This window comes from Streptomyces sp. OR43, assembly GCF_008042275.1.
In the GTDB taxonomy this organism is placed as follows: domain Bacteria; phylum Actinomycetota; class Actinomycetes; order Streptomycetales; family Streptomycetaceae; genus Streptomyces.
On record NZ_RDBK01000043.1, the window covers coordinates 3,725,523 to 3,783,193 of the forward strand.

Genomic DNA, 57,671 nt, shown 5'->3' on the forward strand with positions numbered 1-57,671 from the left:
GCTCGTACGCGAGTCCGGAGGCGGACCACCGTTCCCGTTCGACCTGGCGCACGGTCACCGCGTCCGTGGTGACCGCCTTGCCGGTGGCCATCTTCCGCAGGGCGTGCAGGGCGCGGGTGAGCGGCTGGTCGGCGAAGACGCCGTGCTGGCCGACCCCGTCCCGTACATGGAGGGCGGCGAGCTGCTCCTGGTCACCGCGACCAACCTCGACGCGGAGAACCCCGAGGTCATGAAGCGGTACGTGCGACGGCTGGCCGGAGCCGGCGTGGTCGGGCTCGGCTTCGCCGTCGGGGTCACCTACGACGAGGTGCCGCAGCCGCTGGTCGACGCGGCCGAGGAAGCCGGGCTGCCCCTGCTCGAAGTGCCGCGCCGCACCCCGTTCCTCGCCATCGCCAAGGCCGTCTCCTCCGAGATCGCCGCCGACCAGTACCGGGCCGTCACCGCGGGCTTCGAGGCGCAGCGGGAACTGACCAGGGCGGCCCTCGCCGGGGACGGCCCGGCCGAACTCCTCGCCCGTCTCGCCGCGCACGTCGACGGCTGGGCCGCGCTGTACGACGCCTCCGGCGCGGTCGTGGCCGCCGCGCCCGACTGGGCGGCCCGCCGCGCCGCCCGGCTCACCCCTGACGTGGAGCGCCTGCGGGAGCGCCCGGCGCCGGCCAGCGTCGTCGTCGGTGACACCGACGACCGCGTCGAGCTCCAGTCCCTGGGCACCGGCCGGCGGGTCCGCGGCGCACTGGCCGTGGGCACCGGGGCGGCGCTGGGCACCGCCGAGCGCTACGCGGTGCACTCGGCGGTCGCCCTGCTCACCCTCATCACGGCCCGCTCCCGCTCGCTCCAGGGCGCCGAACAGCGGCTCGGCGCCGCGGTGCTGCGCATGCTCCTGGCCGGCCAGCCCGACCATGCGCGCGGTGTCGCCGGGGACCTGTACGGCGGGCTGCTCGACGCGCCCTTCCGGCTGCTCATCGCCGAGGCCGCCGAACCGTCGACCACGGCGCAGCTCAGCGAGGCCATGGAGACCGCTGCCGCCCGCTCCGGCGAAACGCTGCTGATGGTGCCCGAGGGCGAACGCCTCGTCGTGCTGGCCGCCGACGGAGGTGCCGCCGTCGCCGCCTGTGCCGCGTACGCCGAGGCGCAGGAGTCCGCGCCTCCGCGCGAACCGTCCGCACCGGACGCGGCGGTGGTCGTCGGGCTCTCCGCCCCTGCGGGACCCATCGCCGTGTCCGCCGCGTACAAACAGGCCGAGCAGTCCCTCTCGGTCGCCCGCCGGCGGGGCAGGGCCCTGGTCGAGCACGAGGAACTGGCCGCCGGATCCGTCCTGCCGCTGCTCGCGGACGACGCGGTCAGGGCCTTCGCCGACGGCATGCTCCGCGCCCTGTACGAGCATGACGCCAAGGGCCGCGGCGACCTCGTGGCCTCGCTGCGGGCCTGGCTCTCGCACCACGGCCAGTGGGACGCGGCCGCGGCGGACCTCGGGGTCCACCGGCACACCCTGCGCTACCGCATGCGCCGGGTGGAGGAGATCCTCGGCCGCTCGCTGGACGACGCGGACGTCCGGATGGAGCTGTGGCTCGCCCTCAAGGTCGCGAACCCTCCGACGGTTCCGTAGGTCCTCGCCCGCCTGCGACAAACCGGAGCACAGGGCCCCGCCTGTGCTCCACGCCGGACAAACGCCAGGCGGACGCCGCGGCCCTACGGTGGAGGACGGAACACCCCACGCCATCGAAGGGCCGGAACCTCCATGACCTCCACCCACGCCTTCTGGCTGGCCGGCCGCGAGGCCACCGGCGAGGAAAGCTTCGACGTCACCAACTCCTGGGACGGGCGTCTCGTCGGCACCGTCAGCGTGCCCACCGAGGCCCAGGTGGAGGAGGCCGTCGCCGCCGCGCACGCCGTACGCGACGAGTTCGCCGCGACCCCGGCCCACGTCCGCGCCGCCGCGCTCGACCATGTGGCCCGGCGTCTGACGGAGCGCACCGAGGAGATCGCCCAGGTGATCTCCGCCGAGAACGGCAAGCCGATCAAGTGGGCGCGCGGCGAGGTCGGCCGCGCGGTCTCCGTGTTCCGCTTCGCCTCCGAGGAGGCCCGCCGCTTCAACAGCGGTGACGCCCAGCGCCTGGACACCGACGCCGGCGGCACCGGCCGTCTCGGCCTGACCCGCCGCTTCCCGCGCGGCACGGTCCTCGGCATCGCCCCGTTCAACTTCCCGCTGAACCTGAGTGCCCACAAGGTCGCCCCGGCCATCGCCGTCGGCGCCCCGATCATCCTGAAGCCCGCTCCGGCCACCCCGATCTCGTCGCTGATCCTGGGCGAGCTGCTGGCCGAGACCGACCTGCCCGCCGGTTCCTGGTCGGTGCTGACGGTTCCCAACGACCGCATGCCCGCCCTCGTCCAGGACGAGCGCCTGCCCGTGATCTCGTTCACCGGCTCCGCCCCGGTCGGCTACGCGATCATGGACTCGGTGCCGCGCAAGCACTGCACCCTGGAACTCGGTGGCAACGGGGCCGCGGTCGTCCTCGGCGACTACGCCTCCGAGGCGGACCTGGACTGGGCCGCGACCCGGATCGCGACCTTCTCCAACTACCAGGGCGGCCAGTCCTGCATCTCGGTGCAGCGCGTCATCGCGGACGCCGCCGTCTACGACCGGCTGCTGCCGAAGATCGTCGCGGCTGTCGAGGCCCAGGTCACCGGCGACCCGTCCGACGCCGCCACCGACGTCGGCCCGCTCGTCGACGAGAAGGCCGCCAAGCGCGTCGAGTCCTGGGTCGACGAGGCCGTGCAGGCCGGCGCCCAGCTGCTCGCCGGCGGCAAGCGCGACGGGTCCACGTACGCGCCGACCGTCCTCGCCGAGCTCCCCGGCGGCGTCACCCTCTCCCACGAGGAGGTCTTCGGACCGGTCCTCTCGGTCCAGAAGGTGGACGGCGAGGCCGAGGCGTTCGCCTCCGTCAACTCCTCCCAGTACGGCCTCCAGGCGGGCGTGTTCACCCACGACCTGCAGACCGCCTTCCGCGCCCACCGCGCGCTGGAGGTCGGCGGCGTGATCATCGGCGACGTCCCCTCCTACCGCGCCGACCAGATGCCGTACGGCGGTGCCAAGCAGTCCGGCGTCGGCCGCGAGGGCGTCCGCTACGCGATGGACGACTACACCTACGAGCGCGTCCTGGTCCTCACCGGCCTCGCCCTGTAAGCCCCCGCCCGCCCGCGTTCCGCCCGGACAGTGAGACGGCGGGCGGCGGGGGAACGGCCCGAACCCGCTGTGCGGGGGTTCGGGCCGTTTCGCATGCCGCACGCCGCAGCGGGCAGTGGAGTGGTGACCGACCCGATCGGCGCCCCCAGGCTGGTGACAGGGGCCGGAACCGGGTACATACGGACGAGTAGAACCGATAGGTACGCAAGGCGGACGGAACCCCGGCCGCCGCGGACCCTTCGGGACCACCCACCCGACGAAGCGGCGAGGTGAGCTCCTCATGTCCGCACCATCCGCACAACGTCCGTCCGCACAGCCGCACACGCCCAAGGTCACCGAACGCGAAGCGCGACAGGTGGCCGAGGAAGCGCGCGAACAGGACTGGCGCAAACCCAGTTTCGCCAAGGAACTCTTCCTGGGCCGCTTCCGGCTCGACCTGATCCACCCGCATCCGCTGCCCGCCGCCGAGGACGTCCGGCGCGGCGAGGAGTTCCTCGCCCGGCTGCGCGACTTCTGCGAGACCCGGATCGACGGCGCCCTGATCGAACGCGAGGCGAGGATCCCCGACGAGGTCGTGAACGGCCTCAAGGAGCTCGGCGCGCTCGGCATGAAGATCGACGTGAAGTACGGCGGCCTCGGACTGACGCAGGTCTACTACAACAGGGCCCTCGCCCTGGCCGGCTCCGCCAGCCCCGCGATCGGCGCCCTGCTCTCGGCCCACCAGTCCATCGGCGTGCCGCAGCCCCTGAAGATCTTCGGCAGCCAGGAGCAGAAGGACACCTTCCTGCCCCGGCTGGCCCGTACCGACATCTCGGCGTTCCTCCTCACCGAACCGGACGTGGGCTCCGACCCCGCACGGCTCGCCACCACAGCCGTCCGCGACGGGGACGACTACGTCCTCGACGGGGTGAAGCTGTGGACCACCAACGGCGTCGTCGCCGACCTGCTGGTCGTCATGGCGCGCGTACCGAAGTCGGAAGGGAACAAGGGAGGCATCACGGCCTTCGTGGTCGAGGCCGACGCCCCCGGCATCACCGTGGAACACCGCAACGCCTTCATGGGGCTGCGCGGTCTGGAGAACGGCGTCACCCGCTTCCACCAGGTGCGCGTGCCCGCGGCGAACCGCATCGGTCCCGAGGGGGCGGGGCTCAAGATCGCCCTCACGACCCTCAACACGGGCCGGCTCTCCCTGCCCGCCATGTGCGTCGGCTCCGGGAAGTGGTGCCTGAAGATCGCCCGCGAATGGTCGGCCGTCCGTGAGCAGTGGGGCCGGCCCGTGGCCCGGCACGAGGCCGTGGGCGCCAAGATCTCCTTCATCGCGGCGACCACGTTCGCCCTCGAAGCCGTCGTCGACCTCGCCTCGCAGATGGCGGACGAGGACCGCAACGACATCCGGATCGAGGCGGCGCTCGCCAAGCTGTACGGCTCCGAGATGGGCTGTCTCATGGCCGACGAGCTGGTCCAGATCCGCGGGGGCCGGGGCTTCGAGACGGCGGACTCCCTCGCCGCACGGGGCGAACGGGCCGTACCCGCCGAGCAGATGCTCCGGGACATGCGGATCAACCGGATCTTCGAGGGCTCGACGGAGATCATGCACCTGCTGATCGCCCGCGAGGCGGTCGACGCCCACCTCAAGGTCGCGGGCGACATCATCGACCCCGACAAGCCGCTCTCCGCCAAGGCCCGGGCGGGTGCGAACGCCGCCGGGTTCTACGCGAAGTGGCTCCCGAAGCTCGTCGCCGGACCGGGCCAGCTCCCGCGCACCTACGGGGACTTCCACCCCACCGGCCACGCCGACCTCTCCGGGCACCTGCGCTACGTCGAACGGGCCTCCCGCAAACTGGCCCGCTCCACCTTCTACGCCATGTCCCGCTGGCAGGGCCGGATGGAGACCAAACAGGGCTTCCTCGGCAGGATCGTCGACATCGGCGCGGAGCTCTTCGCCATGAGCGCCGCCTGTGTCCGCGCCGAACACCTGCGCGTCGAGAACGACCACGGCCGCGAGGCGTACCAGCTCGCCGACACCTTCTGCCGCCAGTCCCGCATCAGGATCGAGGAGCTCTTCACCCGGCTCTGGTCCAACACCGACGACCTCGACCGGAAGGTCGTCGACGGGGTCCTCGCGGGCACGTACACCTGGCTGGAGGAAGGCATCGTCGACCCGAGCGGCGAAGGCCCGTGGATCGCCGACGCGACCCCCGGACCCTCGGCCCGGGAGAACGTGCGCCGGCCGATCCGCTGAGCCCGTGACGCCGCGGCGGCGGGGCACGTCCACGCGCTGGACGTGCCCCGCCGCCGTGCGCGCGACACGGCAGGATGGGCGCCCGTGACCGTCATCCATGTCCCCGGTTCCAAGTCCGTCACCGCGCGCGCCCTCTTCCTGGCCGCCGCCGCGGACGGCACCAGCACCCTCGTCCGTCCGCTGAGCTCGGACGACACCGAAGGCTTCGCGGAAGGACTCACCGCCCTCGGCTACGCCGTGGACCGGGGAGCGGAGGCCTGGCGCGTCACGGGCCGCCCCTCCGGTCCCGCCGCCAAGGACGCCGACGTCTACTGCCGGGACGGCGCGACCACCGCCCGGTTCCTGCCGGCCCTCGCGGCGGCCGGCGCCCGCGGCAGCTACCGCTTCGACGCCTCCGCCCAGATGCGCCGCCGCCCCCTCGCCCCGCTCACCGAAGCGCTGCGCACGCTCGGCGTCGACCTCCGCCACGAGGCCGCCGAGGGCCACCACCCGCTGCGCATCGAGGCCGCCGGCATCAAGGGCGGTGAACTGACCCTGGACGCCGGGCAGTCCAGCCAGTACCTCACCGCACTGCTCATGCTCGGACCGCTGACCGCGGAGGGGCTCACGATCACCGTCACCGATCTGGTGTCGGCGCCGTACATCGAGATCACCCTCGCGATGATGCGGAGCTTCGGCGTCGAGGTCACCCGCTCGGGCCCCGGCGACACCGTCTTCACGGTGCCGCCCGGCGGCTACCGGGCCACCACTTACGCCATCGAGCCCGACGCCTCCACCGCCAGTTACTTCTTCGCGGCGGCGGCGCTCACGGGCCGCGAGGTCACCGTTCCCGGCCTCGGCCGGGGCGCGCTCCAGGGGGATCTGCGCTTCGTCGACGTGCTGCGCCGCATGGGCGCCGAGGTGCACATGACGAACGACGCCACCACGGTCCGCTCCACCGGCCTGCTCGGCGGCCTCACCGTCAACATGCGCGACATCTCCGACACCATGCCGACGCTCGCCGCGATCGCACCCTTCGCCTCGGGGCCCGTCCGTATCGAGGACGTCGGCAACACCCGGGTCAAGGAGTGCGACCGGCTGGAGGCGTGCGCCGAGAACCTGCGGCGCATGGGCATCACGGTCACGACCGGTCCGGACTGGATCGAGATCCGGCCGGGCACCCCGCGTCCCACGGAGATCACGACCCATGGAGACCACCGCGTCGTCATGTCCTTCGCCGTCACCGCGCTGCGGACGCCCGGCATCACGTACGACGACCCCGGCTGCGTACGCAAGACGTTCCCCCGCTTCCACGAGGTCTTCGCCGGGTTCGCGGACCTGTTGAACGGCTAGGGCCGCGGGCCGGAACGGCCTCCGGGCACCGGTGCCGGGCGGCTAGGCTGCGCGGCATGATGTCCGCCTCCGATGTACTGTCCGTCCTCTCCGTGGCGCGCGAGGCCGGTGCGGATGTGGTGATCGCAGGCGGCTGGGGTGTCGACGCGCTGCTCGGTGAGCAGACCCGCGGCCACAAGGATCTCGACCTGCTGCACCGCAGTGAGCAGGAACCCGCTCTCGTCGCAGCCCTGACGGCGGCCGGCTACACGGAGACGCTCGACTGGCGCCCCGCACGGTTCGTCCTCAGCCACCCGTCCGGGCGGGAAATCGACCTGCATCCCCTGCGGTTCGCCCCCGACGGGTCGGCGGTCCAGTCCTCGCTCGATCCGGAGAAGCCGTTCCGCTACCCGGCGGAGTGCTTCGTCACCGGCATCATCGGGGGGACGCGGGTGCCGTGCATCTCGGTCGGGCAGCAGGTCGGGTTCCACCAGGGATACGAGCCCGGCGAGGCCGACCTGCACGACATGGACCGGCTCCGCGGGAAGTTCGGTGTGGCCACGCACTTCTGAGCCGCCCGCCCGGAGCACCGGCCCACGCGCACGGCGAAGCAGCAGGAAAACGACGAAGCATCAGGAAAAACGGGGACCAGGGAGATGGGGACAGACATGTACGGGGTGAGGAACCTGCGGGGGCGACGGCGCCGGCTGGCGGTGGTGGGGACGGTGGCCGCGATGGCGCTCGGCATGTCCGCCTGCGGCAGTGACGACGACGGCGCGGCGGGCGCGAAGAAGGACGGCAAGGCCTCGGCCGCGCCCTCCGCGCCCGCGGCACCCGACGAGGCACGCCTGAAGGCCGCGTCCTTCACCGACGGCGAGAAGGTCGGCACGTACACGGCGTCCGCATACGTCCTCGACGGCCCGCTCGGCGACGCGTACACCGCCGTCCCCGACGGCTGCCAGCCGCTGGTCAGCCTCTCCGGCGAGGTCAGCGACCCCGACCCGGCCGCCGAGGTCCAGCGCAAGGTCGACGTCCCGGACGAGATGCTCGGCGTCACCGTCGACGTCACCCTGCGCAACTACGCGAACGGCGGCGCCGCCACCGTCATGAAGGCCCTCGACAAGGCCGGCCGTGACTGCGCCGGCGGCTTCACCGAGCAGCGTGCCGTCGCGGCCGCGAAGTATCTGAAGGCCGAGCCCGCCAAGGCCCCGGCCTTCGCGGCCGAGGCCGACGAGGCGAAGGCGTACCGCTTCACCATCCTCGACGTGAAGGGGCAGCAGAAGCTGTACGAGTACCTCACCGTCGTCCGCTCCGGTTCCACGACCCTCTCCTTCCGGGCGGAGATCACCTCCACCGAGGACATCGGCGGGGTGCCGCCCGAGGTGATGGCCGCCCAGTGGGCCAAGTTCCGCGGCGAAGGGCTGAGGGCTCGATGAGCGAGCAGCCGGGACACGGCGCGAGGGACGCGCTGTCCGTGCACACAGCCGATGCGGTGACAATGGGGGGCATGAGCGACAGCCCCGCCCCCCTCGCCGACCCGCACCTCGTCTTCGACGCCGTGGAAGGCCGCCGGGATCTCGTCATCCTCGGCTCCACCGGGTCCATCGGCACCCAGGCCATCGACCTGGTGCTGCGCAACCCCGACCGCTTCCGCGTCACCGCGCTCTCCGCGGCGGGCGGCCGGGTCGCCCTCCTCGCCGAGCAGGCGCGCCGACTGAGGGTGCGCACGGTCGCCGTCGCCTCTCCCGACGCGGTACCGGCGCTGCGCGAGGCCCTGCGCACGGTGTACGGAGCGGGGGAACAGCCTCCCGAGATCCTGGCCGGACCCGACGCCGCCACACAGCTGGCCGGCAGCGACTGCCACACCGTGCTGAACGGGATCACCGGCTCGATCGGTCTCGCCCCCACGCTGGCCGCGCTGAAGGCGGGCCGCACGCTGGCACTCGCCAACAAGGAGTCGCTGATCGTCGGCGGCCCCCTGGTCAAGGCGCTCGCCGCCCCCGGCCAGATCATCCCGGTCGACTCCGAGCACGCCGCGCTCTTCCAGGCACTCGCGGCCGGCAAGCGCGCCGATGTCCGCAGGCTCGTCGTCACCGCGTCCGGCGGCCCGTTCCGGGGACGTACCAGGAGCGAGCTCGCCGACGTCACACGCGAGCAGGCCCTCAACCACCCGACCTGGGCCATGGGCCCGGTCATCACGGTCAATTCGGCCACCCTGGTCAACAAGGGGCTCGAAGTCATCGAGGCGCACCTCCTCTACGACATCCCGTTCGACCGGATCGAGGTCGTGGTCCACCCCCAGTCGTACGTGCACTCCATGGTCGAGTTCACGGACGGCTCCACCCTCGCCCAGGCGACCCCGCCCGACATGCGCGGACCGATCGCCATCGGCCTCGGCTGGCCGCAGCGCGTCCCCGACGCGGCACCCGCCTTCGACTGGACGAAGGCCTCCGCCTGGGAGTTCTTCCCGCTCGACACGGAGGCCTTCCCGTCCGTCGGACTCGCCCGGCACGTGGGCACCCTCGGCGGCACCGCCCCGGCGGTCTTCAACGCCGCGAACGAGGAGTGCGTGGACGCGTTCCTGGACGGGCGGCTGGCGTTCAACGGAATCATGGACACGGTCACCGCGGTGGTGTCCGAGCACGGAACGCCCGCGACGGGAACTTCGCTGACGGTCGCGGACGTCCTTGAAGCGGAAGCCTGGGCACGGACCCGGGCCCGGGAACTCTCGGCCAAGGCCACCGCGGAGGCGCGCGCATGAGTATGACGACGATCCTGCTGACGATTCTCGGCATCGCCGTCTTCGCCGTCGGCCTGCTGTTCTCCATCGCCTGGCACGAGCTGGGCCACCTGTCGACCGCGAAGCTCTTCGGTATCCGCGTCCCGCAGTACATGGTGGGCTTCGGCCCGACCGTCTGGTCGCGGAAGAAGGGCGACACGGAGTACGGGATCAAGGCCATCCCGGCCGGCGGCTACATCCGCATGATCGGGATGTTCCCGCCGGGACCCGACGGGAAGCTGGAGGCACGCTCCACCTCGCCCTGGCGCGGCATGATCGAGGACGCCAGATCCGCCGCCTTCGAGGAGCTCGAACCGGGCGACGAGAAGCGTCTCTTCTACACGCGCAAGCCGTGGAAGCGCGTCATCGTCATGTTCGCCGGCCCCTTCATGAACCTGATTCTGGCCGTGGCGATCTTTCTCGGCGTGGCCATGACGTTCGGCTTCCAGACGCAGACGACCGATGTCGCAGGCGTCCAGAAGTGCGTGATCTCCCAGAGCGAGAAGCGGGAGACCTGTAAGAAGTCCGACCCGGTCTCGCCCGCGCAGGCCGCCGGCCTGAAGGTGGGCGACAAGATCGTCGCCTTCAACGGCCAGAAGATCGACGAGTGGTCCGTCCTCTCCGACAAGATCCGCGACACGATCGGCCCCGCCACCATCACGGTGCGGCGCGACGGGCAGGAGAAGACCCTCCACGCCGTGCTCAAGAAGAACGCCGTGCTGAAGAAGGACTCCGACGGCGAGGTGGTCGAGGGGAAGTACGTCTCCGCCGGCTACCTCGGTTTCGCGGCCAAGACCGAGATCGTCCCGCTCTCCTTCGGTGACTCCGTCGTCCGCATGGGCGACATGATCGAGAACGGCGTCGACTCGATCATCGCCCTGCCGTCCAAGATCCCGGCCCTGTGGGACGCGGCCTTCTCGGACGGCGAGCGCGCCGCCGACTCCCCGGTGGGCGTCGTCGGCGCGGCCAGGATCGGCGGCGAGGTGATGACGCTGGACGTACCGGCGCAGAACCAGGTCGCGATGATGCTGTTCCTGCTGGCCGGCTTCAACCTCTCGCTGTTCCTCTTCAACATGCTGCCGCTGCTGCCGCTCGACGGCGGCCACATCGCGGGGGCCCTGTGGGAGGCGCTGCGGCGCAACGCCGCGCGGATCTTCAAGCGCCCCGACCCCGGCCCGTTCGACGTGGCCAAGCTGATGCCGGTCGCGTATGTGGTCGCCGGGGTGTTCATCTGCTTCACCCTGCTCGTCCTGGTCGCCGACGTCGTCAACCCGGTCAAGATCTCCTGACCGGGCCTTCCCGGGGGCGCCTGTACCCCGAGTGACGGAGGATGCGCACGGTGCGTCCGGGACCCCATATTTTGCCCGGGTTCCCGGACGCGGTGTGCTTCACGCCGTGCTCGGTGCCGTAACCTCGAAGGCCGGAGCCCGCCGACTTCGGGACCTCGATCCACACCTTGGGGATGCTCAGCGCATGACTGCGATTTCTCTCGGAATGCCCACCGTTCCGACCCAGCTCGCCGTACGGCGGGTCAGCCGCAAGATCCAGGTCGGGTCGGTGGCGGTCGGTGGGGACGCGCCGGTTTCGGTGCAGTCGATGACGACGACGCGTACGTCGGACATCGGTGCCACGCTCCAGCAGATCGCGGAGCTGACGGCCTCGGGCTGCCAGATCGTGCGCGTGGCGTGCCCGACCCAGGACGACGCCGACGCACTCGCGACGATCGCCTCCAAGTCGCAGATCCCGGTGATCGCCGACATCCACTTCCAGCCGAAGTACGTGTTCGCCGCGATCGACGCGGGCTGCGCGGCGGTCCGGGTGAACCCCGGGAACATCAAGCAGTTCGACGACAAGGTCAAGGAGATCGCGCGGGCGGCGAACGACGCCGGCACGCCGATCCGGATCGGCGTGAACGCCGGTTCGCTGGACGCGCGACTGCTGAAGAAGTACGGCAAGGCCACCCCCGAGGCACTGGTGGAGTCGGCACTCTGGGAGGCGTCGCTCTTCGAGGAGCACGGCTTCAGGGACATCAAGATCTCCGTCAAGCACAACGACCCCGTCGTGATGGTCAACGCCTACCGGCAGCTCGCCGCCCAGTGCGACTACCCGCTGCACCTCGGCGTGACCGAGGCCGGCCCGGCGTTCCAGGGCACCATCAAGTCCGCCGTCGCCTTCGGCGCCCTGCTCAGCGAGGGCATCGGCGACACGATCCGCGTCTCGCTGTCGGCGCCGCCGGCCGAGGAGGTCAAGGTCGGGCTCCAGATCCTGGAGTCGCTGAACCTGAAGCAGCGCCGGCTGGAGATCGTGTCCTGCCCGTCGTGCGGCCGTGCGCAGGTCGACGTGTACAAGCTGGCCGATCAGGTGAGCGCGGGCCTTGACGGCATGGAGGTCCCGCTGCGCGTCGCCGTGATGGGCTGTGTCGTCAACGGCCCCGGCGAGGCCCGCGAGGCCGACCTGGGCGTCGCCTCGGGCAACGGCAAGGGACAGATCTTCGTCAAGGGCGAGATCATCAAGACCGTGCCCGAGTCGAAGATCGTCGAGACCCTCATCGAGGAAGCCCTCAAGATCGCCGAACAGATGGAGAAGGACGGCATCGCCTCCGGTGAGCCCGAGGTCTCCGTCAGCTGACCCCATGCCCTCCACGACAGCGCCCCGCCGGAGAAACCCTCCGGGCGGGGCGCTGTCCGTGAGCCAGGTCACCGGGTATCGCAGAGGCGGTTCACGGCCACGAGCGGCGTGCCACAGCCTCTTTGGGTACAGTGCGGAAATCAGCAGACCGCATGGTGAGGCCCCCTCGTGTTGACGCAGACCACCACCCGGGTCCTCGAACCCAGCGACCTCGGCGCCGCCCTCGCGGTGCTGGAGAGCGAACCCGTAGCCAACGCCTTCGTGACCTCCCGGGTCCAGATCGCCGGCCTCGACCCCTGGCGCCTGGGCGGCGAGATGTGGGGCTGGTACACGGGCGGCCACCTGCGGTCGCTCTGCTACTCGGGAGCCAACCTGGTCCCGATCTGCGCCACCCCCGAGGCCGTCCGGGCCTTCGCCGACCGCGCCCGCAGGGCCGGCCGCCGCTGCTCCTCGATCGTGGGACCGGCCGGGCCCACCGCACAGCTGTGGCGGCTCCTCGAACCGGGCTGGGGCCCCGCCCGCGAGGTCAGGGCCAACCAGCCGCTCATGGTCACCGAGAGCCCGTCCGCCGACGTGGCACCCGACCCCCTGGTCCGCCGCGTCCGCAAGGACGAGATGGACGTCCTCATGCCGGCCTGCGTCGCCATGTTCACCGAAGAGGTCGGCATCTCCCCGCTCGCCGGTGACGGCGGACTGCTCTACCAGGCCCGCGTCGCCGAGCTCATCGGCGCCGGCCGCTCCTTCGCCCGGATCGACGACGGCAAGGTCGTCTTCAAGGCGGAGATCGGCGCCACCACCGCACAGGCCTGCCAGATCCAGGGAGTCTGGGTCGCCCCCGAGTACCGCGGCCGGGGTCACTCCGAGACCGGCATGGCAGCCGTCCTGCGGTACGCGCTGGCCGACGTCGCACCCATCGTCAGCCTGTACGTGAACGACTACAACACCCCCGCACGCAAGGCCTACCGGCGCATCGGCTTCCGCGAGACCGGCGCGTTCATGAGCGTCCTGTTCTGATCCCGTGGCCGCCCCGCCCCGGCCCGTACCCCGTACCCCGCACCGCGCCAGGGACAGTAGGGTCTGCTCATGGCAGCAGCTTCCGGGGGAGGACCCCACACCACCGGCGTCCGGATCGGACCGATCGATCTCGCCGCACGCGTGGACGAGGCGCTCGCCGTGCAGGCCGTCGCCTTCGGACTCGGCCCCGAGGAGATCGAGGTACGACGCCACATCGTCCTCAGACACCTCGACCACCCCTGCGCCCGCGCGCTCGGCGCCCTGACCCCGGACGGCGGCCTCGTCGGATTCGTCTACGGCATGCCCAACGAGCGCGGTCAGTGGTGGTCCACCGTCGTCGAGCCCCACCTGCGGGCCACCGGCTCGGCGGGCTGGCTCGACGACTCCTTCGTGATCACCGAACTCCACGTCCACCCGGAGTTCCAGAACCGGGGCGTCGGCCGCGGCCTCATCACCACCATCACGGACGCCGTCGACCAGCCCCGCTCGATCCTCTCCGCCATCGACACGGACAGTCCCGCACGCGGTCTCTACCGGTCGCTCGGCTACCGCGACCTCGCCCGGCAGGTGCATTTCCCCAGCGCTCCCATGCCGTACGCGGTCATGGGAGCACCCCTTCCGCTGCTCCGCCCCGGGCGCGCCTGACGCAATCGATTTCCGCCCGCCGGTGCCGCCCGGCTAACCTCCTGCACATCACCCTTCCGAGCAGGAGTTCATCATGGCCCAGGTCCAGCGCATGTCCCGATTGATGATCAAGACACTGCGCGACGACCCGGCGGACGCCGAGACGCTCAACCACAAGCTCCTCGTCCGCGCCGGATACGTACGCCGCACCGCGGCCGGCATCTGGTCCTGGCTGCCGCTCGGCAAGAAGGTCCTGGAGAACATCACCCGCGTCGTCCGCGAGGAGATGGACGCCATCGGCGGCCAGGAGGTCCTGCTTCCCGCGCTCCTGCCCAAGGAGGCGTACGAGGCGAGCGGCCGGTACGATGAGTACGGCGACCTGCTGTTCCGGCTCCAGGACCGCAAGGGCGCCGACTACCTCCTCGGCCCGACGCACGAAGAGGTCTTCACCCAGGTCGTCAAGGACATGTGCTCGTCCTACAAGGACCTGCCCGTGATCCTGTACCAGATCCAGACCAAGTACCGCGACGAGGCCCGCCCCCGCGCCGGAGTGCTGCGCGGCCGCGAGTTCCAGATGAAGGACTCGTACTCCTTCGACACCACCGACGAGGGTCTCGCCGAGGCGTACCAACTGCACCGCGGCGCCTACATCCGGATCTTCGAGCGGCTCGGCCTCGACCACCGCATCGTCTCCGCGGTCTCCGGCGCCATGGGCGGCTCCGCCTCCGAGGAGTTCCTCGCTCCCGCGCCCGCCGGTGAGGACACCTTCGTCGACTGCCCGAACTGCGACTACGCAGCCAACACCGAGGCCGTGACGTTCAACGCCACCCCGGCCGACGGCTCGGCGACCGGCCCCGTGGAGGAGCTGGACACCCCCGACACCCCGACCATCGAGACCCTCGCCGCCCACCTCGGCGTCCCGGCCTCCGCCACCCTGAAGAACCTCCTGGTCAAGGTCGACGGCGAGATCGTGGCCGTGGGCGTGCCCGGCGACCGCGAGGTCGACCTCGGCAAGCTGGGCGAGCACCTCACCCCGGCCGTCGTCGAGCTCGTCACCGCCGAGGACTTCGTGGGCCGCCCCGACCTGGTCCGCGGCTACGTCGGACCGCAGGGTCTGGAGAAGGTCCGCTACATCGCCGACCCGCGCGTCGCCGCCGGCACCGCCTGGATCACGGGTGCCAACAAGGAGGGCAAGCACGCGAAGAACGTCGTCGCCGGCCGTGACTTCGAGGTCGACGACTACCTCGACGTCGTCGTCGTCGAGGCGGGCGACCCGTGCCCCAAGTGCGGCACCGGCCTCCAGGTGGACCGCGCCATCGAGATCGGCCACATTTTCCAGCTCGGCCGCAAGTACGCCGACATCTTCTCGCTCGACGTGCTCGGCCAGCAGGGCAAGCCCGTCCGGGTCACGATGGGCTCGTACGGCATCGGCGTCTCCCGCGCGGTGGCCGCGCTCGCCGAGCAGACCGCCGACGACAAGGGCCTGTGCTGGCCCCGCGAGATCGCCCCCGCCGACGTGCACGTCGTCGCCGCGGGCAAGGCGCTCCAGACCGAGCTCGCCCTCGACGTCTCCGAGAAGCTGAACGCCGCCGGCCTGCGCGTCCTGGTCGACGACCGTCCGGGCATCTCGCCCGGCGTCAAGTTCACCGACTCCGAGCTCATCGGCGTCCCGAAGATCCTGGTCGCCGGCCGCCGCTCGGCCGAGGGCGTCCTGGAGCTGAAGGACCGCCGCACCGGCGAGCGCGAGGAGCTCACGGTCGACGAGGCGATCGCCCGCCTCACCGAGCAGGACTGACCGCTCCGCCGCACCACGCGCAGGGCCCCGGCACGGAKMTCCGTGCCGGGGCCCTGCGCCGTGCGGACCTACAACCAGCCCGCGAACTCCAGCGTCACTTCGCCCTCCTGGCGGCGCCCGGCCGCCAGCGCCCGGGTGCCCGACTCCACCGCGCGGAACAGCGTCCAGCCGTGCAGCCGCTCCCGGTCCACATCCAGGGCGTCCGCGAGCTTCTTGATCCTGCGGCGGGCGGTCATCGCACCGCCGGGCGAGGCGATCAGGTCCTCGACCCGGTCCCGCACCAGCCGCGCCAGATCGTAGGCCCGCTCGCCGATCACCGGCTCGGGACCGACCGTCAGCCACGGCGCGCGTTCGCCGGAGAGCACCTTGCTCTGCCGGAAGTTGCCGTGCAGCAACAGGGTCTCGGGGGAGTGGGCGACCAGTTCCTCGCGCGCCGCCAGGGCCGCCGAGACCAGGGGCTCCAGGGCGGGATCGTCCGCCGCCGAGGCCCGCATCGCGTCGATGCGCTGCCCGGTCCGTCCGGTGACCGTCTCGAAAGCGTGCTCCGGGGGCGGTTCGACCCAGAGCCGCCGCACCGTACCGGCCGCCTCCAGGAGCGCCTTCGCCTCCGGGAGCGAGCGCAGCGACACCTCGGGATGCAGTCGCTCCAGCAGCAGCGATCCGCCCGCGGTCTCCGGCTCCGCCGTCTCGTCGGGGGCGGCGAGCAGTTGGACCGCGCCCCAGCCGTTCCAGTGCGCCAGCGCCGCCCGTTCGAGCTCCGGGGCCGCCCCGGCGGGCGCGAGCTTCAGCGCTGCCGGGGTGCCGTCGGTATCCCGTACCAGCAGGACCAGGCTGCTGCGCCCTCCCGGGGCGGCGACCCGTTCGACGGTCAGCTCCCGCCCGGCCGCGGCCAGCGCACGCTCGGTCAGCCCGGGTAGCTCCGCGAGCCAGTCCCCGGCGGCCGTATCCCCGTACGACTCGCCGAGCGCTCGCACCAGACGCTGCGGCGGTTCAAAACCCATACGTGCCGTGTTCCCTTTCAGAGCCTGCTTCAGTGCGTCGTGCCGGCTTCGGCCTGCGCACCGGTCCCGTCGGTACGGGACCCGTCCGCGGCCCGCTCGGCGAGCCCGGGAAAGGGTACGCCGCTGCCGCGCCAGCGGACCGCGCGCACCGCGGCCTCCCGCAGGGCGTCCGCCGCCGAGCGGCGCAACGGCCCCTCGGAGGCCCGTACGAGGTCGGAGTAGACATCCGCGACCCGGTCCTCCAGCACGGCGGCCAGGCGCACCGCCGCGGCGGCGTCCGGGACCGCGAACGGCAGAGCGTACGCGGGACCCGCGGCCACCGGGTCACCGCCCAGGTCGCGCACGGTGCGCACCAGCGCGTCGCGCCGGGCCCGGTGGGCGTGGTGCGCGGCGGYGGCCTCGGCGCGGCGGTCCGCGGCGACCCGGCCGCCGGCCACTCCGTAGCCGTACACAGCGGCGTGTTCGGCGGCCAGCGCCGACTGCGCGGCCTCCAGGGTCCCGTCCTCGCTCATGCCTTCGTCTCCTTGGCCAGTTCGGTCAGCAGGTAGGCGTGGGCCGAGGCCGCCGCCGCGACCGACGCGAGCAGCCGGGCCAGTTCCGGCGGAGCCTTCATCAGTGCCTGGGTGTGCGAGGCCGCGGCCCGGCGTTCCGCGGCGGCCAGCTCCCGGACCGCCGCCCGGGCGTCTCCGGTGCCGGGCCGGGTCCGGACGAGGCCGAGCGCCTCGCCGGGGCCCAGGGCCGTGATGTGGGCGCGGACGGCGTCCCGCAGCGGGGTGAGCCCGGCCGCGGTCGCCGGATGGGTCCGGACGACGGTCTCGTACTGGGCGAACAGCGAGGTGCTCACGCCGCGGGCCTGCGCCCGCAGCGAGGTCTCCGCCCGGTCCGCCGAGGAGCGGTCGGCCGCGGTCCGTGCGCCGGTCTGTGCGGAGCCCTTGCGTCCGGCGCTCTCCTGGTCCCCGCCGCTGCCGCAGCCGGCCAGCACCGCCCCCATGGCGATCGCTCCCGTCGCGGTCAGCGCACCCCTGCGCGTCGTCCCCGTGCGCCGCACTTGTTCTCCTTCGGGCCTGGACCTGTCTTGACTGGATCTGTCCGGAAGTGATCACGCGTTGGCGAGCGTACCCGCGCCCGGGGGGCCGACGGACAGCAACACCCCTTGGGACCGGATACCCTTTGACCAGACACGCGACGATCCCCACAACAGCACACGCGGCCGAGGAGTCACCCGGATGAGCACCACCCAGAGCGAGAGGCTGCGCGGGCTGGTCGAACCGCTCGTCAGCGCCGAGCAGCTGGATCTGGAAGAGATCGAAGTGTCCCGGGCCGGCCGTCGCCGGGTGCTGCGGATCATCGTGGACTCCGAGGAGGGCGTGGAGCTCGACGCCTGCGCGGATCTGAGCCGCGCGATCTCCGCCAAGCTCGACGAGACCGACGCGATGGGCGAGGACGAGTACGTCCTGGAGGTCAGCTCTCCCGGTGCCGACCGCCCGCTGACGGAGCACCGCCACTACGTACGAGCCACGGGCCGCCTGGCCCGGCTGACGCTCGACGAGGGCGGCGAGCTGGTGGCCCGCATCCTCGCGGTCGACGAAGAGGGCCTCGATCTCGAGGTGCCGGGCGTCAAGGGCCGCAAGCCCACGTCCCGCCGGATCGCCTTCGACGAGATCGCCAAGGCGCGCGTGGAGCTGGAATTCAACCGCAAGGACAAGAAGGAAGAGGAGGCGTAGCCGTGGACATCGATGTGAAGCTTCTGAAGGGCTTGGCGCAGGACAAGGAGATCCCGTTCGACGTGCTCGTCGAGGCGATCGAGTCGGCCCTCCTCATCGCGTACCACCGCACCGAAGGCAGCCACCGCAGGGCGCGTGTGGAGCTGGACGAGCGCGGCCACGTGACCGTGTGGGCCAAGGAGGACCCGGCCGACCTCGAGGAGGGCCAGGAACCCAAGGAGTTCGACGACACCCCGTCGGGCTTCGGCCGGATCGCCGCGACCACCGCCAAGCAGGTCATCCTGCAGCGGCTGCGCGACGCCGAGGACGACCGGACGTTCGGCGAGTACGCGGGCCACGAGGGCGATGTCGTGACCGGCGTCGTCCAGCAGGGCAAGGACCCGAAGAACGTCCTGGTCGACATCGGCAAGCTGGAAGCCATCCTGCCGGTGCAGGAGCAGGTGCCGGGCGAGGAGTACACCCACGGCCTGCGGCTGCGCACCTACGTCGTCCGCGTCGCCAAGGGTGTCCGCGGTCCGTCCGTGACGCTGTCGCGGACCCACCCCAACCTCGTGAAGAAGCTCTTCGCGCTGGAGGTCCCGGAGATCGCCGACGGTTCCGTCGAGATCTGCGCGATCGCCCGCGAGGCCGGTCACCGTTCCAAGATCGCCGTGCGCTCCACCCGCTCGGGTCTGAACGCCAAGGGCGCCTGCATCGGCCCGATGGGCGGACGTGTGCGCAATGTCATGGCCGAGCTGCACGGCGAGAAGATCGACATCGTGGACTGGTCGGACGACCCGGCCGAGATGGTCGCCAACGCACTGTCGCCCGCACGGGTGAGTGAGGTCGAGGTCGTTGACCTCGGCGCGCGTTCCGCCCGGGTCACCGTGCCCGACTACCAGCTGTCGCTGGCGATCGGCAAGGAAGGGCAGAACGCCCGTCTCGCCGCCCGTCTGACCGGCTGGCGCATCGACATCCGCCCGGACACCGAGACCGACGCCGAGCGCGACGTCGCGGACCGTGAGCGGGCCGAGCGGGCCCGGGAGCGCTCCGAGCGGCGCTGACTTGACGACGGTCCCGAAGGCCCGTCCGGACACCCGTCCGGACCGGGCCCGACGGGACGACAGGGAATAGATCCCGGCGGCACGCCGCTGAGATCACGACAACATCCGTTCGATTTTTGCCCCAAAGGGGTGAGGTCGGTACGGGGAGGTAGACTTAAACGTGTCTGGCCGGACGCACGCCCGCGCTTGCCCTGAGCGAACCTGTGTGGGATGCCGGGAGCGAGCGGCCAAGAGCGAGCTGCTGCGCATCGTGGTGGACGGGGACGCATGCGTCCCTGATCCTCGCGGTACGCTGCCCGGCCGGGGTGCCTATGTACACCCCGTCTCCGTCTGTCTGGACCTGGCGGTTCGCCGCCGGGCCTTCCCCCGGGCCTTCAAGGCCAAGGGGCCGTTCGACCCCGCTGCGGTGCAGCGGTTCGTCGAGCGGGTGACACCGTAAGAAATTGAACGGCACGGGTCCCCGTGCGGTCAGGTACCTCGCGAGTTGGAAGTAGGTCGAGATTGCGATGAGCACTCGATGAGTACGCGATGAGTACGCCCATGAAGTAGCGACGGTCCGGCGGTAACCCGGACCTAAAAGGAGCGAAGTGGCTAAGGTCCGGGTATACGAACTCGCCAAGGAGTTCGGGGTGGAGAGCAAGGTCGTCATGGCCAAGCTCCAAGAACTCGGTGAATTCGTACGTTCGGCGTCCTCGACGATCGAGGCGCCGGTTGTACGCAAGTTGACTGACGCACTGCAGGGGCCCGGCGGCAACGCCGGCAAGTCCGCTGCAAAGCCTGGCGCGCCCCGTAAGGCCGCCCCTGTGAAGCCCGCAGCGCCCTCCCCGGCCGCTGCGGCACGTCCCGGTGCCCCGAAGCCCGGCGCACCGGCTCCCAAGCCGGCCGCTGCCGAAGCCCCGGCGAGCACCACCCCCGCTGCGCCCTCCGCGCCGTCGGCGGGCCCGCGTCCGGGCCCCAAGCCCGCGCCGAAGGCCGCCCCGGTCACCCCGGTGCCCGCAGCCGAGTTCTCGGCTCCGGCTCCGGCCCAGCCGGCAGCACCGCAGCAGCAGCAGGCCCCGCGTCCCGCGGGTGCCACCCCGGGCCCCCGTCCCGCCGCTTCCCGTCCGGCTCCGGCCGGCGGTCAGCGCGACGGTGGCCAGCGTGACGGCGGCCGCGGTGGAGAGCGTGGCGCCGAGCGCCCCGCACGCCCCGCGGGCCAGGGCGCCCCGCGCCCCGGCGGCGCACGTCCGGCCGGTCCCCGTCCGGGCAACAACCCCTTCACCTCCGGTGGCTCGACGGGCATGGCCCGTCCGCAGTCGCCCCGTCCCGGCGGCGCCCCGCGTCCCGGTGGCGGCTCGGAGCGCCCCGGCGCCCCGCGTCCGCAGGGCGGCCCCGGCGGCGCCCCGCGCCCGCAGGGCCAGGGTCAGGGCGGTGCACGTCCGTCTCCCGGCGGCATGCCGCGCCCGCAGTCCCCTCGTCCCGGCGGCGCCCCCGGCGCCGGCGGTAACCGTCCCAACCCGGGCATGATGCCGCAGCGTCCCGCTGCCGGCCCGCGTCCCGGTGGTGGCCCCGGCGGTGGCCGTGGTCCCGGTGGCGGCGGCGGTCGTCCCGGCGGCGGTGGCGGCGCAGGCCGTCCCGGTGGCGGCGGCTTCGCAGGCCGTCCGGCCGGTCCCGGTGGCGGTGGCGGCGGCTTCGCCGGTCGTCCCGGTGGCGGCGGTGGCGGTGGCGGCGCAGGCCGTCCCGGTGGTGGCGGCGGCTTCGGCGGTCGTCCCGGCTTCGGTGGACGTCCCGGCGGCCCCGGTGGCCGTGGTGGCACGCAGGGCGCCTTCGGCCGCCCCGGCGGTCCCGCGCGTCGTGGTCGCAAGTCGAAGCGGCAGAGGCGCCAGGAGTACGAGGCCATGCAGGCCCCGTCGGTGGGCGGCGTCATGCTGCCTCGCGGCAACGGACAGGCTGTCCGGCTGTCGCGCGGTGCCTCCCTCACCGATTTCGCCGAGAAGATCAACGCCAACCCGGCGTCGCTCGTCGGCGTGATGATGAACCTCGGCGAGATGGTCACTGCCACGCAGTCCGTCTCCGACGAGACGCTGAAGCTCCTCGCGGACGAGATGAACTTCGTCCTCGAGATCGTCAGCCCCGAGGAGGAGGACCGCGAGCTGCTCGAGTCCTTCGACATCGAGTTCGGCGAGGACGAGGGCGGCGAAGAGGCCCTGGTCTCCCGTCCGCCGGTCGTGACCGTCATGGGTCACGTCGACCACGGTAAGACCCGACTGCTGGACGCGATCCGCAAGACGAACGTCATCGCGGGCGAGGCCGGCGGCATCACGCAGCACATCGGTGCGTACCAGGTCGGTGCCGAGGTCAACGGCGAGGACCGCCGTATCACCTTCATCGACACCCCGGGTCACGAGGCGTTCACCGCCATGCGTGCTCGTGGTGCGAAGTCCACCGACATCGCGATCCTCGTGGTGGCGGCGAACGACGGTGTGATGCCCCAGACGATCGAGGCGCTGAACCACGCCAAGGCGGCCGACGTGCCGATCGTGGTCGCGGTCAACAAGATCGACGTCGAGGGCGCGGACCCGACCAAGGTGCGCGGTCAGCTCACCGAGTTCGGTCTGGTGGCCGAGGAGTACGGCGGCGACACGATGTTCGTCGACATCTCCGCGAAGCAGGGCCTCAACATCGAGGCTCTTCTGGAGGCCGTCGTCCTCACCGCCGACGCCTCGCTCGACCTGCGGGCCAACCCGGAGCAGGACGCGCAGGGTATTGCGATCGAGTCCCACCTCGACCGCGGCCGCGGTGCCGTCGCGACCGTCCTCGTCCAGCGAGGCACGCTGCGCGTCGGCGACACGATGGTCGTGGGCGACGCCTACGGCCGCGTGCGCGCCATGCTCGACGACAAGGGCGAGAACGTCGAGGAAGCGGGTCCCTCGACCCCCGTCCTCGTGCTGGGTCTCACCAACGTGCCGGGTGCCGGCGACAACTTCCTGGTCGTCGACGAGGACCGTACGGCCCGTCAGATCGCCGAGAAGCGTGCCGCTCGTGAGCGCAACGCCAACTTCGCCCGCAAGGGTGTCCGGTTCTCCCTGGAGAACCTGGACGAGGCGCTCAAGGCCGGTCTGGTCCAGGAGCTCAACCTCATCATCAAGGGCGACGCGTCCGGTTCGGTGGAGGCTCTCGAGTCCTCGCTGCTCCAGCTCGACGTCGGTGAAGAGGTCGACATCCGGGTCCTGCACCGCGGTGTGGGTGCGGTCACCGAGTCGGACATCGACCTGGCGACCGGCTCCGACGCCATCGTGATCGGCTTCAACGTGCGCGCCGCAGGGCGTGCCGCGCAGATGGCCGACCGCGAAGGTGTGGACGTCCGGTACTACTCGGTCATCTACCAGGCGATCGAAGAGATCGAAGCGGCCCTCAAGGGCATGCTCAAGCCGGAGTACGAAGAGGTCGAGCTCGGTACGGCGGAGATCCGCGAGATCTTCCGCTCGTCCAAGCTGGGCAACATCGCCGGTGTGCTGGTCCGGTCCGGCGAGGTCAAGCGCAACACCAAGGCGCGCCTGCTGCGCGATGGCAAGGTCATCGCGGAGAACCTCAACATCTCCGGTCTGCGCCGCTTCAAGGACGACGTCACCGAGATCCGCGAAGGCTTCGAGGGCGGTATCAACCTCGGAAACTTCAACGACATCAAGATCGACGACGTCATCGCGACGTACGAGATGCGCGAGAAGCCGCGAGGCTGACCCGTACCTCAACAGTCGGGGCCGGTCGACGGACGTATATCCGTCGATCGGCCCCGGCCGTTCCGTGTACGGTTCTTGTGTCCCTGCCAATCACCGGCGGGGCGCGAACCCGAACCGGCGGGACATCCGGACACACATGTATGTGGGGACACTGTCCTTCGATCTGCTTCTCGGCGACGTACGGTCGCTGAAGGAGAAGCGCTCCATAGTCCGTCCGATCGTTGCCGAGCTCCAGCGCAAGTACGCGGTGAGCGTGGCGGAGACGGGCGGGCAGGACCTCCATCGCAGGGCCGAGATCGGCCTCGCCGTGGTCTCCGGGGAAACCGGACACCTCACAGACGTACTCGACCGGTGCGAGCGGTTGGTCGCCGGCCGGCCGGAGGTGGAGCTGCTGTCCGTACGGCGGCGGCTGCACAGCGACGAAGACGATTGAGCAGGACCGGCCGGGAATCGGGGGTGGGCGACGCCACCCCGGTTCCCGGGCCGTTCAAAGTGAGAAGGAGACGGACCAGTGGCCGACAACGCGCGGGCTAAGAAGCTGGCGGACCTCATCCAGGAGGTGGTCGCCGAGAAACTGCAGCGTGGAATCAAGGACCCGCGCCTGGGTACGCACGTGACCATCACGGACACCCGCGTCACCGGCGACCTGCGGGAGGCCACGGTCTTCTACACGGTCTACGGCGACGACGAGGACCGGGCGAGCGCGGCGGCCGGGCTGGAGAGCGCCAAGGGCATCCTGCGCTCCGCGGTCGGCTCGGCGGCGGGGACGAAGTTCACCCCCACGCTCTCCTTCGTGGCGGACGCGCTGCCGGAGAACGCCAAGGCGATCGAGGACCTCCTCGACCGCGCACGGGCCTCCGACGCCAAGGTGCGCGAGGCGTCCTCGGGCGCCACGTACGCGGGCGACGCGGACCCGTACCGCAAGCCGGAGGACGAGACCGACGAGGACACTGCCTCCGAATGACAGCGCAGAACAAGACGCCGGATGGGTTGGTCATCGTTGACAAGCCGTCCGGCTTCACTTCGCACGACGTCGTCGCCAAGATGCGCGGCATCGCCCGGACCCGCCGGGTCGGCCACGCCGGCACGCTGGACCCGATGGCGACCGGCGTACTCGTGCTCGGCGTCGAGAAGGCCACCAAGCTCCTCGGCCATCTCGCGCTGACCGAGAAGGAGTACCTCGGTACGATCCGGCTCGGCCAGGACACCGTTACGGACGACGCGGAGGGCGAGATCACCTCCTCCACCGACGCCTCCGGTGTCACGCGCGAGGGCATCGACGCGGGGGTCGCCGCCCTGACCGGCGCCATCATGCAGGTGCCGTCCAAGGTCAGCGCCATCAAGATCGACGGCAAGCGGTCCTACGCACGGGTGCGTGGCGGCGAGGAGTTCGAGATCCCGGCCCGTCCGGTGACCATCTCGTCCTTCCACGTCTACGACGTACGCGAGGCGGTGGCCGAGGACGGCACCCCGGTGGTCGACCTGGTCGTCTCGGTGGTCTGCTCGTCGGGTACGTACATCCGGGCGATCGCCCGCGACCTCGGCGCCGGGCTGGGCGTGGGCGGGCATCTGACCGCCCTGCGGCGCACCCGCGTCGGTCCGTACGGTCTCGACGGGGCGCGGACGCTCGACCAGCACCAGGAGGAGCTCGTCGTGATGCCGGTGGCCGAGGCCGCCGACTCGGCGTTCCCCCGCTGGGACGTCGACGAGAGGCGGGCCAAGCTGCTGCTCAACGGTGTGCGGCTCGACATGCCCGCGTACCCGCCGGGGCCGGTCGCGGTCTTCGGGCCCGACGGGACGTTCCTGGTCCTCGTCGAGGAACAGAAGGGCAAGGCCAAGAGCCTCGCCGTCTTCGCCTGACACCCCGGGGCTCATGGCCCTGTCGTGGAGCGGGCAGCGCCCCTGTGCCCGCTCCACGACCCCCCCACCGGATTCTGTCCGGCGAACGCCTCTGATTCACCCCAACGGGCAGGCGCTCGGAGTGAATCGGGGGTGCAAACGGGGCGCTTTTACCCTGATCGCTCTTCGCGCCGATCACCGTCGCCCTACCGTCGGATCATGGGATGCGGGGACCGGACGACGCTGGTACGACTGTGCGATCCGGCGGGCAGGCCGCGGGGGACGGGCTTCGTCGCGGACGGCCGGGGAACGGTGGTGACCAGTCACGAAGCGGTCGACGGCCTCCCGCACCTCCTGTTGCACGGCGTGGACGGCCGCAGCTGCCGCGTCGAGGCCCACGAGATCACCGCACTGCCGGAACTGGACCTCGCGCTGCTGCCCACCGGCGGACCGGACACGCTCGGCGTGGTGCCCCTGCCGATCGCCCCTCGGGAGCGGATCGACGCCGGCGCCTATGTGACGATCGCCGCGCACGGCGTCCGCGAGGCACGCGTGCTCGGCGCGACCGCGGCGGCCTACACCGCGGGCGGCCGTACCCACACGATCGTCCGGGTCCTGGAACTGGCCCTCGGTACGGACGGCAGCGATGCCCTCAGGCTCCGCGGCGCGGCCGTGGGCGGGCCCGTGTTCGACCCGGACAGCGGCGCGGTCATCGCGGTCCTGGGCACCGCCCTGCACACGGGGCACGCCGCCGCCGGCTGCGCGGTGCCGCTGGCCGGCCCGGACCGCGACGGCCCGCTCGCCGCGCTGCTGCGGCGCAACGCGACGGAGGTGCCCGGATACGGAACCGGTCTGAACATGGCGGGTGCGCTCCAGCTCACCGCCATGTCGGTCGGCTCCGCGGGCGGCCCGAGCGCCTGGCCCGACCCGGTGGAACGGCCCGACGCCCTCGCGGAGTTCAACGACTTCGCGGCGGCGGGCCAGGGCGGGGACGGGGCAGCACCCGCGGTGGTCCTCGGCCTGGTCGGGGCGCCGGGCACCGGCCGCACCACGGAACTCGCCGCGCTCGCCGCCCGGCGGACCCGGGGCCCGGTGCCCGCGCCCACCCTGTGGCTGCGCGGCGCCGACCTGCTGGCCGACGACACCTCCGTGGCCGACGCGATCGCCCGCACCCTCCAGCAGGCGGGGCGCATCGTCACCGCCGCCGGAGCCGTGGGCGACATGGCGGCCGCCACCCCCGAGCGGGTGGCCGGGCTGGCCGCGGACGCCGGCAGCCCGCTGCTCGTCCTGCTGGACGGCCCCGAGGAGATGCCGCCCGTCCTGGCGCACCGGCTGGCCCGGTGGACGGCGGGCTCCGCCGACTGGCTGCGCGCCCACAGGGCTCGCCTGGTCGTCGCGTGCAGGCCCGAGCACTGGGAGACCGCGGGTGCGCTCTGGCCGCCGGAGGCGCTGCACCGACCGGCCCGTCCCGCCAGGCGGCTGCCCTCGGCGGTCCGCATCGGCGACCTGACCGTGGGCCAGGCCGAACGGGCCAGAGAGCGCTACGGCCTTCCGCCCGACGCGCTCGCCGTCGGCCACGACCGGCATCCGCTCACGCTGCGACTGCTCGCCGAAGTGCGCGGGGCCCTGCCGGCGGGCGCCCCCGGACGCCCCGACACCGAAGAGGTCTTCGGCGCCCACCTGGACCTCATGTGCCTGCGCATCGCGGTCCGGATCGCCGCCCAAGTGCGTCCCGCACCGCACGGCACGGCGGTGCGGCGGCTGGCGGCGCGGGTGGCGGGCCAGGTCCACGAGGCGGCCCGGCGCTGCCTGGGGCCGGGGCAGGGCGAACTGGACCGGGTCGCGTTCGAGGAGGTCTTCCCGTGGCGCACGGGCTGGGCGTCGGCGGTGCTGGCCGAGGGCCTGCTGGTCCCGGCGGGAGCGGGCTACCGGTTCGCCCACGAGGAGCTGGGCGACTGGATCCAGGGAGCGCATCTGGACCTGGACGCGGCGCTGCGGGCACTGGTGCACCGGTGGCACGCGGACGCGGCTGCGGGGGAGGGCGTGGACCGGGTACCGCATCCGCGCCGGCCGGGTGGGCAGGTCGTGTCTCGGGTGTCTGCGCCGGAGCAGCCGCACCCGCGCGGGCCGAGCGTGCAGGCTGCACCTCAGGTGCCCGCGCCGGAGCAGCCACACACCCTTCCCGTGCCGCGCCACCGGATCGGCCCGGTGATCCAGGCACTCCTCCTCCTGGGCCGCCGCCAGGGCCCGGCCGCGCTGGCCCACCGGCTGGCCGACCTGATCGAGGCGCTGGACCGGCTCTCGGCGGGGGAGACCGGGCAGGCCGCTCAGGCCGCTCAGGAGGCCGGTCAGGCCGCGGAGACCGCGCCGGGCGCACCCGCCGCGACGGCCGCACCCGGCGTACAGGCCCCACCGGCCCCACCCGCCGCACAGGCCCTGCAGCACAGCGAGGACGCCGCACAGGCCGGCCATGCCGCGGAGACCTCACCGGCCCTGGCGGGCGGCGCCGGTGCGCCCTTTCCCGACGCGCGCTGGTGGGCCGGGCATCTGCTGGCCGAGACGCTGCTGCGGGTCCCCGACGCCCGTCCGCACCTCGGGGTGCTCCGGGTGCTCGCCGGGCGGATCGTCCGCAGCTCCGCCGATGCGGGCGGCACCGGTGCGCGAGGCGCGTACGCCGAGTTCGGGCCGTGGTTCTGGCGGCGGCTGCGGCTGCCGGAGGCGGACCGGATGGATCTGTTCCGGCGGCTCGTCCCCGCCGACGGGCCACCGCGCACCGGACGGGACGACAACGGCAACGGCGACGGCGAGCGGTTCCTGGACGCCGTGGCCCGTCGGCTCGCCGCCCATCCGCGCACGCTCCAGCCGCTCCTGTGCGCCTGGTTCACCGACGAGCGCCCGCTCGCGGCCGACGCGGACGTCGTCCCGCGCCCCACCGTCGCGGCGGCCGCGCAGGCACTTCTCCACGCCCGCCGCGACCTCGCCGTGGACGACCTGGCCGACGCGCTCGTCTCCTGCGGCCACCCCCGCGCCGACGAACTGCTCGCCGCGCTGGCCGAGGACGAACCGGCGGCGCTCTGCCGGGCCGTCGAACGGTGGTCGCGCGACGACGACCGACGGGCCCGCCGGATCGCCGCGGCTTCGTACGCGGCGCTCGTCGCCCCGCAGCTGACCCAGGACACGGACCGCGCCCTGCTGCGCCGAGCCGCGCTCGCCCTGCTGGCCCGCCCGGCCGACACCGATCTGCACGGCGCCGTGCTCGCCCTGCTCGTAGCCGATCCGCAGACCCGGGACCGCTATCTGCCGCAAGCCCTGCGGGCCTTCGTCGCGGACGGGCCCAAGGTGACCGCCGCCGCGCTCGCCGTCGCGCTGCCCACCCATCCCGAGCCGGTGCTGGCCGCGTACCGGGAGCGGCTCGTACGGCCCGGGGACGGCGCGGGCGAGGCGCTCCGCGCCCTCGCCGGGATCGACGCCCCCGCGCTGGCGCTGCACACCGCCGGGCTCGTCCGCGCCTACGTCGACAGCCACCCGGAGGACACCTCGCACACCGCCGCGTACGTCGACCGCAGGCTGGAGCAGGGGGCCGCCGCCCGGGCGCTGCTGCTTCCCCTGCTGACCGGACTGCTCCGGGACCGGCCGCCGGCCCCGCCGGTCCGGGGCGCGCTCGCCGGGGTTCTCGCCTCACCCGGCAGCCCCGCGTCGCAGCCGTCGCGGGACACCCTGCTGGAGGTGCTGCTGGACTTCGAGCAGGGCGGCGGCCAACGGGACCCGATCGTGCTGGAGGCCCTGCTGCGGGCCGCCGCGACCGGCTGTGCGGGGCGGCCACGGGTCCGCACCCGGGCGCTCGTCCACCGCACCGGGATGCTGCTGCTCCGTACCCCGGAGGGGGCCGGCCTGTTCGACCGGCTGCTGGTCGCACTCGCCCGGGACGTACCCGGGTTCGGTGCCCTGGTCGTCGAGTGGCTGGCCGACGCCCCGCAGGAGTGGGCGGCGGTCATCGGCCCCAGCGCGCGGCGTACGGTCGAGGGGTTCGAGGGCGGGCCGGGATCCCCGATGACCATGCCGATGCAGGCCGCAGGGCGTGAGCATGGCAGTCTTAGACCTGCGTAAGAGACAAACCCACGTACACAGGTTCGGGCGAGGAGCGGTCAGAGTGCAGCGCTGGCGTGGCTTGGAGGACATCCCCCAGGACTGGGGACGCAGCGTCGTCACCATCGGCTCCTATGACGGGGTGCACCGCGGACACCAGCTGATCATCGGCCGGGCCGTCGAGCGGGCCCGTGAGCTGGGGGTGCCGTCGGTCGTGGTGACGTTCGACCCGCATCCCAGCGAGGTCGTCCGCCCCGGCAGCCATCCGCCGCTGCTCGCCCCGCACCACCGCCGTGCGGAACTGATGGCCGAGCTCGGCGTGGACGCGGTGCTGATCCTGCCGTTCACCACCGAGTTCTCGAAGCTCGCTCCGGCCGACTTCATCGTCAAGGTGCTCGTCGACAAACTGCACGCCCAGCTGGTCATCGAGGGCCCCAACTTCCGGTTCGGGCACAAGGCCGCCGGAAACGTGCGGTTGCTCAGCGAGCTCGGTGACACCTACGACTACCGCGTCGAGGTCATCGACCTGCGGGTGCGCGGCGAGGCCGGCGGCGGCGAGCCGTTCTCCTCGACCCTGACCCGGCGCCTGGTCGCCGAGGGGGACGTGGCCGGCGCCGCGGAGATCCTCGGCCGTCCGCACCGCGTCGAGGGCATCGTCGTCCGCGGTGCGCAGCGAGGACGTGAACTCGGCTTCCCCACCGCGAACGTGGAGACCCTGCCGCACACCGCGATCCCCGCCGACGGCGTGTACGCGGGCTGGCTGGAGGTGAACGGCGAGGCGATGCCCGCCGCGATCTCGGTCGGCACCAACCCGCAGTTCGACGGCACCGAACGGACGGTGGAGGCGTACGCGATCGACCGCGTCGGCCTCGACCTGTACGGCCTGCACGTCGCCGTGGACTTCCTCGCGTATGTACGCGGCATGCTGAAGTTCGACTCGATCGACGATCTGCTCGTGGCGATGGCCGCCGATGTGAAGCGGTGCAGCGAGCTGATCTCCGCGTACGACCGGGGCTGAGAACCTCGCCCGCACCTACGGCTCCGGCCGGGACCCTGTGACAGCGGTCCCGGCCGGAGCCGTATCGGCAGGAGTCAGCTGTTGAGTTCCTCCAGCGTCTTCCCCTTGGTCTCCACGGCGAACAGCGCGATCACCGCGCCCACCGCCGCCACACAGCCCAGCTGGGTGAAGACCATCGTGAGACCGGCACCCGAGCTGATGATCGCGCCGACCACGATCGGTCCCAGGATGACTCCGAGCCGGTTCCACACCCCGCCGAACGACGCTCCGCGTGCCCGGCTGCGGGTCGGGTAGAGCTCGGGCGTGTAGAGGTAGAGGCTCACGTTGGTGGCGAAGACGAAGAGCGTGGTGACCGAGGCCCACATCGCGACCTGGCCACCGGACGTGGCACCCGAGACGGCCAGCGCGAACAGGGCGACGGCCGCCCCGCCGAGGCCGACGGTCAGGGACACCCGGCGGCCCACCCTGTCGATGACGAGCGCGACCAGCAGACAGCCGATCAGGCCCGTCACATTGCTCAGCAGCGCGTAGTTGAGCGCGGTACGCAGATCGAGGCCGAACTCCTTGGTGTACAGCGAGGGCAGCCAGGTGGCGATGCCGTGGTTGACGTAGTACGCGACGAACCACAGCGCCGACACCACGGCCGTGCGCCGCAGGTAGCGGCCCGTGAACAGATCCCGCAGTCCGCCCCGGGAGGTCTCGACGGCCGTCGCCGGGCCCGGTGCCGGGAGCGGGGCACCGGTCGACTTCGCCACGTCCTTCTCGATCCGGGCGATGACCCGTTCCGCCTCCGTGACCCGGCCCCGGGAGAGCAGCCAGCGGGGCGACTCCGGGACCTGGCGGCGCAGGACGACGACGAGGAGGACGGGCAGGGCGCCGATCACGAACATCACCCGCCAGCCGAAGCTGGGCACCACCCAGCTCGCGACGAGCGTGGCCGTGGCGAGGCCGGCCGGGAAGATGAGTTCGTAGAGCAGCACGAAGCGGCCCCGGTGATCAGCACGGGCGATCTCGTTGATGTACGTGGCGGCGACCGGCACGACACCGCCGATGCCGAGGCCCTGAACGAACCGGAAGAGCGTGAAGAGGGCGAAGCCGGGCGAGAACGCGACGGCGAGGCTGGCCAGCGCGGTCACGGCGACACCCAGCGCGACGGTGTTCACCCGGCCGATCCGGTCGCCGAGCCAGCCGGCGACGAGCGCCCCCAGCAGCATGCCGACGGAACCGCTGGTGACGATCATCGTGCCCTGGCCGGTGCTCAGCTTCCACTGTTCGGTCAGGACGGGCAGCGCGGAGGCGGTCAGCAGCTGGTCGAACGCCTCGAAGAAGGTGACGGTTCCGATCAGTGTGCGGACCTTGATGTGCCAGCGAGAGCTCGGCAGGCGTTCGAGTCTGGCCGAGACGGAGCTCACGGCGGGGCCGTTGGCCACGATTGACATGGGGATCCTTCCGCGAACAGGAGTTGCGGTGACCCTAGGAAGAAGTGTCTTAGCGGTCAATAACTAAGTGCTTAAATGTTACGAGAGGTTCCCGGCGTCCAGGGCCCGGAGACCGGTGCCGGTTGTATCGTGAACACCTCACCGCTGCGCCGGGCGTGGTGGGTCCGGAAGGAGGCGCGGGGGGCGCGGCACCGCACCGTCCCCGCCATCGCACATGACGCGTAGAGCATCCGGCCGCCCCGACGCGGTCGACCTCGTCCTTGAGCAGTGGAAGCGTGAACTCCCCGGCCTGGACGCCTCGCCGATGGAGGTGCTCGGCAGGCTTCACCGCAGCTTTCTGCGGTACCAGGGGCTGCTGTCCGAACTCTTCGAATGCTTCGACCTGAACATGGCCTCCTTCGATGTGCTGGCCGCCCTGCGCAGGTCAGGGCCGCCGTACCGGCAGACCGCCGGTCAGCTCGCGGACATCGCGCTGGTCACCACGGGCGGCATCACGCTGCGGCTGGACCGCCTGGAGAAGGCCGGTCTGGTGACCAGGGAGCGTGACGCGAAGGACCGCAGAGTCGTGTACGCGTGCCTCACCGAGCGGGGTGCCGAGATCGCCGACACGGTCGCCGTCGCACACTTCGCCAACGAGGAACGGATGCTCGCCGAACTCTCCGGACCCGAACGGCGCCGGCTGGGCGAACTGCTCGGCAAGCTCGAACGCTCGCTGGAGACGGCGGAACGGACACCGCCCGACCGGGCCGCGCTGATGGCGTCCGTACGGCGGGATCCGATGCATAATCCATAGCACTCACCGTCTGAGTGCTCAGGCTTTGCCCCAGGGGGACGTGCCGGAGGCCGGTGCGCCGGCCCGGAGGAGGTTCGTACCGTGCGTGAGCTGCTGTCGGAACTGCGCTCCTGGGACGAGGCCGGAACACCCTTCGCGCTGGCGACCGTCGTCTCCGTCCGCGGCAGCGCCCCACGGGCGCCCGGCGCCATGATGGCCGTGACCGCCGACGGCGCGGTGGCGGGCAGCGTCTCCGGGGGCTGTGTCGAGGGAGCGGTGTACGAGGTGGCGGGCGAGGTGCTCGCCACGGGCGCCCCACAGCTGCAGTCGTACGGAATCAGCGACGACGAGGCCTTCGGCGTGGGACTGACCTGCGGTGGAACCATCGACGTCCTCGTCGCCCCCTACACCGCGGCGGCCGACCGCTCCTGGCTCCGGGAGGTGGGGGAGACCGTCGCACGCGGCGAACCGGTCGCCGTGGCCACCGTCCTCCCGGACGGCGCCGGAGCGGGCGCCAGACGGGTGGTCCGGGCGGACCGGGCCGAGGGCTCGCTCGGCGACGAAGGGCTCGACGCGGCCGTCACCGACGACGCCCGGGGCCTCCTCGCCCAGGGTGCGACCGGCCGGCAGTGGTACGGGTTCCACGGTGAGCGCCGCATGCAGGACGTGTCCGTCTTCATCCAGACGTACGCGCCACCGCCCCGCATGATCGTCTTCGGCGCCATCGACCACGCGGCGGCCACCGCACGCATCGGGTCCTTCCTCGGCTACCGGGTCACCGTGTGCGACGCGCGCCCGGCCTTCGCGACCCGTGAGCGCTTCCCCACCGCCGACGAGGTCGTCCGCGCCTGGCCGCACACCTACCTGTCGGACACGGACGTCGACGAGCGCACCGTCCTGTGCGTGCTCACCCACGACCCGAAGTTCGACGTGCCCCTGTTGGTCGCCGCGCTGCGCACACCGGCGGCCTACATCGGGGTGATGGGCAGCCGGCGCACCCATCGCGACCGGCTGGCACGGCTCCGGGAAGAGGGCGTGAGCGACGCGGACCTCGCACGGCTGGCCTCGCCCGTCGGGCTCGATCTCGGCGCCCGTACACCGGAGGAGACCGCCGTATCGATCGCCGCGGAGATCATTCAGCATCGCTGGGGCGGCACGGGACGCCCGCTCGGTGAACTCTCCGGCGCGATCCACCACGGCCGGCCCTAGCGGGCGGGCTCCGCACCGGAGGCCCGCCCGCACTCCCTAGGGCCGCGCCGCCGCCCCGCTCGCCCAGTGGCACGCCACCTGCGTCTCGCCGCCGCCCGCGAGCACCGGCAGGTCCTTCGTGTGGCAGGCGTCCGCGACACCCGCCCGCTCCGCCTCGCCCGAGGCCAGGACCTGGCAGCGCAGATGGAAGCGGCAGCCCGACGGAACCTTGGACGGGTCCGGCGGCTCACCGGTCAGCACCACCGGCTCGCCCTCGGCCTCCGGCAGCACCGACAGCAGCGCCTGGGTGTACGGATGCTGCGGAGCCGTGAGGATCTGCTCCACGTCGCCCGTCTCCACGATCCGGCCGAGATACATCACCGCCACCCGGTCCGCGATGTTCCACGCGAGACCGAGGTCGTGCGTGACCACCAGCGCGGACAGGCCCAGTTCGTCCCGCAGGCGCAGCAGCAGCGCCAGGATCTCGCCGCGCACCGAGGCGTCCAGCGAGGCCACCGGCTCGTCCGCCACGATCAGTTCGGGCTCCAGGACCAGCGCGCCCGCGATCACGACCCGCTGACGCTGACCGCCCGACAGCTCGTGCGGGTAGCGGAGGAAGAACCGCTCCGGAGGCCGCAGCCCCGCCCGGGACAGGGCGTTCGTCACGGCCTCCCGCTCGTCGCCGCCGTACCGGTGGATCCGCAGGCCCTCGGCCACCGCGTCGTACACCGTGTGCCGCGGGTTCAGCGAACCGCTGGGGTCCTGCAGCACCAGCTGGACCCGCTTGCGGTACGCCTTCAGCGCCCGGCTGCCGTAGTCGAGCGGCTTCCCGTCGAAGGTGACCTGCCCGCCCGTCGGCGGGACCAGGCCGAGCAGCGAGCGGGCCAGCGTCGTCTTGCCGCAGCCCGACTCGCCGACCAGCGCGACGATCTCGCCCGGCCTGATGTCCAGGTCGACCCCGTCCACGGCGCGGGCCTGGCCGGCGCCGTGCCTGCCGGGGAACGAGACCCGCAGATCCCGCGCACTGAGCAGGTCCGTGGTGGTGGTCATGATGTGCTCCTTGCTTCCTCGGCGCCCTGCGGGGTCACGGCCCCGTCGGGCCCCACCAGCACGCAGGCGGCCTCCCGTCCGGGCCCCGCCATCCGCAGTTCCGGGTCCTGCGTGGTGCAGGAGTCCAGCGCCACCGTGCAGCGCGGATGGAACGTGCAGCCGGCCGGCAGCGCCGACGGGTCGGGCGGGTCGCCCGGCAGCCCACGGGGCGCGAACCGCGAGGACGGGTCCCCGATCCGCGGGAAGGCGCCCGACAGGGCCTTGCTGTACGGATGGTGCGCCCGCTCGTAGACCTCGGACGCCGGGCCCTGTTCCACGACCCGTCCCGCGTACATCACCGCGAGCCGGTCGCAGGTGTCCGAGAGCACCGCCAGGTCATGACTGATCATGATCAGTCCGAGGTCCTGCTCGGAGACCAGCTGCTCGATCAGCCGCAGGATCTGGGCCTGGATCATCACGTCGAGGGCCGTCGTCGGCTCGTCCGCGATGATCAGGCCCGGATCGCAGGCGAGCGCCATCGCGATCATCACGCGCTGCCGCTGCCCGCCCGAGAGCTCGTGCGGATAGGCGTCCGCCCGGGCGGCGGGCAGACCCACCTGCTCCAGCAGCTCACCGGCACGCTTGCGTGCCGCGGCCTGCGTCGTCTTCCTGTGCAGGACGATCGGCTCCGCGATCTGGTCCCCGATGCGGTGCACCGCGTTCAGCGAGTGCATCGCGCCCTGGAAGACGATCGACGCGCCCGCCCAGCGCACGGCCCTGACCTGCCCCCACTTCATGGCGAGGACGTCCTCGCCGTTCAGCAGGATCTCGCCGGTGACCTTCGTGCCCGCGGGCAGCAGCCGCAGCAGCGCGAGCGCCAGGGTGGACTTCCCGCACCCCGACTCCCCGGCGATGCCGAGCTTCCTGCCCGCGTCGACCTCCAGGTTCACCCCGCGGACCGCCTGGGCCCCGCCGGCGTACGTCACCGTCAGATCGCGTACCTGGAGAAGAGGCGTCTTACGGATGCTCGTCGTGCTCAACGGGCCACCCCCAGCTTGGGATTGAGGACGGTCTCGATGGCGCGCCCGCACAGGGTGAACGCCAGGGCCACGAGCGCGATGGCGATACCGGGCGGCGCCAGGTACCACCAGTCGCCCGCGCTCACCGCACCGGCTTCGCGTGCGTCCTGGAGCATGCCGCCCCAGGAGGTGATGGTCGGGTCGCCCAGGCCGAGGAAGGCCAGCGTGGCCTCCGTCAGGATCGCGCTGGAGATGACCAGCGTGGTCTGCGCGAGCACCAGCGGCATCACGTTCGGCAGGACGTGCCGCAGCATGATGTGTCCGTGCCCGCCGCCCAGCGCGCGGGCGCGCTCGATGTAGGGGCGGGACTCCACGGCGAGGGTCTGCGCCCGCACCAGCCGGGCGGTCGTCGGCCAGGTCGTGACGCCGATCGCGATGATGACCGTCCACAGGGAGCGGTCCATCACGGTGGCGAGCGCGATGGCCAGGACCAGGGTCGGCATCACCAGGAACCAGTCGGTGACCCGCATGAGCACGGTCGAGTACCAGCCGCGGAAGTGCCCCGCGACGATCCCGACGACCGTACCGATGGCTACGCAGAGGAAGGCCGCGAGCAGCCCCACGGTCAGCGAGACGCGCGCACCCCAGATCAGCAGGGCGAGGACGCTGCGGCCGAACTGGTCGGTGCCGAGCGGGAATTCGGCGCTCGGTGACTCCAGCGCTCCGCCCGGCGCCTCCGTGACGCTCTGCGCGTCCGCGCCGGTCAGTACGGGGGCGCACACGGCGATCAGAGCGATCAGGAGGAGCCCGGCAAGCCCCCACAGACCACCGCGGTGGCCGCGGTAGGCCTGCCAGAACCGGGCCACGGAGCGCCGCTTGCGGGCCCGGGCCAGCGCGCCCGCGCTCTTGGCCGCCCCGGGTCCGGACTCCTCGGGCACGGGAGCCTGCGCCCCGGGTGTGGACGCGGGCATGGATTCGGTCGTCATCGGCCCACCCGGGGATCGAGCAGCGGATACAGCAGATCGGCCAGGGTGTTCGCCAGGATCACCGCGGTGGCGAAGACGAAGAACAGCGCCTGGACGAGCGGAAGGTCGGGGACGCTCAGCCCCTGGTAGAAGAGTCCGCCCAGACCCGGCCAGGAGAACACGGTCTCGACCAGGATCTGTCCCGCGACCACATGGCCCAGGTTGACGAACATCAGCGTGAAGGTCGGGAGCATCGCGTTGGGCACGGCGTGCTTGCGACGGACCGTGTCGTCGCGCAGCCCCTTCGCGCGCGCCGTCGTCAGATAGTCGCTGCCCATCTCGTCGAGCAGCGAGGAACGCATCACCAGGAGCGTCTGCGCGTAGCCGACCGCGACCAGGGTGATCACGGGCAGCACCATGTGGTGCGCGACATCGAGCACGTACGCGAAGCCCGACTCGTTGCCCGACTCCAGTCCGCCGGTCGGGAACATGCCCGGGATCGGTCCGACGCCCACCGAGAAGACGATGATCAGGAGCAGACCGAGCCAGAACGACGGCACGGAGTACAGCGTGAGCGCGAGCGCGGTGTTGAAGCGGTCGCTCTTCGACCCGTTGCGCCAGGCGGTGCGGGTGCCGAGCCAGATGCCCAGCGCGCTGTACAGGACGTACGCCGTGCCGGTGAGCAGCAGCGTCGCCGGGAGCGCCTCGGTGATCTTGTCGATGACCGGGGCGTGGTACTGGAACGAGGTGCCGAAGTCACCGGTGAGCGCGTCGCCCACGTAGCTGGTGAACTGCTGCCACATCGGCTGGTCGAGACCGAGCTGGCGGCGCAGCGATTCGAGCTGCTCGGCGGACACGGGCCGCCCGCCGGTCATCTGCTTCACCGGATCGCTGGGAATCAGCCGGAAGAGGAAGAAGCTGGTGACCAGGACGGCGAACAGCGAGACGGCCGCGCCGAAGATCTTGGCGGCCACGTACTTCAGATAGGCCTGGGTGTTGCGCGCCCGTGGGCCGCGGGCGGCCGGTGGCGCGGCGGGAGCCGGGCCGTCCGTGTCCGCATCCGCCTGTTTCACGAGCGCCGGAGTGCTGTCAGCTGTCATAGGAACTCTCGTTACTCGTGCTGCGCTTGGAGGGATCGGCCGGCGGGGCCCCGATGCCAGGGCCCCGCCGGCGTCCGCCCTCATCCCGTCCGCGGGAACCGCCCGCGGTCCGTGGTCCTACTCGCGCTCGTCCGCGGTGGTGCGGCGGCGACGGGAGAGGAGGAACCCGCCACCGGCGAGAACCACCACGGCCACGACGATGCCGACGACGATCCCGGTCGAGCTCGAACCGGAGTCGCTGTCGCCGTTCGCGCCGTCGCTGCCGGCCGGAACGGCCGACCACCAGCTCCAGTACCCGTCCTGGCCGTAGATGTTGCCGGCCGCCTCGGGCATCGTCGTGATCGACTTGATCTGGTCGGTGCGGTAGGCCTCGACCGCGTTCGGGTACGCGATGACGCTCATGTACCCGGAGTCGTACAGCCACGACTGCATCTGGCCGACGAGGTCGGCCCGCTTGGTGGTGTCGTACTCGGCGAGCTGCTTCTTGTACAGCTCGTCGTAGGTCTTGTCGCAGATGAAGTTGTCCGTGGCGGCGCTCGCCTTGGCCTTGGCCGGCAGGGCCGCGCAGGTGTGGATGCCGAGGACGAAGTCCGGGTCGGGGTTGACGGACCAGCCGTCGAAGGCGAGGTCGTACTCACCGGCGTACCAGGGCACGGAGACGTCGTCGAGGCAGTCGACCTTGAGGCCGACGCCGAGCTTGCCCCACCATTCCTTGAGGTACTTGCCGATCGCCTTGTCGTTCGGGTCCGTCGCGTGGCACAGGATGCGCAGGTCGAGCGCCTTGCCGTCCTTGCCGACGCGCTTGCCGTCCTTGAGCGGGTAGCCCGCCTGGTCCAGGAGCTTTCCGGCCTTGGCGGGATCGTAGGCGAGGCTCTGGCTCGCCGAAGGCTGCCAGGCGTACTCGGAGAAGCGCGGCGGGATGTATCCCTGGCCCTCGACGGCGTGGCCCTGGAAGACCTTGTCGATGATCGTCTTGCGGTCGATCGACAGGAACAGTGCCTGGCGGACCTTCTGGTCGAGCAGCGCCTTGTTGCCGTTGCCGAACTTCTTGCCGTCCTTGGTCTGCGCGCCCGGGTTGGTGGCCAGCGCGAAGAACCGGCGCCCCGGACCCTCGTTGACCTTGATGTTCGCGTCGCCCTTGAGCGAGTTGGCCTGGGCGGGCGTCAGCGCGGGCGAGCCGGCGACGAAGGAGACCTCGCCCTTGCGGAGTGCGGCGACCGCGGCGTCCTGGTCCTTGTACGTCTTGAAGACCAGCTCGTCGAACTTGGGCTTGCCGCGCCAGAAGTCCTTGTTGGCCTTGAGCTTCACGTACTGGTCGACCTTGTAGTCGCTCAGTACGAAGGGGCCGTTGCCCACGACGGGGAAGTCCGTGTCGTTGTTGAACTTCGAGAAGTCCTTGACCTTCTCCCAGACGTGCTTGGGGACGATCGGCACATCGAGCGCGGCCATCGTGGCCTGCGGCTCCTTGAGCTCGATGACCAGCTGCGTCGGACTGGGAGCCGTCACCTTCTTGAAGTTGGTGACGAAGCTGCCGTTCGCCTGGGCGGCGGCCTCGTCCGTCATCATCTTGTTGAACGTCCAGGCCGCGTCCTCGGCGGTGGCCTGCTTGCCGTCCGACCACTTGGAATTACTCCGAATGGTGTACGTCCACGTCAGCTTGTCGGCTGACGGCTCCCACTTCGTGGCGAGACCCGGGACGGCGTGGTTGTCCTTCGGGTCGTAGTTCGTCAGGAAGTCGTACATGAGCCGGGAGACGCTGGTGCTCAGCAGCTTCTGGGCGAGGAACGGGCTCAGGGAGTCGACGCTCTGCGCGACCGCGACGGTCAGCGTCTTGCCGCCGCTGTCGGCGGCCTGGGCCTGCTGGGGCGCGGCCCCGAGGGGCATGCCCGGTACGACGGACCCGGCTGTGAGCGCAAGGGCGGCCGCGCCGGACGCCACGAGGATGCGCAGACGTGAGCGTGGCTGGGCTGAGGGCGGTGGAACTCTTTCGACCATGGTCAGGGACCTCGCGTCAGGACTCGCACGGAGAAGGCGGGTTGATCTGTGGTTCGCCAGCTGGTGAAGCGAAGGTTTATCAGCGGTGGTCGAGCCGCGTCAACGGTCACCGAAACGGCGTGTGGTCTGCGGGAATGCAATGAGGGCCCACATCGTGGAAGCGATGTGGACCCTCATTGGTTCAGACCTCTGACGCCTTACTGCTGAGGCGCTGGCGGCGGCTGTGGAGGCTGCTGCTGCCACCCCGCGGGCGGTACCGGACCCTGGAGTTCGGGGTGAGCGGGCTGACCCGGCTGACCAGGCTGTCCGTCGTGCTGCGGCGGTGGTGGCGGACCGGCCTGACCGGCCGTCGACTGCGCCTGGGAGGGCAGCGACTGCTGCCAGTGCTGTCCGGCGCCGGGCGCCTGCTGTGGGGGATAGGGCTGCTGCGGCTGCCCGCCGTAGGGCTGCTGCTGCGGGTACGGCTGTCCGGGCTGCTGCGGTGGCTGGGGCTGGTAGGGCTGCTGGGGTGCGTACGGCTGCTGCCCGGGTGTCGGCATCTGCTGGCCCGGCATCTGCTGTCCAGGCATCGGAGGGGCGTACTGCGGCGGCGGGTTGCTGCCGCTCGACGTCCACAGTCCCTGCTGCTGCTGGGCGCGCGCGAAGTCCTCGGCGACCAGGGCGGAGAGGTGGAAGTACGCGTCCCGGGTCTTCGGGCGCATCATGTCGAGGTCGACCTCGGCACCGGCCGACAGGTGTTCGTCGAACGGGACGACGACCACGCCGCGGCAGCGCGTCTCGAAATGCTGGACGATGTCGTCGACCTTGATCATCTTGCCGGTCTCGCGGACCCCGGAGATGACGGTCAGGGACCGCTGGACGAGTTCCGCGTACCCGTGAGCCGACAGCCAGTCCAGGGTGGTGGAGGCGCTCGACGCGCCGTCGACCGACGGGGTCGAGATGATGATCAGCTGGTCGGCGAGGTCCAGCACCCCGCGCATCGCGCTGTAGAGGAGCCCGGTGCCCGAGTCCGTGAGGATGATCGGGTACTGCTTGCCCAGCACCTCGATCGCGCGCCGGTAGTCCTCGTCGTTGAACGTGGTCGAGACCGCCGGGTCCACGTCGTTGGCGATGATCTCCAGACCGGAGGGCGCCTGCGAGGTGAACCGCCGGATGTCCATGTACGAGTTGAGGTGCGGGATCGCGTGGACCAGGTCACGGATGGTGGCCCCGGTCTCGCGGCGGACCCGGCGGCCCAGCGTGCCGGCGTCGGGGTTGGCGTCGATGGCGAGGATCTTGTCCTGCCGCTCGGTCGCCAGGGTCGCGCCCAGAGCGGTCGTCGTCGTGGTCTTGCCCACGCCGCCCTTGAGGCTGATCACCGCGATCCGGTAGCAGGAGAGCACCGGGGTGCGGATCAGTTCGAGCTTGCGCTGCCGCTCGATCTCCTCCTTCTTCCCGCCCAGCTTGAAACGGGACGCACCGGACGGGTTGCGGCTGCTCTTCGCCTTCTGCTTGCCCCGGACGAGCCGGTCGGAGGAGAGCTCGACGGCGGCCGTGTAACCGAGGGGTGCGCCCGGCACGGAACGCTCGCGCTGGTCGTGCGTGACCGGCGTGGGCCAGGCGCTTCCGGCGCGAGGGTCGGCGGGCGGTCCCTGCGGAGGGCCCTGGGGCGTTGTCTGCGGGGGGAGTTGCTGGTGGTGCGGCTGCTGGGCGTGAGGCTGCGGCTGCTGAGGGGGAAGCTGGGCGGGCAGATTCGGGGTGGCCTGAGCCGGCTGCTGGGCGCCCTGAGGGAATCCGTAACCGCTCTGCGGCTGCTGCGGGGCGTGCGGGAACTGAGGCAACTGGGGTGCCTGAGGCGCTTGGGGAGCAGGCGGGGGAACGGCCGCACCCTGCTGCTGTCCGGGCCATTGGTGCGCCTGAGGCGGTTGGGGCGCGGGTGCCACAGGAGGCGGGAGTTGCGCCGGAAGTGCCGCCCCCGGCCGGTCCTGCTGCGGGAAGGAGGAAGCCTGCGGGGCCTGCGGGCTCKGGGCGGCTTGGGCGGCCGAGGTCTGCGGGGCCTGCGGGCTCGGGGCGGCCTGGGCGGCCGGCGCCTGCGGGAAGCCGTAGCCGCCCTGCCCGGCGTCGGCCGGAGGCGTCGGGGGCCAGTGGGAAGCGGGCCGGGGTGGATCCGGCTGCGGCGCGGCGGGCTGGAACGACGGCGGCAACGGCGGCAGTCCGCCCGGCGCCGGCGCGGGACTCCAGGGCGCGGGCGCCGCGTCCTCGGGTACGCCGGCCGGCGGTACGTCGAGGGGGGCCGCATCCGTGGGAGCGGGCGGGGGTACGGCGTCCGAGGGTGCCGAGTCCGTGGGGACGGCGTCGGCGGGCTCGTCGGCGTGCGGGCTGTCGTCGGAGCCCTCGTGGCCGGCGGCCSSGGCCGCCGCGTCGGTGTCGAAGGGTGCGACGGCGGCTTCGGGCTCGCGGAGGTCGTCCTCCGAGGCGGAGAACGGCGGGTTGCCGGACGGCGTCGAGGAGGGCGCGGACGACGAGGAGTCCGGATCCGCGTCGGCCTCCCCGGAACCGTCCCGCACCTCGTCCTTCACCTCGGCACTGTCCCCGCCCCCGTCCCCGTCACGGTCATCGTCACCTTCATCGGCAACGGCATCGTTCTCGGCGTGCGAGGAACCGGCCGCCGGGCTGCTGTCCTCCGGCTCGGCACCGTTCTCGGCGGCGCTCCCGGCATCGGCTCCCGCCGCGGCCTCGCGCTCGGCGATCTCCCGCTTCAGCGCGGCGGACGAGAACCTCATCGTCGCGCCGCTCTCCACGTCGCCGCCCCCGAAGGGATCCGGCGCACCGCCCGCACCCGGCGCCGAATGCTCGGCCGCGGCACCGTGGGCCGGGGTAGGGGCCGGGGCCGGGGCCGGAGGCGCCGGATTCCAGTCGGGTTCGAAACCGCTCCCGGCCGGCAGCCCGGGCACGGACACCGGGGCGCCGCTCGGCGGCGGGGGCGGTGCCAGGTGTGTTCCGGCGCCGCCCGACGAATCGCCCGGCGCATTCTGCGTGTACCAGGCGGGCGGGGTGTAGTCGATGGTGAACTCACCCGTCATCTCGGCGGGCTCCGCGTCGGACGACTCGTCGACGGGCTTGTTCCAGCCCCCGCGCATCTCGTCCCGATCGCCGTTCACTTTGCCTCCTGGTGTGGTCGAGCACCCTTGTGCCGTGGTGGGTGGGGGCGACCGTTCCCTTAGGTCCTGACCTCGTGCGAACCGCCCGGCTCTCCCCCTGGGACGCGCCTTGCCTGCCCGCAGGTTCTTCTGCCGCGCCCGGACCCACCCTAATCGTCATGGGGCTCGCCACGGCAGGCCGTACAGCACCGCGGCCGCTGTCCCGTACGCCACGTACTGCCCCCAAGTGGACTGAGTGCGGCCGAGGATGAGGCGTAAAGCGGTCAAACATGCACATCTATGCAGGGAAATCTGAACAATTCGCACACGTCTCGGTGGGGCGTCAGTCCATCCTGCGGGCGTCGCCCAGCAGTCCCGATTCGGTATCGGTCGCCCGGATCATCACGAACTGCCGGTCCCGCCGGGTGCACCAGAGGGTGACGCCGTCCGTCAGGGTGGACAGGGCCCGGGTGTCATCGGAACCCAGACGCATGAGATGCCCGATCTGTTCGGCTTCGTCGGGAGAGACCCGCTGAATGCCGACCAGTGACGACTTCTCCATCAGTCCGGCGGCGACCGGACTCAGATATGGCAGCAGTGTCACCACGGACTGCCACGGGCCTGACGCCACCCGCCCGCGCGGTGGCCTTATGCCGCAGTCCCGCACCACGACGACCGGCGATCCGGCCGACGGGCCCTGCGGCGGCACCCGCCCCACCTCGTGCAGGGCGATGCCGGCCCCGTCATCACCGCCCGCGGCCCGCACCAGACCCTCCCAGGCCGGCGCCCGCCCCGTCTCCACCACGATCCGGGCGCCGGTCGCCGCCGCCCGCAGCGCCAGCACCTGCGCCGTCCAGAGCCCCCCGATCAGTGTGACGTCGTACGGAGTGGGCCGGACGATACCCAGCACGGCGGGGCGCCCCTCGCCGTCCACGCCGACCACCACGCCGTCGTCGCCGACCGGCAGGGCGAGCGAGGCCAGCTGCTCGGGACGGACCGTGTGCCGGGGGCGGCGAGGGCCGGCCGCGCCGAACCCCAGCCGCCCACGGCCCCGTACGGGTACGGACATCAGCGGGTCCCTCCGAGAGGCAGGGTGGCGAGCACGCCGGGCAGCTGTTCCCGGTCCAGTCGCACCAGCGAGGTCTTCACGCCGCGAGCCGTTCGCTCCAACTCATGCCGTGCGGCGAGGAGTTCCCGGTCATCGCGGCCGCTGACGCGGACGTGGCCGGTCACCGTGACCTCCTGCCGGTCGCCGTGCCCCAGCGTGAGACTGAACGTGGTGGCCAGGGCCGGGACCGAGGTGAGCAGCGCGACGAGCTGCGGCATCGACGCGCCGCCCCCGCCCAGCTCCGGCCAGCGGCGCACCCAGTACGTGGTGTGCGGCCGGTCGTCGCACCACCAGGTGCGCGAGGTCTCCCGGGTGCGGCGGGCGGGCGCCCCGTCCCGGCCCGCCCGGGCCGTGACCGACGGGCTCGCGCCGGCGGACGTGGCGAGCGCCGCGCCGAGTTCCTGCTCCGTCAGCACCGTCGCGGTGAGCCCCGCCCCCGTCAGCCTGCCCGCCAACTGGTCGGCCGCGCGCACCAGGCACTTCTGCGCCCCGGTGAAGCCGCCGCCCCGTGCCCGCACGGCCTCCGGGCAGAGCTCCGGGGCCAGCTTCAGCGCGATCCAGGTGATCCGGACCGCCGGAGTACCCGTTCTGGCCTGCAGAGGCGCGTAGTTGCGGGCCATGACCGACTGCTCGGGCAACCGCGCGGCGGGGGCCGGCTGGGTGTGCTGCACGATCTGCGCCGACTCCAGCCGGATGCCGTCGACGTCGAGCGCGTCCCGTACGAGTGCCAGGGGAAGCGGCCTCGCGGACCGGTCCCGGCGCAGCGCCGTGCCGTCCGCGTCGATCCTGAGGACGGCCGTCAGATACGTACCGTCGCCGATCATGCCGACCGGACGCCGGTCGCGACCTCCGAACGCGTGGGTGCGCAGCGCCGGTTCGCACTCGGTCACGGGCGCGATGCCCGGCTCGGTGTCCGCGGCCGGTTCCACCGACGCGGCGCGGCGCTGACGGGCGCGCAGGGCGAGGACCGCGTGCAGCAGCGCGGGCAGCGAGCGGCGCCGCCGACGCGCGACGGCGAACGCCACCAGCACGGCCGCCGCCACGGAGGCCGGGGCCAGCAGCAACGGCTCCACCACCCAGGCACACAACAGCAGCGCCCCCGCGATCTCGAACAGGACGAGTTGGTGGAGCCGCAACGGTCCGGCCTTGCCGCCCCAGCGCGCGATGCCCTGCCCGCGGCCGTCGGCCGAGGGGTCCGGCGTCGCGTTCCGAAGGCCTCCGGGAGAGCGTGTGGCGGCGGCCGGAGCCGTCCGCGTCGTGGAAGCCGTCATCGCGGCACCCCCCGTTCTCCGGCCCGGCGCCTTCCGGACCGACCCGTGCCAGGCTCGTCCCACCGTGGTCCCCGGCGGGGTGAATCACCCTACCCGGCCCACAACACCGTTGGATCTACAGGCATAGTAGGGAGCCGGTCCGGCATCGGGGGTCCGGTACGGGACGCCGGCCGCGGCCGTTCCCGGTGCCCTGCGGTCGGACACAGGAGACGGACGGACTCATGGCATCGCGGCGCGACGACCTCAACGCGTACACCTTCGCGAAGCGGCGGATGGTGGCCGCGTTCCTCCAGCCCTCGCCCACCGGATCCGACGAGGGTGCCCCGCGCCCGCTGCGCGCCGTCCTCCCGGGCCTCGTCGCAGGTGCCCTGATCCTCGCCGGGTTCGGCGCCTACGGCATGTTCAGGCCGGCCGCCCCCAAGGACTGGGACAGCCCCGGGACCAAGGTCATCGTCGGCAAGTCGTCGACCACCCGCTACGTGGTGCTCACCACCGGCAAGGGCGAGGACCGGGAAACCCTGCTGCACCCCGTGCTGAACCTCGCCTCGGCCAGGCTGCTGCTGACTCCGCGGAACTACGGGGTCATCCAGGTCGACGACGACATCCTCGACGCGGGCAAGCCCCCGCGTGGCCCCGTCCTCGGCATCCCGTACGCCCCCGACCGGCTGCCCGAGGAGGAGGACGCGGGCACCGCCAAGCGCTGGGCCGTCTGTGTGCAGCCCGGCGGCAGGGGCACCAGCGTGCAGAAGGCCGCCTTCGTCCTCGCCGCACGCGACGACGCACTGACCGAGGGAACCGGCACGCTCACCGGCGGCCAGGTCCTCTACGTCAGGGGACAGGACCGCACCCGCTACCTCGTCGACGCCCGCGGCACGAAGTACCGCATCGACGAGAGGGCCGCCGACCTCGGCCATCTCACCGGCGCCCTGGTCGGCAGCGCCCAGCCGCAGCCCGTCACCGACGACTGGCTGGCCACCCTGCACGACGGCAGTCCCGTCACGTTCCCCCGGATCCCCGGCACCGTCGGCGCCCCCGCGCACATCGAGGGTCACCTGTCCGCGCAGGAGAACCGCGTGGGCACGGTGCTGCGCACCAGGAACGGAGAGGGGACCGCCTACTACGTCGTCCTGGACGGCGAGGTCCGGCCGGTCTCCGAGTTCACCGCCTGGCTGATCGTCAACTCCCCGCAGACCGCACCCCTCGACCTGGCCGGCGAGGCGCGCCCGGCCGGTCTCCAGGACTTCGTCCCCGGTTCCGAGCCCTTCGCCGGCCAGGCAGCGCACTGGCCCACGCGCCGAGCCGTCCGCGTCAACGCCACCGACGCGGGCGCCGCCGGCCGTGACACCGTCTGCAACGTGCTGCGCCGCACCGACGGCACGGGCCGCACGACGCTGAGCACCTGGGCCGGTACCGCGTTCCCCGCCCCCGTCGGCGCCGGCGGCACGAGCACGTACGTCACCCCGGGCAGCGGCCTCCTCTACACCCAGGTCCGGGAAGGACAGAGCAGCCCGGACGGATCACTCTTCCTGGTGACCGACACCGGACTGCGGTACGCGGTTCAGGCGAACGGGGACAGCGACGCCGAACGGTCCGACATCGGCACCGCCGGAGCGCGGGAGGGGCAGGACGAGCGCCCCGAACCCAGCCAGGCACAGATCAGGCTCGGGTACGGGAAGGTGACGCCCGTCCCCGTCCCGATCGCCTGGTCGGAGTTCCTCGCCAGAGGACCCCGGCTCGACACCAACAGCGCCCGCAGGCCCCAGGGTTCCTGAGGGGCCCGGCAGGGCTGCGGAACACCAGTGGACAGAGGCGGGGGAGAGCGCGTGATGCCGTATCGGACATGGGTCCTGCTGACGGCGGCCGCCGCCGCGCTGGGCGCACTCGCGGCGCCGCAGGCCGGGTACACCGTCCCCCGCCCGGACGGCCTGCGCCTCGACGGCGTCGGTGTGTGCGACTTCCCGATGAAGGAGCAGTTCGAGGGGCGGCCGTGGCCGCTCCAGCGGGTGCTCCTCGACGCGTTGTGGCAGGACACGCGGGGCAAGGGCATCCGGGTCGCCGTCATCGACACCGGAGTGGACGACACCAACCCGCAGCTCAGGGACGCCGTGGACGCCTCCGCGGGCATCGACTACACGGGAGGCGGCGGGAGCGACGGCACCGTGGACGAGGTCGGTCACGGCACCAAGGTCGCCGGGATCATCGCCGCCCGTCCCCGCACCGGCACCGGGTTCGTCGGTCTGGCACCCGAGGCCACCGTCATCCCGATCCGTCAGAACGACGGGCGACGGGGCGGCCTGGACCGTGCGATGGCCGCCGCGATCGACCATGCGATCGCCCAGGGCGCCCAGGTCATCAACATCTCCCAGGACACCACCAGGCCGCTGGCCGACGACTCGCTGCTCGGCCGGGCGGTGGCGCGTGCGGTCGCCGAGGACGTCGTGGTGGTCGCCGCCGCCGGGAACGACGGCATGGACGGCCGGCAAAGGCTGACCTATCCCGCCGCCTTCGACGGTGTCCTCGCCGTCGCCGCGTCCGACCGCAACAACGAACGCGCGCCCTTCTCCCAGGCGGGGGAGTTCGTGGGGGTCGCCGCCCCCGGCGTCGACATCGTCTCCACCGTCCCGGGCGACGGCCAGTGCACCGACAACGGCACGAGCTTCGCCGCGCCCTATGTCGCCGGAGTCGTCGCGCTGATGCGCGCCAAGTACCCGGACTGGACGGCGGCCCAGATCATCGCCCGCATCGAACAGACGGCGGAACGGTCCGTCAACGGGCGTGACGCCTTCGTCGGATGGGGTGTAGTCGACCCGGTCCGCGCGCTGTCCGGGGACGACGCCCCGCAGGACGCCCCCCACCCGGACGCGCCACCCGCCGGGGCCCGCGCTCCCGAGCCCGCGCACCTGGCGCTGTCGGAGACCTCGGAGCAACGCAGCAAGCGGTACGCGACCTATGCACTGGCCTCGGCGGCCGTGCTCGTGGGTGTGGTGGCGGGCGTGGCGACCGTGGCACGCGACGTCCGCCGACGCCGCGTTCCGCGCCACCGCTGACCCGTACGGAAGCCTCTTCCCACCACCGGGACGTCCCGGGGCGAGGCGCCGAAGTGGCTAGGGTGATCGGGGACTTCACATGAGTGACGGGAAATCAGGAACCGGCCGGAGGTGCCGCCGGAACCGGTGCTTCCAGCCCCGCACCGCATCCCTTCGTCCCCTTCACGCTCTTTCGTATCCCTACGCATCCCTACGCATCCTTGCGCCGCTGCGCGCACCGAGAGAGGACCTCCGCATGACCAACCCCGCGGGCGGTTTCGGACTTGCCGACGAGCCGGTCATCCAGGCCAGGAACAAGATCGTCAAAACCGCCGAGGCGGTCTCCACACAGTCCAGGGAGCTGGCCGACATCCTCGCCACGGCCGGGGCCGGGTGGACCGGTGCCGGCGCCTCGGGATTCACGTCCGCACAGCTCCTGATCAACGAGGACCACGACGAGATCCGCCGGCTGCTGAACGTGCTGCTCCACGCGGTGGGCAGCACCAGGAACCTCAGCAACGCCAACGACGAGGAGGTCCGCGCGGCCTTCAACGCGGTCAGAACACCGGCCTCGGCGGGCAGCGCCTCGGGCCTCGACGGCGTCTGACCCCGCCCCTCCCTCTTCCTTTCCCCTTCCCCACAGCCGAGCCAGAGGAGGCCCTTATGGGCCACGACCCGCACACCAAGGTCAGGTACGAAAGCGTCCAGGAGATGGCGAACCGCATTCGCGTGGTGTCGCAGAACATCTGCCGCGACCTGGAGGAGATGGACGGCGCGCTCAAGGTGGTCACCGACACCTGGGACGGCGAGGCCCACACCGCCTACGTGCTGCTCCAGAACAAGTACCGCGGCAAGGCGGACGACATGAAGGGCCGCCTGGAGCACGTCGCGAGGATCATCGAGAACGGCAAGGACAACTACCGCACCACGGACCTCAGGGCCTCCCGCCTGTTCACCGAGGCGTACTGAGACACCCGCGAGGCCCGGCGTACAAGAAGGCGGCCCCGGGTACAAAGGGGTGGCCCCGGGTACAAAGGGGCGGCCCCACGTACACGAACGCGGGGCCGCATACAAAGAGGAGGGGCACGTTCACCCGAACGTGCCCCTCCCGCCGTACGGAGACGCACGTTCCGGTGAACGCGGCTCCCGCACGCGGCGTCCTACGTGAGGTCGAACTCGCCGTCCCTGGCTCCCAGGACGAACGCACGCCACTCGGCCTCCGTGTACCGCAGCACGGTGTCCGGGTCCAGCGAGGACCTCATCGCCACGGCCCCGCCCGGCAGATGCGCGATCTCCACGCGCTCCTCCGCCTCCTCGGTCCCGGGCGCACTCAGCCATTCCACCCCCGAGATGTCGAGTGCGTACAGCTCGTCCTTCTCCGCCTGCGTGCCCATGGTCAACGGTTCCTCTCCGTACGTGGCTCTGCACGGCACCGTACAGGCACCGCCGCGGCCGTCAGGCCCTGTCCGGAGTTCCCCTGCGGACAGGGCCGTTCCTGTGCATCCACGCCGCCGCTCATGGCCGCTCCGGAAGCCTTCCCGTCTGCACCAGTGGGTTGCCGCGCCGCCTGGTGGCGAAGTACCCGCGCCCCGGCGGCAGGGGATGCCCCCGCACCGTCCCGATGAGGTCGCCCTCGGCCGGACTGCCGGACAGCACCACTCCTTGGGCTCCCAGCTCCCTGATCCGCTGCATGAACGTCTCGTACATCGCACGCGACGCTCCCGCGGAACCGCGCGCGATCACGAAACGCACCCCGGTGTCCCGGGCGAACGGCAGATAGTCCGCCAGCGGGGCCAGCGGGCCGCCCGCGCCCGTCGCCACCAGGTCGTAGTCGTCGACGACGACGAAGATCCGCGGACCGGTCCACCAGCTGCGGTCCCGCAACTGCCGCGGCGTCACGTCCGTCGGCGGCTGCCGCCGGGCGAACACGCCGGCCAGCGCCTCCATATGGGTCCCCAGCGCGTCCGCCGTCGGCGCGTACTCCAGGAGATGGCTCTCGGGCAGCGCGCCCAGCAGACCCCGCCGGTAGTCCCCGACGACGAGCTTCGCCTCGTCGGGGGAGTAGCGCTCCGCGATCTGCTTCGCGATCAGCCGCAGCAGGTTGGTCTTGCCCGACTCGCTCTCGCCGAAGACCAGGAAGAACGGATCGGTGTCGAAGTCGACGAACACCGGCTCCAGATCCGTCTCGGCGATCCCGATCGCGATCCCGCGGTCCGGGAACTCGAACCCCTTCGGCAACCGCTCCGCGGGCAGCTTCCGCGGCAGCAGCCGTACGGAAGGCGCCGGTGCGCCCGTCCAGTTAGCCCGCACCGTACCGACGAGCGCGGCGGTCGCGTCGGCGAGGCCCGACGCGTCCGTGACGGAGTCGATGCGCGGCAGCGCGCCCATGAAGTGCAGCTTCTCCGCCACCTGGCCGCGGCCCGGCACCCCGGCGGGCACCCGGCCGGCGACCTTCCGGTCGAACTCGGAGTCCATGACGTCGCCGAGCCGCAGTTCGAGCCGCCCGAGGATCTGGTCCTTCAGCCCCGCGCGCACCTCCATGTACCGCGCCGCCGAGAGCACCACATGGACGCCGTAGCCCAGACCGCGCGCGGCGATGTCCGTGACGACCGGTTCCAGCGACTCGTACGCGGTCCGGAAACCGCCCCAGCCGTCGATGACCAGGAACACGTCCCCCCACTCCTCACCGGGAAGCTCGCCGACCGCGCGCCTGCGCCGGTACGTGGCGACGGAGTCGATGCCCCGGGCGCGGAACAGCTCCTCGCGCCGGGCCAGCACCCCCGCCACCTCCGCGACCGTGCGCCGCACCCGTTCCGGATCCAGCCGCGAGGCGATCTGTCCCACGTGCGGCAGCTCCGCCAGCGGGGCGAGCCCGCCGCCACCGAAGTCGAGGCCGTAGAACTGCACCTCCTGCGGAGTGTGCGTGAGCGCGAACGACGCGATCAGCGTCCGCAGCAGCGTCGACTTCCCCGACTGCGGACCGCCGACCACCATCAGATGTCCCGCGGCCCCGGAGAAGTCGCGGTACAGCACCTCGCGCCGCTGCTCGAACGGCTTGTCGACCAGGCCGAGCGGGACCGTCAGCCCACCGGGCCGGCTGTACCCCGTGGCGGTGAACCCGCGACCCTCGGCCGGCGCGAGGCCGGGCAGCAGCTGGTCCAGCGCCGGAGCCCGGTCCAGCGGCGGCAGCCACACCTGATGCGCCGGCACCCCCTGCCCCTCCAGCCGCCGCACGACCACATCCAGCACGGTGTCGGCGAACGCGTCCTGATGAGCCCGCACCGGCACCGCCGGCGGGACGCTCTTGCCGGGCTGCTCCGCACCCTCCGCCGGCACCGGCACCGGCACCGGCATCGCACGGAACGGCGCGGCCCGCCGCGCGGCCGGCAACTGCCCCGCCGCGGGCCCCGCACCACCCCTGCGGTACGCCCCCGACACGTACGCCGCCTTGAACCGGGTCATCTCCTCCGTACCCGACTTGAGATAGCCCGAGCCCGGCACCGACGGCAGGTGGTACGCGTCCGGCACCCCCAGCGCCGTCCGCGACTCCGCGGCCGAGAAGGTCCGCAACCCGATCCGGTACGAGAGATACGTGTCCAGACCGCGCAGCCTTCCCTCCTCCAGCCGTTGCGAGGCCAGCAGCAGATGCACACCCAGCGAACGGCCGATGCGGCCGATCTGGATGAACATGTCGATGAAGTCGGGCTTGGCGGTGAGCAGTTCGGAGAACTCGTCGATGACCAGCACCAGCGAGGCCAGCGGCTCCAGCGCCGCCCCCGCCGCCCGGGCCTTCTCGTAGTCGTGGATGCCCGCGTAGTTGCCCGCCGAGCGCAGCAGCTCCTGCCGGCGCTGGAGCTCACCGCGGATCGCGTCGCCCATCCGGTCGACGAGGGCCAGGTCGTCGGCCAGGTTGGTGATGACCGCGGCCACGTGCGGCAACTGCGACATCCCGCTGAACGTCGCCCCGCCCTTGAAGTCCGCGAGCACGAAGTTCAGCGTCTCCGAGGGGTGCGTGACCGCGAGCCCCAGCACCAGTGTCCGCAGCAGCTCCGACTTGCCGGAACCCGTCGCTCCGACGCACAGCCCGTGCGGCCCCATGCCGTCCTGAGCCGCCTCCTTGAGGTCCAGCATCACCGGCAGCCCGTCCTCGCCGACCCCGATCGGCACCCGCAGCCGCTCGGATACCGGCCGGGGCCGCCAGGTGCGGGCCACGTCGACCGCGGCCGCGTCGCCGAGGTCCAGCAGTTCGGTGAAGTCCAGCTCGGACAGCAGCGGTTCGCCATCCTTGCCGCCACCCGTACGAAGCGGTGCCAGCTGCCGCGCCAGCGCCTCGGCCACAGGCAGCGGGATGCCGTCCGGTACGCCCTCGTACGCCGCGCCCCCGGCCGGCTCCAGCCGCAGCAGCCCCGGCCGCACCCGCAGGGTGAGCCCGCCCCGGACTGTCGCGGGCTCACCCTCCACCACCTCGACGACGGTCACACCCTGCAGCCCCTCGGGCGCCCCGAGCACCGAGTCCGGCGCCACCCGGCCACCGTCCACGACCACCACGATGTGCGGCTGGTCCGGCAGCGGCGCGCTCTCCCGGCCGAACCGCGGCCGGCCCTCCAGCCGCCCGGCCAGCAAAGGCTCCAGAGCGGCCAGGTCCGCGGCGAACAGCCGCTTCGAACCGGCCCCGTCGACCTCACCGGGCACCTGCGTGTGCGGCAGCCACTTCGTCCAGTCCCAGCGCGCCACCGCATCCCGCCCCGCCACGACCGCGACCACCAGATCATCCGGCGCGTGCAACGTCACCAACTGGGCCACCACCGCCCGCACCAGCGACCGTGCCGACTCCGGCAGCCCGCACACCGTCACCCGGGGGAACGCCCGCACCGGAAACGCCAACGGCATGCCCTCCAGCGAGCCGTGCACCGCCAGAAACCGCCGCAGCGCACCCGCGCACACCGGCTCGGGATCGTCGGCGGGTTCGGCGTCCGGCGCCGACAGGGGCGTCGACAGCTCCTGAACCCCGAGCCCGACCCGCACCTGCCCGAAGTCAGCGTCACCGGACCGCCGTTCCCAGACCCGGCCGCCCTCCGCCACCACCGACCACAACTGCTCGGGGCCGGGATGCAGGTACCACTGCGCATTGCGCTGGGCGCGCGCCGTCCGGCGCACCGCCCGCCGCGTCTGCGCCAGGTACGCGAGGTAGTCGCGCCGGGCATCCGCCAACTGCCCCTGTGTACCGCGCCGGTGACGGACCACCTGGGCGACCGCCATGGCGAGCGTCGAGACCAGCATCAGCACACCCATGATCCGCATGAACGGCGGCGCCTGCGGCGAGAAGAAGAAGACCACCGACGAACCCATGCCGAGCACCGGCAGCACCTGCATCAGCACGCCCTCGCGCTGCCCGCGCGGCAACGCGGGCGGGGCCTTCAACACCAGCCCGTCCGAGGGCGGTTCCGGCGGCAGGGCCCGCGGCGGACGCTTCACGACGATCTGGCTCACCGGTGCATCAAACCCCTCGGTACGGACGGGCCGGAGGCCGGACGGACCCGCGCCGGCGCCCCCGTGGCTGCCTCCGCCCACGGACTGCGCGACCGCGATCCTACTTCCCGGACTCCGACGCGGATTCCGTGATTCACCCGTCCCGGTAGGGTTGCGCGCGCATCGTGCGCGACCGCGCAACCGGGGGACCGGACCCGTGACCGTGCGCAGCCGCCGACCGGGGGGACCAGACACGTGAGTACGACCGCAGCGACCGGCTTCTGCCGCGTCACTGTCGTGGCGCCCGACAGCCGGATCGACGTCGCGCTGCCCGAGGACCTCGCCGTCGCCGACATCTGCCCCGAGATCCTCCGCCTCACCGGCCGAACCCAGGCCGTCGCCACGCCCACCGGCCACCACCTCGTACGACGCGACGGCACGGTCCTGGACGGCGCCAGCACGCTGGCCGCCCAGCAGGTGCTCGACGGCGAGATCCTTCTCCTGCGCCCGTTCGCCGAATCGCTGCCGCCCGCCGTGTTCGACGATGTCTCGGACGCCGTCGCCTCCGCCGTCGCCCGCGACCGGCACCTGTGGAGCGACGACCTGCTGCGCGGCGCGGGCCCGGCGGGCGCCGCGCTGCTGCTCGTTCTGATGGGCTTCGTCCTCTGGTTCGCCGACCCGGTCCGCCACGACATGCACAGCCTGCCCGGTGTCATCGCGGGCGCCGCCAGCGCGCTGCTCACCGCCTTCGCCGGGGTGCGCGCCCGGGTCTACGGGGACCGGGTCACGGCCGTCGCCCTCGGCCTCGGCGCGCTGCCCCTCGTCCTCATCGCCGGCTCCGGCATCATCGGCCCGGACACCGGCCAGGGTCCGGGCCGGCTCCAGCTCCTGCTCGGCTGCGTCGCCGTACTCGTGGCCTCGGTGGTCCTGGTCGCCGTCACCCCGGGCGGCGACGCGCCGTTCGTCGCGGCGGCCCTCCTCGCCACCGCGGGCACCCTGGCCTCCTTCGCCGCGATCCTCACCGAGTCCTCCGCGGCCGCTGCGGCCGCCGTCTGCTCCCCGGCCGCCATCGGGCTCGTCGCCTTCCTGCCCGGCCTGTCGGCCCGCTTCGCCCGCCTGCCCATCGGATACGCCCCGCAGCGCACCGCCCGGGCCGGCTACGACGACCCCTTCGCCGATCCGGACGCCGGCCACCGCGACGCCCCCGTCGACGCCGCCCACATCGCGGAGCGGGCGCGGCGCGGCCACGAGCTCCTCCTCGGTCTCGTCGGCGGCTGCGCGGCCCTCGTCGTCGCGTCCGCCGCGGTGCTCGGCTTCTCCGGCGACCCCTGGGCCCAGCTCCTGGCCCTGGCCATGGGTGCGGCCATGCTGCTGCGGGCCCGGCTCTTCCGCTACACCTCGCAGGTCGTCTGCGTACTCGCGGCCGGCATCGGCGCCCTCGCCCTGCTGATCACCGGACTCGCGCTGAACCCGCCCGCCGGCCCGGTGGCGGAGCTCGCCCGGTACGGGGACCGCGGCGACCTCGACCTGCGTACGGTCTGGCTCTGCGCGGCCGTCGTCGCCGGCGTGACCCTGCTGACCGCGGCGGGCCTGATCGTTCCCCGCAAGGGACTCTCCCCGTTCTGGGGCCGGCTCCTGGACCTGGCGGAGAGCGCGCTCCTGCTCTCCCTGGTCCCGCTCTGCCTGGCGGTCCTCGACGTCTTCGCGCGCGCGAGGGCCCTCACCGGCTGAGGCCCGTCGGGGCCGCTCCGGGCGGCTGGTAGTCTGGCTGTGGCCGTTTGTGTACGCGTTCCCGGTCGACTCTGGGGACTGCGCTCATCGGACCTTCGCTCCCGAGTCACTCAAGCTCCCCTGAGATCAAGACCAGGGGCACTCGTGGGCGCATCGAACACCAAGAGGAGTACCGCGTGCCGCTCGACGCCGCTACGAAGAAGCAGATCATGACCGAGTTCGCGCAGAAGGAGGGCGACACCGGTTCCCCCGAGGTTCAGGTCGCCATGCTTTCGCGCCGCATCTCGGACCTGACGGAGCACCTCAAGACGCACAAGCACGACCACCACTCCCGTCGTGGTCTGCTGATCCTGGTCGGCCAGCGTCGCCGCCTCCTGCAGTACCTGGCCAAGAAGGACATCCAGCGCTTCCGTGCGCTCGTCGACCGCCTCGGCATCCGCCGTGGCGCGGCCGGCGGCGCCAAGTAAGGACGCTGTGACAGGGAGCGGTGCCCACTTCTGAGGGGGCCGCTCCCTTTGCCGTACGTGCGGTACCGGGGACAACCTCAGTAACCTGGACGTACAACAACAGACGAGGAGAGGCGCGCCATCGCCGCCGCCGGTCCTCGGTAGTGGCCTCCGGGACAACGCCCGGGAGCTTCGATCGAAGACCGGCCCCGCACCACGGTGCGCTTCTCCGCACCGTCCTGCGCCACACGGGCGCCAGGACGAAAGACGACGAGTATGGAGAAATCACTAGTGGAGAACGAGACCCACTACGCCGAGGCCGTTATCGACAACGGAACCTTCGGCACCCGCACCATCCGCTTCGAGACGGGCCGCCTGGCCAAGCAGGCCGCCGGCTCCGCCGTCGCGTACCTGGACGACGACACCATGGTGCTGTCGGCCACCACCGCTTCCAAGCGGCCCAAGGACCAGCTCGACTTCTTCCCCCTCACGGTGGACGTCGAGGAGCGGCAGTACGCCGCGGGCAAGATCCCCGGCTCCTTCTTCCGCCGGGAGGGCCGCCCCTCCGAGGACGCGATCCTCACCTGCCGCCTGATCGACCGCCCGCTGCGCCCCTCCTTCAAGAAGGGCCTGCGCAACGAGATCCAGATCGTCGAGACGATCATGGCGCTCAACCCCGACCACCTGTACGACGTGGTCGCGATCAACGCCGCGTCCGCCTCCACGATCCTGGCGGGCCTGCCCTTCTCCGGCCCGATCGGCGCCACCCGCGTCGCCCTGATCAAGGGCCAGTGGGTCGCGTTCCCGACGCACACCGAGCTCGAGGACGCCGTCTTCGACATGGTCGTCGCCGGTCGCGTCCTGGAGGACGGCGACGTCGCGATCATGATGGTCGAGGCCGAGGCCACCGAGAAGACCATCCAGCTCGTCAAGGACGGCGCCGAGGCCCCGACCGAAGAGGTCGTCGCCGCCGGTCTGGAAGCCGCGAAGCCCTTCATCAAGGCGCTCTGCAAGGCCCAGTCCGACCTCGCCGCCAAGGCCGCCAAGCCCACCGGTGAGTTCCCGGTCTTCCTCGACTACCAGGACGACGTCCTGGAGGCCCTCACCAAGGCCGTCAGCACCGAGCTCGCCAAGGCGCTCACCATCGCCGGCAAGCAGGAGCGCGAGGCGGAGCTCGACCGCATCAAGGACATCGCGGGCGAGAAGCTCCTCCCGGCCTTCGAGGGCCGCGAGAAGGAGATCTCCGGTGCCTACCGCGCGCTGACCAAGAAGCTGGTCCGCGAGCGCGTCATCAAGGACAAGGTCCGCATCGACGGCCGCGGCGTCACGGACATCCGTACGCTCGCCGCCGAGGTCGAGGCCATCCCGCGCGTGCACGGCTCGGCGCTGTTCGAGCGTGGCGAGACCCAGATCCTGGGCGTCACCACCCTCAACATGCTCCGGATGGAGCAGCAGCTGGACACCCTCTCCCCGGTGACCCGCAAGCGCTACATGCACAACTACAACTTCCCGCCGTACTCCGTCGGTGAGACCGGCCGCGTGGGCTCGCCCAAGCGCCGCGAGATCGGCCACGGCGCGCTCGCCGAGCGCGCCATCGTGCCGGTGCTGCCGTCGCGCGAGGAGTTCCCCTACGCGATCCGCCAGGTCTCCGAGGCGCTGGGCTCCAACGGCTCGACGTCCATGGGCTCGGTCTGCGCCTCCACCATGTCGCTGCTGAACGCCGGCGTGCCCCTCAAGGCCGCCGTCGCCGGTATCGCCATGGGCCTGATCTCGCAGGAGATCGACGGCAAGACCCACTACGTCGCCCTCACCGACATCCTCGGTGCCGAGGACGCGTTCGGTGACATGGACTTCAAGGTCGCCGGTACGAAGCAGTTCGTGACCGCGCTCCAGCTCGACACCAAGCTCGACGGCATCCCCGCCTCGGTCCTGGCCGCCGCGCTGAAGCAGGCCCGTGACGCACGCCTCCACATCCTCGATGTGATGA

43 protein-coding genes and 1 pseudogene (1 of these 44 only partly in view) are annotated in these 57,671 nt (G+C 72.1%); 30 read left to right on the plus strand and 14 right to left on the minus strand.

Annotation, left to right across the window (positions count from 1 at the left end):
• Nucleotides 1–145: 145 nt before the first annotated feature.
• From EAO72_RS36005 to EAO72_RS36060, 12 genes and pseudogenes are all read left to right on the plus strand, one after another.
• Nucleotides 146–1,606: pseudogene (locus EAO72_RS36005) on the plus strand (PucR family transcriptional regulator); the annotation flags it as partial.
• 132 nt (nucleotides 1,607–1,738) lie between these two features.
• Complete coding sequence (locus tag EAO72_RS36010; protein ID WP_148021216.1) at nucleotides 1,739–3,184, plus strand: aldehyde dehydrogenase family protein; 1,446 nt, start codon at nucleotides 1,739–1,741, stop codon at nucleotides 3,182–3,184.
• A gap of 280 nt (nucleotides 3,185–3,464) precedes the next feature.
• A complete protein-coding gene (locus EAO72_RS36015) occupies nucleotides 3,465–5,426 on the plus strand; it encodes an acyl-CoA dehydrogenase family protein (RefSeq protein ID WP_148021217.1) in 1,962 nt (653 codons plus the stop codon).
• 84 nt (nucleotides 5,427–5,510) lie between these two features.
• Nucleotides 5,511–6,758 (plus strand): 3-phosphoshikimate 1-carboxyvinyltransferase, encoded by a 1,248-nt coding sequence (gene aroA / locus EAO72_RS36020; protein WP_148021218.1) that lies wholly within the window; start codon nucleotides 5,511–5,513, stop codon nucleotides 6,756–6,758.
• A gap of 56 nt (nucleotides 6,759–6,814) precedes the next feature.
• A complete protein-coding gene (locus tag EAO72_RS36025) occupies nucleotides 6,815–7,309 on the plus strand; it encodes a nucleotidyltransferase domain-containing protein (protein WP_148021219.1) in 495 nt (164 codons plus the stop codon).
• Between the two features lie 84 nt (nucleotides 7,310–7,393).
• The gene (locus EAO72_RS36030; RefSeq protein WP_148021220.1) at nucleotides 7,394–8,173 is read left to right on the plus strand and encodes a hypothetical protein; all 780 of its coding nucleotides are present in this window, start codon (nucleotides 7,394–7,396) and stop codon (nucleotides 8,171–8,173) included.
• A 71-nt stretch (nucleotides 8,174–8,244) separates the two neighbouring features.
• Nucleotides 8,245–9,498, plus strand: coding sequence for a 1-deoxy-D-xylulose-5-phosphate reductoisomerase (dxr, locus tag EAO72_RS36035; RefSeq protein WP_148021221.1), 1,254 nt, complete (start codon nucleotides 8,245–8,247; stop codon nucleotides 9,496–9,498).
• Nucleotides 9,495–10,805 (plus strand): M50 family metallopeptidase, encoded by a 1,311-nt coding sequence (locus EAO72_RS36040; protein WP_148021222.1) that lies wholly within the window; start codon nucleotides 9,495–9,497, stop codon nucleotides 10,803–10,805. Before dxr ends, EAO72_RS36040 begins: the two co-directional genes overlap by 4 nt.
• Nucleotides 10,806–10,989: 184 nt before the next feature.
• The gene (gene ispG, locus EAO72_RS36045; protein ID WP_148021223.1) at nucleotides 10,990–12,144 is read left to right on the plus strand and encodes a flavodoxin-dependent (E)-4-hydroxy-3-methylbut-2-enyl-diphosphate synthase; all 1,155 of its coding nucleotides are present in this window, start codon (nucleotides 10,990–10,992) and stop codon (nucleotides 12,142–12,144) included.
• 168 nt (nucleotides 12,145–12,312) lie between these two features.
• Nucleotides 12,313–13,158, plus strand: coding sequence for a GNAT family N-acetyltransferase (locus tag EAO72_RS36050; protein WP_187285325.1), 846 nt, complete (start codon nucleotides 12,313–12,315; stop codon nucleotides 13,156–13,158).
• Nucleotides 13,159–13,227: 69 nt separating this feature from the next.
• Nucleotides 13,228–13,803 carry a GNAT family N-acetyltransferase gene (locus EAO72_RS36055; protein ID WP_148021224.1) on the plus strand — a complete coding sequence of 192 codons (576 nt, stop codon included), beginning with the start codon at nucleotides 13,228–13,230 and terminating at the stop codon, nucleotides 13,801–13,803.
• Nucleotides 13,804–13,876: 73 nt separating this feature from the next.
• A complete protein-coding gene (locus EAO72_RS36060) occupies nucleotides 13,877–15,577 on the plus strand; it encodes a proline--tRNA ligase (RefSeq protein ID WP_148021225.1) in 1,701 nt (566 codons plus the stop codon).
• A gap of 68 nt (nucleotides 15,578–15,645) precedes the next feature.
• On the opposite strand, the gene EAO72_RS36065 is transcribed toward EAO72_RS36060, so the two are convergent.
• Genes EAO72_RS36065 through EAO72_RS36075 form a run of 3 tightly spaced genes read right to left on the minus strand, consistent with a single transcriptional unit; the run spans nucleotide 15,646 to nucleotide 17,626 of the window.
• On the minus strand, nucleotides 15,646–16,578 hold the full coding sequence (locus EAO72_RS36065; RefSeq protein ID WP_148021226.1) for an aminoglycoside phosphotransferase family protein: 933 nt from the start codon (nucleotides 16,576–16,578) through the stop codon (nucleotides 15,646–15,648).
• A gap of 29 nt (nucleotides 16,579–16,607) precedes the next feature.
• The gene (locus tag EAO72_RS36070; RefSeq protein ID WP_148021227.1) at nucleotides 16,608–17,090 is read right to left on the minus strand and encodes a ferritin-like domain-containing protein; all 483 of its coding nucleotides are present in this window, start codon (nucleotides 17,088–17,090) and stop codon (nucleotides 16,608–16,610) included.
• Nucleotides 17,087–17,626, minus strand: a complete 540-nt coding sequence (locus EAO72_RS36075; protein WP_148021228.1) for a hypothetical protein — start codon at nucleotides 17,624–17,626, stop codon at nucleotides 17,087–17,089. The genes EAO72_RS36070 and EAO72_RS36075 overlap by 4 nt, the downstream gene beginning before the upstream one ends.
• A gap of 178 nt (nucleotides 17,627–17,804) precedes the next feature.
• On the opposite strand from EAO72_RS36075, the gene rimP reads away from it, so the two are divergent.
• The 9 genes from rimP (at nucleotide 17,805) to EAO72_RS36120 (ending at nucleotide 30,007) form a co-directional block, all read left to right on the plus strand.
• Nucleotides 17,805–18,302, plus strand: a complete 498-nt coding sequence (gene rimP, locus EAO72_RS36080; RefSeq protein WP_148021229.1) for a ribosome maturation factor RimP — start codon at nucleotides 17,805–17,807, stop codon at nucleotides 18,300–18,302.
• A gap of 2 nt (nucleotides 18,303–18,304) precedes the next feature.
• Nucleotides 18,305–19,345, plus strand: a complete 1,041-nt coding sequence (gene nusA / locus EAO72_RS36085) for a transcription termination factor NusA (protein ID WP_148021230.1) — start codon at nucleotides 18,305–18,307, stop codon at nucleotides 19,343–19,345.
• Nucleotides 19,346–19,505: 160 nt separating this feature from the next.
• Entirely contained in the window at nucleotides 19,506–19,784 is a 279-nt protein-coding gene (locus EAO72_RS36090) for a YlxR family protein (RefSeq protein ID WP_176729335.1), read from the plus strand.
• A gap of 148 nt (nucleotides 19,785–19,932) precedes the next feature.
• Nucleotides 19,933–23,064 (plus strand): translation initiation factor IF-2, encoded by a 3,132-nt coding sequence (gene infB / locus EAO72_RS36095; RefSeq protein WP_148021231.1) that lies wholly within the window; start codon nucleotides 19,933–19,935, stop codon nucleotides 23,062–23,064.
• Between the two features lie 136 nt (nucleotides 23,065–23,200).
• Nucleotides 23,201–23,497 carry a DUF503 domain-containing protein gene (locus tag EAO72_RS36100; RefSeq protein WP_136329549.1) on the plus strand — a complete coding sequence of 99 codons (297 nt, stop codon included), beginning with the start codon at nucleotides 23,201–23,203 and terminating at the stop codon, nucleotides 23,495–23,497.
• Nucleotides 23,498–23,575: 78 nt separating this feature from the next.
• Nucleotides 23,576–24,028, plus strand: coding sequence for a 30S ribosome-binding factor RbfA (gene rbfA / locus EAO72_RS36105; RefSeq protein ID WP_148021232.1), 453 nt, complete (start codon nucleotides 23,576–23,578; stop codon nucleotides 24,026–24,028).
• Entirely contained in the window at nucleotides 24,025–24,924 is a 900-nt protein-coding gene (gene truB / locus EAO72_RS36110; RefSeq protein WP_148021233.1) for a tRNA pseudouridine(55) synthase TruB, read from the plus strand. Before rbfA ends, truB begins: the two co-directional genes overlap by 4 nt.
• A 198-nt stretch (nucleotides 24,925–25,122) precedes the next feature.
• Nucleotides 25,123–29,010, plus strand: coding sequence for a S1 family peptidase (locus EAO72_RS36115; RefSeq protein ID WP_148021234.1), 3,888 nt, complete (start codon nucleotides 25,123–25,125; stop codon nucleotides 29,008–29,010).
• 43 nt (nucleotides 29,011–29,053) lie between these two features.
• The gene (locus EAO72_RS36120) at nucleotides 29,054–30,007 is read left to right on the plus strand and encodes a bifunctional riboflavin kinase/FAD synthetase (protein WP_148021235.1); all 954 of its coding nucleotides are present in this window, start codon (nucleotides 29,054–29,056) and stop codon (nucleotides 30,005–30,007) included.
• Nucleotides 30,008–30,081: 74 nt separating this feature from the next.
• Here EAO72_RS36120 and EAO72_RS36125 read toward each other — a convergent pair whose 3' ends face one another.
• Complete coding sequence (locus tag EAO72_RS36125; RefSeq protein ID WP_148021236.1) at nucleotides 30,082–31,446, minus strand: MFS transporter; 1,365 nt, start codon at nucleotides 31,444–31,446, stop codon at nucleotides 30,082–30,084.
• Between the two features lie 214 nt (nucleotides 31,447–31,660).
• Here EAO72_RS36125 and EAO72_RS36130 point away from each other — a divergent pair, with 214 nt between their 5' ends.
• Both EAO72_RS36130 and EAO72_RS36135 read left to right on the plus strand, forming a co-directional pair.
• Complete coding sequence (locus tag EAO72_RS36130; RefSeq protein ID WP_148021237.1) at nucleotides 31,661–32,239, plus strand: MarR family winged helix-turn-helix transcriptional regulator; 579 nt, start codon at nucleotides 31,661–31,663, stop codon at nucleotides 32,237–32,239.
• An 81-nt stretch (nucleotides 32,240–32,320) separates the two neighbouring features.
• Entirely contained in the window at nucleotides 32,321–33,427 is a 1,107-nt protein-coding gene (locus EAO72_RS36135; RefSeq protein ID WP_148021238.1) for an XdhC family protein, read from the plus strand.
• Between the two features lie 36 nt (nucleotides 33,428–33,463).
• Here the strand turns inward: EAO72_RS36135 and EAO72_RS36140 are convergent, their stop codons facing one another.
• The 8 genes from EAO72_RS36140 to eccE all read right to left on the minus strand — a co-directional run bounded on the left by EAO72_RS36140 (nucleotide 33,464) and on the right by eccE (nucleotide 45,012).
• A complete protein-coding gene (locus EAO72_RS36140; protein ID WP_148021239.1) occupies nucleotides 33,464–34,456 on the minus strand; it encodes an ABC transporter ATP-binding protein in 993 nt (330 codons plus the stop codon).
• On the minus strand, nucleotides 34,453–35,475 hold the full coding sequence (locus EAO72_RS36145; RefSeq protein WP_148021240.1) for an ABC transporter ATP-binding protein: 1,023 nt from the start codon (nucleotides 35,473–35,475) through the stop codon (nucleotides 34,453–34,455). Before EAO72_RS36145 ends, EAO72_RS36140 begins: the two co-directional genes overlap by 4 nt.
• The gene (locus EAO72_RS36150) at nucleotides 35,472–36,440 is read right to left on the minus strand and encodes an ABC transporter permease (protein WP_148021241.1); all 969 of its coding nucleotides are present in this window, start codon (nucleotides 36,438–36,440) and stop codon (nucleotides 35,472–35,474) included. Before EAO72_RS36150 ends, EAO72_RS36145 begins: the two co-directional genes overlap by 4 nt.
• Nucleotides 36,437–37,519 (minus strand): ABC transporter permease, encoded by a 1,083-nt coding sequence (locus EAO72_RS36155; RefSeq protein ID WP_148021242.1) that lies wholly within the window; start codon nucleotides 37,517–37,519, stop codon nucleotides 36,437–36,439. The genes EAO72_RS36150 and EAO72_RS36155 overlap by 4 nt, the downstream gene beginning before the upstream one ends.
• 117 nt (nucleotides 37,520–37,636) lie before the next feature.
• Entirely contained in the window at nucleotides 37,637–39,514 is a 1,878-nt protein-coding gene (locus EAO72_RS36160) for an ABC transporter substrate-binding protein (RefSeq protein WP_148021243.1), read from the minus strand.
• Nucleotides 39,515–39,711: 197 nt separating this feature from the next.
• Nucleotides 39,712–42,654: an SCO5717 family growth-regulating ATPase gene (locus tag EAO72_RS36165; protein WP_148021244.1), complete on the minus strand. Its 2,943-nt coding sequence runs from the start codon at nucleotides 42,652–42,654 to the stop codon at nucleotides 39,712–39,714.
• Nucleotides 42,655–42,976: 322 nt separating this feature from the next.
• Complete coding sequence (locus EAO72_RS36170; RefSeq protein ID WP_148021245.1) at nucleotides 42,977–43,702, minus strand: hypothetical protein; 726 nt, start codon at nucleotides 43,700–43,702, stop codon at nucleotides 42,977–42,979.
• The gene (gene eccE, locus EAO72_RS36175; RefSeq protein WP_148021246.1) at nucleotides 43,702–45,012 is read right to left on the minus strand and encodes a type VII secretion protein EccE; all 1,311 of its coding nucleotides are present in this window, start codon (nucleotides 45,010–45,012) and stop codon (nucleotides 43,702–43,704) included. Before eccE ends, EAO72_RS36170 begins: the two co-directional genes overlap by 1 nt.
• Nucleotides 45,013–45,233: 221 nt before the next feature.
• Here eccE and eccB point away from each other — a divergent pair, with 221 nt between their 5' ends.
• From eccB to EAO72_RS36195, 4 genes are all read left to right on the plus strand, one after another.
• Nucleotides 45,234–46,784, plus strand: a complete 1,551-nt coding sequence (gene eccB, locus EAO72_RS36180; RefSeq protein ID WP_148021247.1) for a type VII secretion protein EccB — start codon at nucleotides 45,234–45,236, stop codon at nucleotides 46,782–46,784.
• 54 nt (nucleotides 46,785–46,838) lie between these two features.
• Nucleotides 46,839–48,059 carry a type VII secretion-associated serine protease mycosin gene (mycP, locus tag EAO72_RS36185; protein ID WP_148021248.1) on the plus strand — a complete coding sequence of 407 codons (1,221 nt, stop codon included), beginning with the start codon at nucleotides 46,839–46,841 and terminating at the stop codon, nucleotides 48,057–48,059.
• A 235-nt stretch (nucleotides 48,060–48,294) separates the two neighbouring features.
• The gene (locus tag EAO72_RS36190; RefSeq protein ID WP_148021249.1) at nucleotides 48,295–48,645 is read left to right on the plus strand and encodes a WXG100 family type VII secretion target; all 351 of its coding nucleotides are present in this window, start codon (nucleotides 48,295–48,297) and stop codon (nucleotides 48,643–48,645) included.
• 56 nt (nucleotides 48,646–48,701) lie between these two features.
• Complete coding sequence (locus EAO72_RS36195) at nucleotides 48,702–49,007, plus strand: WXG100 family type VII secretion target (protein ID WP_148021250.1); 306 nt, start codon at nucleotides 48,702–48,704, stop codon at nucleotides 49,005–49,007.
• Nucleotides 49,008–49,198: 191 nt separating this feature from the next.
• Here EAO72_RS36195 and EAO72_RS36200 read toward each other — a convergent pair whose 3' ends face one another.
• Both EAO72_RS36200 and eccCa read right to left on the minus strand, forming a co-directional pair.
• Nucleotides 49,199–49,432 (minus strand): DUF397 domain-containing protein, encoded by a 234-nt coding sequence (locus EAO72_RS36200; RefSeq protein ID WP_148021251.1) that lies wholly within the window; start codon nucleotides 49,430–49,432, stop codon nucleotides 49,199–49,201.
• A gap of 121 nt (nucleotides 49,433–49,553) precedes the next feature.
• On the minus strand, nucleotides 49,554–53,528 hold the full coding sequence (gene eccCa / locus EAO72_RS36205) for a type VII secretion protein EccCa (protein ID WP_148021252.1): 3,975 nt from the start codon (nucleotides 53,526–53,528) through the stop codon (nucleotides 49,554–49,556).
• Between the two features lie 234 nt (nucleotides 53,529–53,762).
• Between eccCa and eccD the strand changes: the two genes are divergently transcribed.
• The 3 genes from eccD to EAO72_RS36220 all read left to right on the plus strand — a co-directional run.
• Complete coding sequence (eccD, locus tag EAO72_RS36210; protein WP_148021253.1) at nucleotides 53,763–55,238, plus strand: type VII secretion integral membrane protein EccD; 1,476 nt, start codon at nucleotides 53,763–53,765, stop codon at nucleotides 55,236–55,238.
• Nucleotides 55,239–55,414: 176 nt separating this feature from the next.
• Nucleotides 55,415–55,705 carry a 30S ribosomal protein S15 gene (gene rpsO / locus EAO72_RS36215; protein WP_018551846.1) on the plus strand — a complete coding sequence of 97 codons (291 nt, stop codon included), beginning with the start codon at nucleotides 55,415–55,417 and terminating at the stop codon, nucleotides 55,703–55,705.
• A gap of 270 nt (nucleotides 55,706–55,975) precedes the next feature.
• On the plus strand, nucleotides 55,976–57,671 hold the 5' portion of the coding sequence (locus tag EAO72_RS36220) for a polyribonucleotide nucleotidyltransferase (RefSeq protein WP_148022231.1). The gene runs 518 nt beyond the window's last position; only the first 1,696 of its 2,214 coding nucleotides appear in the window; the start codon lies at nucleotides 55,976–55,978; its stop codon lies off the right edge, out of view.

Bases quoted from the DNA above. Each gene is read 5' to 3' on its own strand.
- EAO72_RS36040 (WP_148021222.1), top strand. From the start codon at position 9,495: ATGAGTATGACGACGATCCTGCTGACGATTCTCGGCATCGCCGTCTTC.
- eccE (WP_148021246.1), bottom strand. From the start codon at position 45,012: ATGACGGCTTCCACGACGCGGACGGCTCCGGCCGCCGCCACACGCTCT.
- EAO72_RS36010 (WP_148021216.1), top strand. From the start codon at position 1,739: ATGACCTCCACCCACGCCTTCTGGCTGGCCGGCCGCGAGGCCACCGGC.
- eccB (WP_148021247.1), top strand. From the start codon at position 45,234: ATGGCATCGCGGCGCGACGACCTCAACGCGTACACCTTCGCGAAGCGG.
- EAO72_RS36170 (WP_148021245.1), bottom strand. From the start codon at position 43,702: ATGTCCGTACCCGTACGGGGCCGTGGGCGGCTGGGGTTCGGCGCGGCC.
- EAO72_RS36125 (WP_148021236.1), bottom strand. From the start codon at position 31,446: ATGTCAATCGTGGCCAACGGCCCCGCCGTGAGCTCCGTCTCGGCCAGA.
- EAO72_RS36130 (WP_148021237.1), top strand. From the start codon at position 31,661: ATGACGCGTAGAGCATCCGGCCGCCCCGACGCGGTCGACCTCGTCCTT.
- EAO72_RS36155 (WP_148021242.1), bottom strand. From the start codon at position 37,519: ATGACAGCTGACAGCACTCCGGCGCTCGTGAAACAGGCGGATGCGGAC.
- EAO72_RS36150 (WP_148021241.1), bottom strand. From the start codon at position 36,440: ATGACGACCGAATCCATGCCCGCGTCCACACCCGGGGCGCAGGCTCCC.
- dxr (WP_148021221.1), top strand. From the start codon at position 8,245: ATGAGCGACAGCCCCGCCCCCCTCGCCGACCCGCACCTCGTCTTCGAC.
- EAO72_RS36015 (WP_148021217.1), top strand. From the start codon at position 3,465: ATGTCCGCACCATCCGCACAACGTCCGTCCGCACAGCCGCACACGCCC.
- EAO72_RS36115 (WP_148021234.1), top strand. From the start codon at position 25,123: ATGGGATGCGGGGACCGGACGACGCTGGTACGACTGTGCGATCCGGCG.
- EAO72_RS36200 (WP_148021251.1), bottom strand. From the start codon at position 49,432: ATGGGCACGCAGGCGGAGAAGGACGAGCTGTACGCACTCGACATCTCG.
- ispG (WP_148021223.1), top strand. From the start codon at position 10,990: ATGACTGCGATTTCTCTCGGAATGCCCACCGTTCCGACCCAGCTCGCC.
- rimP (WP_148021229.1), top strand. From the start codon at position 17,805: ATGAGCACCACCCAGAGCGAGAGGCTGCGCGGGCTGGTCGAACCGCTC.
- EAO72_RS36140 (WP_148021239.1), bottom strand. From the start codon at position 34,456: ATGACCACCACCACGGACCTGCTCAGTGCGCGGGATCTGCGGGTCTCG.
- EAO72_RS36160 (WP_148021243.1), bottom strand. From the start codon at position 39,514: ATGGTCGAAAGAGTTCCACCGCCCTCAGCCCAGCCACGCTCACGTCTG.
- EAO72_RS36195 (WP_148021250.1), top strand. From the start codon at position 48,702: ATGGGCCACGACCCGCACACCAAGGTCAGGTACGAAAGCGTCCAGGAG.
- EAO72_RS36025 (WP_148021219.1), top strand. From the start codon at position 6,815: ATGATGTCCGCCTCCGATGTACTGTCCGTCCTCTCCGTGGCGCGCGAG.
- EAO72_RS36190 (WP_148021249.1), top strand. From the start codon at position 48,295: ATGACCAACCCCGCGGGCGGTTTCGGACTTGCCGACGAGCCGGTCATC.
- EAO72_RS36065 (WP_148021226.1), bottom strand. From the start codon at position 16,578: ATGGGTTTTGAACCGCCGCAGCGTCTGGTGCGAGCGCTCGGCGAGTCG.
- EAO72_RS36100 (WP_136329549.1), top strand. From the start codon at position 23,201: ATGTATGTGGGGACACTGTCCTTCGATCTGCTTCTCGGCGACGTACGG.
- EAO72_RS36030 (WP_148021220.1), top strand. From the start codon at position 7,394: ATGGGGACAGACATGTACGGGGTGAGGAACCTGCGGGGGCGACGGCGC.
- truB (WP_148021233.1), top strand. From the start codon at position 24,025: ATGACAGCGCAGAACAAGACGCCGGATGGGTTGGTCATCGTTGACAAG.
- EAO72_RS36055 (WP_148021224.1), top strand. From the start codon at position 13,228: ATGGCAGCAGCTTCCGGGGGAGGACCCCACACCACCGGCGTCCGGATC.
- EAO72_RS36060 (WP_148021225.1), top strand. From the start codon at position 13,877: ATGGCCCAGGTCCAGCGCATGTCCCGATTGATGATCAAGACACTGCGC.
- mycP (WP_148021248.1), top strand. From the start codon at position 46,839: ATGCCGTATCGGACATGGGTCCTGCTGACGGCGGCCGCCGCCGCGCTG.